The organism is Granulicella sp. dw_53, from assembly GCF_018449545.1.
Lineage (GTDB): Bacteria > Acidobacteriota > Terriglobia > Terriglobales > Acidobacteriaceae > Edaphobacter.
Genome location: NZ_JAAVUR010000015.1, coordinates 1 through 55,859, shown reverse-complemented (window position 1 = coordinate 55,859; position 55,859 = coordinate 1). Strand labels below are relative to the sequence as shown.

Genomic DNA, 55,859 nt, shown 5'->3' with positions numbered 1-55,859 from the left:
CGACCCCGTCTCCTTTGCAGGCTCCGCAGTGGTCGCGGGCATAGAGCAATCTCTCGACACCTTCAGTGGATATGGCCAGGGCGCGCAAGGCTACGCCAAGCGCTTCGGAGCTTCGTACGCGGACGGCTTTATCAGCACCTTGATTGGCGGCGCGATTCTTCCATCGGTCCTCCATCAGGACCCCCGCTACTTCTACAAAGGCACCGGAAGCATCCGCTCCCGCGCCCTCTACGCCATCTCAACCGTGGTCATCTGCAAAGGCGATAACGGGCGCTGGCAACCGAACTACTCGAACGTCCTCGGCAACCTTGCGGCAGCAGGAATTTCGAACGCCTACTACCCCTCGACCGATCGCAACGGTGCCGGCCTGACCATCCAGAGCGCCTTCCTCGGCACCGTCTCAGGCGCGGTCGGAAACCTCATCCAGGAGTTCTTCATCCGCAGGATGACCCACAACCTGCCGCCTGTCCAACCAGCCAAAACCCAGCCATGAGCAATTCTCCTGTGGGTGGATAGGAGAGGCTTCGAATCGATGGCCGTTTATCAAGGAAACCGGCACCGCTAAACTTCATCCACCCCACAGCTATAGGGGAATTGCTCTAGAAGCTCAATTACGCTGGGGCGACACACCGCACAAACGAAGCCCCATGCTCCGACTCCACGATCACCTCACCAACCCCAAACGGAATCACCACCGCCTGTCCCGGCAGTAGCTCCACCTCATCGCCTGGAGTGATCACGGAGACGACGCCCTCCAATCCCACCAGACATCCCGGCCCTTCCATCCGCACCGTCAACGGCTCCAGCTCTTCGACCTCGAAGCGGTCCACGGTGAAGTACTGCTCCTCGATCAGCCGCGTAAACCCATCCATCTCTCGCGAAGCCACCTTGCCCGCCCGCGTCTTCATCTTCATCACCTTTAGACCCTGCTCCAGATGCAGCTCTCGAGGCCGCCCATAGTCGTACAGCCGAAAGGTCACATCGCAGGTCTGCTGCGTCTCCAGCAGCACAACCCCGGGCCCGATCGCATGGACCGTCCCCGCATCCACGAAGATCATCTCTCCGGGAGAGACCGGCACCCACTCCAAAAGCGACTCCATGGTCCCATCGGCGACTCCCGCCACCATCTGCTCCGCCGTAACCCCAGGCTTCAACCCCAACGCAACCGTCGCTCCCGGCAGCGCCTCCAGCACATACCAGCACTCCGTCTTGCCTCTCGCCTGTCCCATCGCCTGCGCCTGCGCGTCATCAGGATGCACCTGCACCGAGAGCTTCTCATTCGGAAACAGCAGCTTCACCAACAGTGGAAACTCCCCGCCGCCCAGCCCGTCAGTGAACTCCGCCGCGACCTCCTTGAAGCTTCGCCCTTCAAGCTCCCCGGTCTCCACCAGACACTCCGGCCCCGTCAGCCAGGCCTCACCCACCAGCTCCGTCGTCCCAGTCTCCTCATACCAGGGCCGCAGATCCGGACGCCCCCAGGGCCTCGCGCTAAACCATGGCTTCAATCGAAACGGCGAAACTCCATTCCCGGTACTAACCTCAATCATCGGCATCCTTTACTGTCCTCTCCCTGCGATCGTTTGCGTCCGCGATCCATCGGCCGCCATCGCTCTCTTTCTAGAATAACGTCCCGGAAGATTCTCCCTTCCAGGACCGACGCCAGACCCCAATATCCCATTACAAAAGTCTTACACCCGCTCTCTTTCAACCCTGTTAGCGTCTTCTTAGCGACAAAGCACAAACGGTTCTGAAACAACCCGAAGGAAAAATCGAATCCATGACGCCGATCACGCTCACACCCCAGGAAGAAGTAACCTCCAAGCCGAAGCCTGTCCTCGCAGCCGTAGTCGAGGTCAAGCAGAAGATCAAGCAGGATCTGCGCATGGGCCGTGCTCATCAGCAGGGCCGCATCAACTGGATCACCAGCATCGCCATGGGCCTCTTCCACGTCGGCGCTGTCGCCTCTCTATTCTTCTTCTCCTGGACGAACCTGGCCACCTTCTTCATCATGTACTTCCTCGCCATCAACGTGGGTATCGGAGTCGCCTATCACCGCCTCCTCACCCATCGCGGCTTCAAGACTCCCAAGTGGGTCGAGTACTTCGTCAGCATCTGCGGCTGCCTCGCCCTTGAGGGCGGTCCGATCTTCTGGGTAGCCACCCATCGCGTCCATCATCAGTTCTCCGACCAGGAAGGCGATCCCCACACCCCCCACGACGGTACCTGGTGGTCTCACGCCGGCTGGATCCTCTCCGGCCGCGCCCTGCACTCTGAGACCGCGCTCCTCGGCCGCTACGCTCCTGACCTCACCCGCGACTCCTTCCACGTCTGGCTCAGCAAGTATCACTACGTTCCTCTCGTCGTCACCGGCCTGCTCCAGCTCGCCCTCGGCGGCCTCCTCGCTGGCCCCGGACACCATCTCATCGGTGCGATCGGCATGCTCCTCTGGGGAACCTTCCTTCGCGTCACCATCGGCCTCCACGCCACCTGGCTCGTCAACTCCGCCACCCACCTCTGGGGCAAGCGCCGCTTCGAGACCAAAGACGACTCCCGCAACTCCTGGTGGGTCGCCGTTCTTACCGGCGGCGAGGGTTGGCACAACAACCACCACGCCCACCCCGTCAGCGCGCGCCACGGCCTGACTTGGTACGAGTTCGACATCAACTACTACTGCATCTGGCTCCTCAGCAAGATGGGCCTCGCAGAACGGGTTCAAGTCGCACAGTTCGACAAGGACAACCCAAAACCAGCCGGCGCATAACACTCCATTAGCCGCAATCCAAAGGCCGTCCCCGCAAGGGAGACGGCCTTTCTCATGCCACCCTCTATACTTTCATCAACGATGAACATCACCCGACGACGCGGAGCCATCGCCTTCTTCATCACCCTCGGCGCGCTGCTCGTCGGCGTCGCCATCACCCTCAACATCGGCTGGATCATCCTCAACGAGCGCACCGTCGCCCTGGCCGTCCTCGGCGTCATTCTCTTCGCTCTGCTCATCGCCGGCCTCGTCCTCAACACCATCTTTCTGGTCCGCGAAGTCCGCCGCAACGAGCGTCAGAACTCCTTCCTCAACGCCGTCACCCACGAGCTCAAAACCCCCATCGCCAGCATCCGTCTCTACCTCGAGACCCTCCAGCGCCGCCAGGTCGATGAAGCCCAGCGCCAGCAGTTCTACTCCATCATGCTCTCCGACTCCGACCGCCTCCTCGCCACCGTCGAGCAGGTCCTCAAAGCCGGAGAGCTCGGCCAGCGCACCCGCCAGCTCAACCGCGTGCTCATCGACATGGAGTCGCTCGTCACCGAGTGCATCGCCATCGCCCTCCAGCGCCACAATCTTCCTCCCGAAGCCATCGTCCTCGCCCCCATCCCCGGCGCCGTTCGCCTCCACACCACCGGCATCCCCGAAGACCTCCGCACCGCCGTCCTCAACCTCCTCGACAACGCCGTCAAATACTCTCCCAGCGGCGTCCACGTTCGCTGCTCTCTCGCCATCACCCGCTACACCCGCGTCACCCTCCGCATCACCGACACCGGCATCGGCCTTCCCCCCAACCAGCTCAAACAGATCTTCAACCGCTTCTACCGCGTCCCCGGACGCGACATGACCAAGATCAAAGGCACCGGCCTCGGTCTCTTCCTGGTCCGCAATATCGCCCGTCAGCACGGAGGCGACGCCACCGCCGCCAGTCCCGGACCCGGCCTCGGCGCCACCCTCACGCTCACCTTGCCCCTCACCAATCCAACCGCCCCCGCGACGCCGATTGGTACACTATGAACATCCTCCTCCTCTGGAAATACTTCGCCCTCGCCTTCTCTGCCCTCCTGCCGCTCGTCAATCCACTCGGATCGGCATTGCTCTTCGTAGGCTTGGTCGGCTCTGCTCCAATCAGCGTCTATCGCTCGCTCGCTCGCCGAATCGCCGTCAACACCATCATCTTCTTCGCCGTCATCGATCTCATCGGTTCGACCATCCTCAACTTCTTCGGCATCTCCTTGCCCATCGTGCAGGTCTCCGGAGGCCTGGTCATCGCCGCCATGGGCTGGTCTCTCCTGAATCAACAAGAAAGCCGCGCCAACTCCGAAAAGATGCAGGCAGAGGTAGACTCCGAAGCCCAGGACGTCCCCGGAACCCTCGCCCAGAAGGCCTTCTACCCCTTCACCTTTCCCCTCACCGCCGGCCCCGGCTGTATCGTCGTTATGCTCACCCTCAGCGCCCACGCGACCCAGGTCACCGTGACCCACACCCTCCTCGCTCACGCTGGCCTGCTCCTCGCCGTCATTCTCATGAGTGGCCTCATCTACCTCTGCTACGCCAACGCCCCCCGAATCACCCAGGCGATCGCCCCATCCACCGCCCACGGCATCCTCCGCGTCATTGCATTTATCCTTCTTTGTATCGGAGTCCAAATCGCCTGGAACGGCCTGGAAGCCCTCATCTCACCCCTCCTTCAACATCACTGATGCTTTCCTGATAGCTCAATCAAGCAATAGTCCACGTATCACCGGTCTTGCCCAATACAGGTAAATACGCCACTCCTCACCATCGACTCTGAAGCGTTCATCAACTAAGATCACCACATGGAAAGACAGATCGCGATCCTGAGCCAAACCGGAGACCTGCCACTCCCGGCCGAGGCCCAGACCACATTAGGTCTGCATCCCGGATCCCGCCTCGCCGTCAGCGTGGAGGACGGTCGCATCGTGCTGCAGCCTGTATCGATGGATGATCTCGACGAGCTCTGCGGCATCTTCTCCACCAATCCCGGATCATCCGAAGAACTACAGCAGGAACGCCGCAAAGACCGATGGTGACCTTCGTACTGGATGCCAGCGCCGTACTGCGTTTCCTCGATGGCGAAGCAGGCGCTCAAAGAGTCAAGCAAATCTTTAAATCGGCGCAGGATGGCTCATGTCGAGTCGTCATCTCCGCCGTCAACTGGGGAGAGGTAATAGGCGTCGTCGCGAAGCGACACGGCAGGCAGGCAACCCATGACCTCCTCACCAGGTTCACCCAGCATAGCCTCGAAGTGATCCCGGTCACCGCAGAACGCGCCTCCAGGGCCGCACTCATTAAGGTAAGCAGAAACATCCCCTACGCGGACGCATTCGGCGTAGAGCTGGGCGGAGAATCTCCTGAACACCGGTTGGTCACCGCAGACTTTGACGCGAAGCCTGCAGACCAGGACATCGTCATCGAATTCCTGCCAGCAAAGCCCTAACTAGGAATCCAGCCTAATGACCTCCACCGCCCCCCTCATCGCCGTAGTAGAAGATGAAGACCACCTCGCCCAGGGCCTGCTCTTCAACCTCCAGGCCGAAGGCTACCGCACTCACCACGAAGCCGACGGCGACGCCGCCCTCGCCTGGCTCCTCAACCCCTCAGAAAAACCCGCCGCCGTCCTGCTCGACTGCATGCTCCCCGGAACCGACGGCTTCACCATCGTCCAGACCCTGCGCGAAGCAAGCATCTACACACCTGTCCTCCTGCTCACCGCCCGCTCCCGCCCCGAAGACATCCTCCAAGGCATCGAAGCCGGAGCCGACGACTACCTCCCCAAGCCCTTCGACCTCAACATTCTCCTCGTCCGCCTCAAATCCCTCCTGCGCCGTACCTCCTGGCAGCAGCAGCCCCCCGCCTCCAACGAACCCCCACCCATCCCCGACGCATACTCCTTCAACCATCGCACCATCCGCTTCGACACCCTCGAGCTCATCGCCCCCGATCGCACCACCCACCTCACCCTCATGGAAGCCGACCTCCTCCGCTTCCTCACCGACCGTGAGGGTCAGATCGTCTCCCGCAAAGACATCCTCGAACAGGTCTGGCGCGTCCACGAGGACACCGACACCCGCGCCATCGACAACTTCATCGTCCGCCTCCGCCGCTACATCGAAGACGACCCAGCCAGCCCCCACCATCTCCTCACCGTCCGCGGCATCGGCTACCGCTTCCTCGCCCACCCCTGACCTGCCACAAATCCGGGTGCCCCACCCTTTTTGCAGTCTCATCGCAAATAGGGTGGGGTATCGTGCAAAGCACGACCGCCTTCCCTCCCTAGCCTCCAACCGCCCGGGAGGGGACCTCAGACAAAACCAACCTGTTTTTTCTTCATCCAACCCCAACCGCCCGGGTGCCCCATCCTTCGCGCCTTTGCCTCTAGCGAAGGGTGGGAACACGAAAACCCGAACCTACAATCACCAATACCTAGCCCAAAACACCATCGCAGGAGTATATTGACCGCAATTCGGCCCAGGCACTAAACAGTCTTTCTTCTTCCAGAAGGAGGCACGTCATGTCGAAATGCACCCTCCGATACATCTTCACCATCCTCATGTACGCGGGAATCTTCGTCTTCCTCATCCCCTACATCTCAGGCAAAACCTCCGCCGCGATGATCTTCCTCATCGCCGGCGTCGGCATAGCCGTAGGCTGCGGCCTGATGCGTTGTTACTTCTCAGAGAGCGACCCCACCGAGCAGCACCTCTCCTCCAAGCCTCTACCCTAGCCTCAGTGCTGAACCGTCCCCACCAACAACAGGTCGATCTGCACCTCTTTGTTCACGCGCAGCATCAACGTGCTCGGGTCCTTCAACCCCCACTTCACATACGGCACAGAAAAAGCTCCCGTCGCGTGAAGTTGATTGCCACTCACCTGCACCTCGATCGGCACATCGATCTCATGCGGCGTCCCCAGCAGCGTGAACACGCCATGCACCTGGAGCGTTGAGTCTCCCATCTCACGGAACTTCCCCGTAAACTTCGTCGGCGCAAAGCTCACCGTCGCAAAGCTCTGCGCCTTCAAGACGTCCTTCTTCATGCGATTGTCCCGCGATGAGCTGCCGCTCTCCCCGCTCAAAGCATCCACCACGATACTTCCCCCAGCCTCCCCAGTAGCCGAATTGAAAGTCACCTCACCCTGCCGCACATGAAACGTCCCATGAACTATATGCAGCACATCCTGCAGCGTGAAGTGAACCTCGCTCTTCACGGGATCCACCACCAGCTTCTCCTGCGCATGTAGACCCAATGGCCCCAGCAGCACTCCCCCAACCAGTAGCACAGCACGAAATAATTTGAATCGCAATTCCATAGGCAATGGGACGCACCTCAACCCAATAGAGTTACCAGCATCCTCTCACGCTGTGAACCTCGGCTGCTCCATCCCATCAAAACCCTCCCGGCACGATACACTTAACCCCAGTCCAAGCATCTCCACCATGCGCATCATCACCAGGTACATCCTTCGCGAAGTCACCTCCCACGCCTTCCTCGGCGGGGCTCTCTTCACCTTCGTGCTCTTCATGAAGGACCTCGGCCGCATCCTCGAGTTCGTCGTTCGCGACTCCGCCTCGCTCGGGGACGTCGCCCGCATCTTCCTCTTCACCCTCCCCAACGCTCTCGTCCTGACGATCCCAATGGCCGTGCTCGTCGGCATCCTGCTCGGCCTCTCCCGCCTCGCCGCCGACTCCGAGATCACCGCCATGCGCGCCTCCGGCATGGGAGCCCTCGACTTCGTCCGCATCGTCTCCCTCGTCTCCGCCGCTGCCCTCGGCCTCGGCCTTCTGAACTCCCTCTTTCTGGCCCCCTACGCCGCCGCCTCTCTCCTCACCTTGGAAGACTCCCTCAAGTCCTCACAAGCCTCCTTCGAGATCCAGCCTCGCGTCTTCTACGAAGACTTCAAGAACTACGTCCTCTACATCCAGGACGTCCGCCCCGCAGCCGGAGCCGCGCTCTGGCACCACGTCTTCCTCGCCGACATCTCCGACCGCGGCAATCCCAACATCACCACCGCCGACCAGGCCGTCGTCGTCAACGGAACCCAGCTTACTGACGCCTCCGTGGCCAACCCCCAATCCCCCCAACAGACCGTCCCCACCATCCGCCTCCACCTCCTCAACGGCGGCCAGCACACCACCTCCACCACCGACCCCAACCAATACAACATCTCCACCTTCACCACCAACGACCTCCCCATTCAGACCGGAGCTCAGGAGGACGCCCACCTCGGCCGCGTCGACACCCCCATCCTCGCTATGCCGCTCGCCGAGCTCATCCGTAATGGCCGTCTCCCCGACACCAGCTCCGATCCCAACGCCCGCAACTCCCGCGTCTATCGCATCGAGTTCAACAAGCGCTTCTCCTATCCCTTCGCCTGCCTCGTTCTAATGCTCGTTGGCGTCCCTCTCGGGCTCTCCTCCAAACGCGGCGGCAAATCCACCGGCTTCGTCCTCACCATCCTGCTCGTCTTCGTCTACTACTTCCTCTCCTCCGTCGGAGTCGCCTTCGCCAAGACCGGCAAACTCAGTCCCTTCCTGGGGGTCTGGGGCGCGAACCTCATCTTCACCGCCGCCGGAGCCCTCCTCCTCTACCAGATGTCCCGTGGAGGAATTGCCCTCGGCCTCTTCGCCGTCATCGGCCAGTGGATCAGCAAACAGATCGCCAGCCTCACCGCCCGCAACAAAGACACCGAGACCGCACTTCCCTCCACCAACATCGCAACCATCCTCCGCCGCCTGCGCGGAGTCCTCGGCACCCGCTTCCCCCTCATCCTCGACGACTACGTCATGCGCGAGTACATGACCAGCTTCGCCCTCATCCTCGCCTCCTTCTCCACCCTCTTCATCATCTTCACCTTCTTCGAGCTCATCGGCGACATCATCCGCAACCGCACCCCGCTCGTCACAGTCGGCGACTACCTCATCAACCTCATCCCCTACATCCTCTACAACGTCACCCCGCTCTGCTCTCTGGTAGCCGTCCTCGTCACCTTCGGCGCGCTTAACCGCTCCTCCGAGCTCACCGCTATGAAGGCCACTGGCATCAGCCTCTACCGCGTCGTCGCGCCTGTCCTGGTCATGGCGCTGCTCATCTCCGCCGCCCTCTTCGCCTTCGACGACTTCTACCTCCCCGCCGCCAACCGCCGCCAGGAAGCCCTCCGCTCCATCATCAAGGGCAAGCCCGCCCAGACCTTCCTTCGCCCCGACCGCAAGTGGATCTCCGGCCAATCCTTCCCCACCGAAACCGCCTCCGCCTTCCCCGGCACGCCGCCCAGCTCCTCATCCGCCTCCAACCCCACCCGCATCTTCTACTACCAGTTCTTCGATCCCGATAAAAACGTCTTCGCCAACCTCACCGTCTTCGAGTTCGACCCCGCCTCCTTTGTCCTCACCCGCCGCATCTTCGCCACCTCCGCCCACTGGGACGAGCACGTCTCCCGCTGGGTCTTCGAAAACGGATGGCAGCGCACCTTCAGCGGCGAGTCCATCTCCTCCTACCAGCCCTTCAGCATCTCCACCTTCCCCGAGATCCACGAACAACCCACCTACTTCAAAAAAGAGGACCTCCAGTCCCAGCAGATGTCCTACGGCGAGCTCTCTCGGTACATCTCCGACCTCAAGCAATCCGGCTTCGACACCAAACGCCTCGCCGTCCAGCTCAACCGCAAAATCGCCTACCCCCTCATCACCTTGGTCATGGCGATGCTCGCCGTCCCCTTCGCCCTCTCCATGGGCAAACGCGGCGGCCTCGCCGGCATCGCCACCGCCATCGGCCTCGCCATCGCCTACTGGGTAGTCGACGGACTCTTCGGAGCCATGGGCAACGTCAACACCCTCCCCGCCTTCCTAGCCGCCTGGTCCCCCGACCTCCTCTTCGGCTTCACCGGAGCCTACCTCCTCCTCCGCACCCCAACCTAAACCCCAGCACAATCCGGGTGCCCCACCCTTTTTGCAGTCTCATCGCAAATAGGGTGGGGTATCGTGCGAAGCGCGACCGCACTCCTCTCCCGGGAACCATAGCCCGGGTGCCCCATCCTTCGCGCCTCTGTCTCTCGCGAAGGGTGGGATCGAACAAAAGCCCGACTGACTCCCAGCCACACCACTCACGAAGTCCGAAGGGAGACCCATTCAAAGGTCCCGGAAAAAACCACACAGGTAATCCAATAAAAATCCAACACAAACACCCACACCCCACCCTCCCTACCCAAATCCGTCCTAAACTAATCTCACAATGACCTCGAACCGCTCTGCGCTCGTCCTCCTCGCCGCCCTTACCGCTGCGGCCTCCGCTCAAACCACTCCCGTCACCCCCAAAAAGCCCGCCACAACCACCACCACGACCCACCACACCACGGCCACCGCCACCAAGAAGCCCGCAACCACCGCCACCCCCGTGGCCGACCCCAAAGACGCGCCCCCCAACGTCCCCAAGATCACCGGCACCCCCAAGCCCCTCTACACCCTTCGCTACGTCGACACCGTCATCGGCACCGGCCCCCTCGCCGAACCCCGCAAGTTCTACACAGTCCACTACACCGGCTGGACCACCGACGGCACCAAATTCGACTCCTCCGTAGACCGCGGCACCCCCATCACCTTCCCCTACGGAGCCCATCAGGTCATCCCCGGCTGGGACACCGGCTTCCAGGACATGCACGTCGGAGGCAAGCGCCGCCTCTTCATCCCCTACCAGCTAGCCTACGGAGAGGCCGGCCGGCCGCCCGTCATCCCCGCCAAGGCCGACCTCATCTTCGACATCGAACTCATCAGCATGTCCGACACCCCACCCGCACCCCCAACCAAGCCGGCAGAGCCCACCAAACCAGCCGACTCCACGAAGCCGCCAACCGACCCGGCCAAGCCCGCCTCGGAGACAGCCAAGCCCCCCACCGATCCCACCAAGCCAACGGTAGACCCCGCCAAACCCGCCGACTCCACCGCCCCAGCAAAACCCCAGGGCCTCTAACCTCCAGAAACCGCAAGCCCCGGGTGCCCCATCCTTTTGCAGTCTCATCGCAAATAGGGTGGGGTATCGTGCGTAAGCACGACCGCCTTCCTTCCCCATCCCCAACCGCCAAGTGCCCATCCTGAATGGGCCCCACCCACCACCCCGCTATACTGAATTCGCACCCAAACCACCCCCGCGCGACTCTAATCTCCAAGGCCAATCTCTATCAAAATGCTAGATCGACTCCGACCCTTAAAACCCTATCTCAAGCGATATAGAAAGAACCTCGCTTGGGGCGGCGTCTCCGTCATCTTCTACAACGTCATCGCCGTCCTACTTCCCCAGGTGGTCGGCCACGCCATCGACGACATGCGCCACGGAGTCACCGAGCAGAAGATCGTCTTCCACTCCCTCCGCATCCTCCTCATCGCGACCCTCTCGGCGATCTTCCTCTACATCACTCGTCAGGTCATCATCGGCGCCTCCCGCGAGATCGAGTTCGACCTCCGCAACGACCTCTTCGCCAACCTCGAGCGCCAGCCCCCCGCCTTCTACCACACCCACCGCACCGGCGACATCATGGCCCGCACCACCAACGACCTCGCCGCCGTCCGCCAGCTCCTCGGCCCCGCCATCATGTACAGCGCCAACACCATCGTCTTCACCCTCTCCGCGCTGCCCTTCATGATCCGCATCAGCCCCTGGCTCACCCTTTGCGCCTTCGGCCCGCTCCCCATCGCCTCGGTCCTCGTCCAGTACTTCGGAGCCCGCATCCACAACCGCTTCGAGCGCATCCAGGCCATGTTCTCCGACATCTCCGCCAAAGCACAGGAGAACTTCTCCGGAGCCCGCCTCATCCGCGCCTTCGCCCAGGAGGACGCCGAGATCGCCTTCTTCGAGACCGCCAACCTCGAATACATCCGCCGCTCCCTCCACCTCGTCCGCCTCATGGCCATGCTCTGGCCCACCCTCGAGTTCGTCCTCGGCCTCTCCCTCATGATCACCCTCCTCGTCGGCGGCCACGAGGTCATCCACCACCACATCTCCGTCGGCGACTTCACCGCCTTCAGCATCTACATGGTCCGCCTCACCTGGCCCATGATCGCCATCGGCTGGGTCGTCAACCTCTTCCAGCGCGGCACCGCCTCCGTAGTCCGCATCGACGAGCTACTCAAACAAGAGCCCGCCATAGCCGACACCCCAGAAGCTCTAAGCCGTCATCCTGAACGCAGTGAAGGACCTCTGTATTCCGGCAATGGCCCCACAAAACCCTCCCCAAAGCCACAGCCCGCTAACCCCTACCCCCTAATCTCTAACCCCTCCTTCTCCGGCGAGATCACCTTCAAAGACCTCACCTTCGCCTACGCCGACGCCCCACCCGTCCTGCACGACATCAATCTCCACATCCCCGCCGGCTCCTCGCTCGCCATCGTCGGGCCAACCGGCTCCGGCAAGTCGACCCTCGTCAACCTCATTCCGCGCATGCTCGACGCCGCCCCCGGAACCGTCCTCATCGACGGCCAACCCATCCGCAGCCTCTCCCTCAACACCCTCCGCAGTAACATCGGCTTCGTCCCCCAGGAGACCTTCCTCTTCTCCGAGACCATCCGCCAAAACATCGCCTTCGGCACCCCCCAAGCCACCGACGCCGAGGTCGAAGACGCCGCCACCATCGCCCACATCGCCACCGAGATCCTCGAGTTCCCCCTCGGCTTCAAGACCATGGTCGGCGAGCGCGGCATCACCCTCTCCGGCGGCCAGAAACAGCGCACCGCCATCGCCCGCGCCGTCATCCGCAACCCCCGCATCCTCATCCTCGACGACGCGCTCGCCAGTGTAGACACCTACACCGAAGAACAGATCCTCAACGGCCTACGCCGCGTCATGCAGGACCGCACCACCATCTTTATCTCCCACCGCATCTCCACCGCCCGCAACGCCGACCAGATCGCCGTCCTCGTGGCCGGACGCATCGTAGAACGAGGCACCCACGACGAGCTCCTCCTCCTCAACGGCTACTACACCAGCCTCTACGAGAAGCAGCGCCTCGAAGAAGAGATAGCCGTAGCCACCTAGCAATTCTTCAAATCCACTTACAACGACTTACAACAGAAGACTTACAACCACCCACCCAAATTTGTCATCCTGAGCGAAGTAACTCGCAGCTTCATCGCGAGTTACGCAGTCGAAGGACCCGCGGTTGCACTTGCTGTTGCCTGTTTTACGCATTGTCCGCTCAACCCAAACAGCCCGGGTGCCCCATCCTTCGCGCCTTTGTCTCTCGCGAAGGGTGGGAACCAAAACCCTCCCCCACCCCGAAGCCTCTGCCAACCTCCAACCAGCCTCAAAAAATCAAGCCAACCACCGCGAACCAACCGCCTCACAATCATTCAAAGACACCGCACCCCCAGGCACAAACCTCTCCTCCCGCGTCCGCAACTCTCGCGGCAGAATCTTACCCACCTCCGGGTCCCGCGCCGCCACCACCCACGCATCCCGAACATTCAGGACATTGGCAATCACCTCCTGAAACTGCTCAGCAGACCCAGAGTGCGAAGCCTCCAGCGTCAACGTAAACATCGCCGCATAAAAATCCGACAACGCCGACGCCGGAGCCCCACCCACATCCGGTCGCAGCCTTGCCTGCAGATACATCAGGATGTCCACCACCTTCTTCACCGCGACGCGCCGTCCACGAACGTCGCCCTCCGCCGCGCACGCCATCGCACGGTACAGAAACCGAATCGCCGCATCGTAGAGCGCCACCACCAACTCCACCCCCGTCGCGCCCGCTAAAGCCTGCTCCTGGTATCCGCCGTTCATCATGCCTCCCCTACTTTTGCTGGTTGAAGCCCGTAACAGCGCTATAAATTTGGTTGATCTCGTTCAACTGCTGCGGAATCGACTGCAGAATCTGATTCGCTTCATTCAGCTCCGTCGTTAGAGTCACCTTCTGGGCAGCGATACGGTCCTCCTGATCGCTGATGCTCTGATTCAACGCCGCCTCTTGTGCACTGTTCTGCTGTTGCGCGAGAGCCACCGCGCCTTGCGTCGAAGACGAGCCCAGCGAGTTTAGCGTCGTAGCAAAATTCTGCCCGAAGCTGCCGGCATTCTGCAGGAATCCCGTGACGTCTGCGAAGTGACTGTTCAACGCGGTGCTGAGAGCATTCGCATCCAACGTCAGCGTCCCATCCTTGTTCACGCTGATCCCCAACTGCGTCACGCTGCTAATCGCTCCGCTCGCTCCTCCACCGAGCAAGGCGCTCGCCATCTGGTTTTGGATCAGCGCCAGCGTCGAACTTCCGGAGAGCGGTTCAGCCGCGCCCGAGGCATCCTTGCCCTCCTGGCCATTCAAGTCGGCCACCACCGCGTTATACGCATTCACAAAGTTGCTGAAGGCCGTCGCAATCGCACCGGTGTCGTTCGCGATCACCACCTGGACCGGCTCATCTTTATTAGCCGAGAGAATTTGAAACGTGACCCCCGGAATCGCCGTGGTGATCGTATTGCTCGCGCTGGTCATATCGATGCCATCGACGTTCAACTTCGCATCCGCGCCCACCTGGCCGACATTAAACCCGAGCGACGCACCCGTCTTCGTATCCGACAGCGTGCTATCAATCGTAAACGTGCCAGCACTTCCGCCAGTATTGCTGGTCAACGAAAGCCGCGACCCGGACGTATCGCTGATAATCCGTGCGGTCACACCCAGATCCTTGGAATTAATCGCCGCCGCAAAGCTCGCCAGCGTATTGCTCGAGTCGTCTGTTGTAATCTCCTGGCTCGTTCCGTCTGCCAGAGTAATCGTTATACCTCCGGAGATCGTATCGGTCGCATCTTTCACCGCATCCGAGACCTCCGACGCCGTCGACGCAAGAGAGGACACCACCACCGTGTGACTGCCCGCCACCGCCGTCGCGTCCGCCGAACTCAGTCCCAGGATGTTGGTGTCCGAGCTTGAGCCCTGCATCTGCGACAACGCACCCGAAAAGTCCGTCAGGGCCTGCAGGTTCGTGGTGAGCGTCGCCAGATCTTTACCCAGCGCCGACAACACCGTGTCCTGCGACTGCAAGGCAGACAACTGATTCTTCCATGGCGTCTCGATCCCCTGCTGAATCGACAGGATTGCAGACACCGTCGAGGCAACGTCGAAGCCGTTCCCGCTGGTAGCCGAACCAAAGTTAATTCCAACTGTCCCCATTGACGCCTCTCCTCCCCTTCATCGGCAGCGAAACGGCTGCCCATGAGACCTACTGCAAGTTACGATCCAGAACGAACCCGGATGGATTAGCAAACTCTAAGCTAAGGAGAAGTCGGCTGCGAGCGGCAGATTCTCCGCTCGCAGCCCTTCTCTTCCGACTATTGCAGCAGCTTGAGGATCTCCTGCTGCACGCTGTTCGCCTGCGACAGCGCGGCAATACCGGTCTGGCTTAGCACCTGGAACTTCGCCATGTCGCTGGTCGCCTGACCGTAGTTGGTCGAACGAATGCTGCTCTCCGCCGAGGTGAGGTTGGTGGACTCAGACGAAGCAACGTTGGAAGCTGCCTGCAACTGGTTGATGTCAGCGCCGATGACGCCACGTTGATACGCTACATCCGCGATCGCTTGGGTGACACTCGTCAAGATACCCGTAGCTGTATTCGCATTCAGCGTTGCGTTGGTCGAAGTAGCAGAGAAGTCGACTCCAGCGCCGTTGGCGTTCGGGTCAGTCGTTTGAGACAACGTCGTGCCAGTGAAGCTCAGAGTGTTGGCGGTGCCCGTAGGACCAGTGATAATCAGCTTGCCAGCGTCGGCGCCTGTACCAACGCTCGCTACCAGGCCTGAAGTACCAGCCGCGTACTGTGTGTTCAACTGCGTCACGGCGTCTGCCAACGTCGTCCCGGCAGCGATCGTCGAAGTAACCGCTGCTCCACCCCCTACGGTGACGCTTAAGGTACCGGAGATCGTGTTCCCAGCGCCCAACGCATCAAATGTCCCTGTACCGTTCGCTGTAGCCGTCGGAGCAACCACAGTAGGAGCCGCCAGGGCAGTAGTCGTAGATGTCCCTGTCGGCGACGACACACCTACGCTGTTCAAGGTAAGAGCTCCGATCACCTCGTTGTAAGTTGTCGCACCCGAGGCGGTTCCGTCGCTGACAAAGACTGTCTTCGCGGTATTTGAAAATACTTGGTTTCCGTTGAAGTTCGTGGTCGATCCGATGTTAGCGATCTCGGTCAGGATGTTCTGATACTCCTGGTTGGCAGAGCTGACCTGGCTGCTGTTCAAGGTCTGGTTGGAAGCCTCGGTTGCCAGCGTTACAGCGCGATCCAGCAGGTTCGTCACCTGCGCGAGCGCACCGTCCGCCGTCTGCAACAGCCCCACACCGTCGTCGGCATTCTGGGTCGACTGTGTCAACGCAGCAACGTTGGCATGAAGACCGTCTGCTACTGCCAGGCCGGACGCGTCGTCTGCGCCGCTGTTGATACGAGAGCCGGACGAGAGCTGCTCAAGAACATTCTGAAGGCTGTTCTGGGATTGGTTGAGATTGTTCTGCGCGTAAATCGCCGCGATATTATTCAATACACTCAGGGACATGGTGGAACGCTCCTCTGTTGCTAGATTTGTGGCCAACCGCGTCGCCTGTTCCCGGGTGCTTTGCCGAATCCTGTAAAAGCTACCATCGCTGTCACAAAAACCGGATTACACTGCGAAAGGCTCTGCGTTCTCCCCCCTCATCGGCGCACCCTACCCTCCCATTAGCTCCGTCGCCATCCTTCGATCCAAAGGTACTGTTACCTCTCAGAAGCTATTGGCGCCTGCTTTTCAGCCGATACAGCCCACAGAAGGGATCTTCCTTATGATTCAACTCACACGGCTCAACGGCAGCCGCCTCGACGTCAACTGCGACCTCATCAAATACGCCGAAGCCTCTCCCGACACCGTCCTCACCCTCGTCACCGGCGAGAAGCTCGTCGTCCTCGAATCCTGCGACGAGGTCTCGCGTCAGGCACTGATCTATCGCGCCGCCATCCTGCGTGAAGCATGGCCCGAAGCCTCTCCCGCTCTCACCGCCAAAGCCTCCTTCGACGCCCACAGAGACGCGCTCGACCAGGCCACCGAACACTCACGCTAACCAACAACTATCTAAGGAACCTTCATGGACTTCGCCAGCATCGGTGGAATTCTGCTCGCCGCCTTCGGCATCCTCTTCGGCATGACCATCGAAGGCGGCAGCATCGCCCAGATTGCCCAGCCTACCGCCGCCATGATCGTCTGCGGAGGAACCTTCGGTGCCGTCCTGCTCCAATTCCCTCTCTCCACCTGCCTCGCCGCAATCAAGCAGGCCGCCAAGATCTTCCTCCACAAGAACGAGGACGGCGAGGCCGTTCTAGCCCAGATCGTCGCCTTCGCCTACAAGGCCCGCAAGAGCGGCATTGTCTCTCTCGACTCCGATCTCCCATCCGTACAGGATCCGTTCCTCAAACAAGCCCTCATGCTGGCCATCGATGGAACCGAACCCAGCGAGGTCCGAAAGATCATGCAACTGGAGCTCGACAACAAATCCGAGCTCGAAGAGAGCATCCCCGCTGTCTTCGAGGCCGCCGGAGGCTACGCCCCCACCGTCGGAATCATCGGTGCCGTCATTGGCCTCATCCAGGTCATGAAGAACCTCGACAACATCGACGAGGTCGGCCGGGGAATCGCGACCGCATTCGTCGCCACTATCTACGGAGTCGCCGCCGCCAACCTGCTCTGCCTTCCCGCAGCCGGCAAACTCAAGTTCCGCCACCGCGAGGAGCAACGGATCAAAGAGATGATGCTCGAAGGAGTGATCTCCATCCTCGAAGGCATGAATCCCCGCATGGTCGAGACCAAGCTCCGCACCTTCCTCTTCCACGCAAAACCCGCCAGCGCTCCGAAGCGACAAGAGGCCACCGCATGAGCAGGAAAAAGCATAAGCCCCACGTCAACCACGAACGCTGGCTCGTCTCCTACGCCGACTTCATCACCTTGCTCTTCGCCTTCTTCGTGGTCCTCTTCGCCTCCAGCCAGTCCGACCGCAAGAAGCAGTCCCAACTCGCCGCCGCCATGCAAGCCGCCTTCATCACAAAGAATATCTTCGAGCCCCACTCCAAGACCCCATCACTCACCCCAAGCTCTGGCTCCTCCATCAACTCGCGGCCAGTTCCCATTCAGCCGCCCTTGCCCACCGCCGAAGATCCCATCGTCCAGCCCGCCCAGGAGACCGCCAGACAGATCGAAGCCCAAATCTCCAAGCTGCTCCAGGACAAAACCATCGGAGCCCACATCCCTCGTGGCAGCGTCAACGTTAGCCTCACCGATCAGGGAATCGTCATCTCCCTCCACGAAGCCGGCTTCTTCTCCTCCGCCTCCGCCGAGGTCAACCCGTCCTCAGTCCCCTTCCTGGAGAGACTCGCAACCACCCTCCACCCCGGCCCTCTACGCGTAGAAGGCCACACCGACAACGTCCCCATCCACACCACCCAGTTCCCCACCAACTGGGAGCTCTCCACCGCCCGCTCCACCACCATTGCGCGCCTGCTCCTGGAGCACAGCACCATCCACCCCGCCAACCTCTCCGCCTCCGGCTACGCCGAGTTCCACCCCATCGCGTCCAACGCCACCGAAGCCGGCCGCGCCCGCAACCGACGCGTCGACATCATCCTTTTGCGATCCCCAACACCTTCACGATAATCTTCTTCGCCCGCTGTCCATCGAACTCCGCGTAGAAGATCCTCTGCCACCGGCCCAGATCAAGCCGCCCCCTCGTCACCGGCAGCGTGGTCTCATGGTGCAGCAGCAGCGACTTCAGATGCGCATCCCCATTATCCTCGCCCGTCTGATGATGCTTGTACCCCGGCCAACGCGGAGCCAGCTTCTCCAGCCACACCCCGATGTCCTCGATCAAGCCCTCCTCGTTGTCATTCACATAGATCGCCGCCGTAATATGCATCGGTGAGACAAAGCACAACCCATCGTCCACCTCGCTTCGCCGGACGATCTCTTCCAGCTGCGGCGTCAGGTGCACCATCTCATACCGGTCATCCGTCGTAACCGTCAAATACTCCGTATGCGCCTTCATCTCTGCCATATGTGTCCTCTATCTTGTTCCGTCAATTGAAACCATCCTAATGCCGCAAACAAAAAACTCCATTCCAGTAATGGCATGTCTGAGCCAAGCAACGATCCTGAGTCTTACATCGATTTGGTCTGGGAGCAGATCGACATCTATAACGGAGCAGAAGCATTCCTAAACAGCTACGCCGGGGCTGCACAGCCCGCCGGACTTCTATATGCAGCTCATTTTGCGCAATCTGAAATATGTAATGGTGGATTCATGCAGTTGTTTTTGAACAGCACCGGTGTTCTCTCTCTAGAGGCCGCAGAAGGATTTCGTTTGATCGGTATGCAGCACACGGCTGATCTACTGGTCTCTGCCATGCAGACACTTGGAGACCCGTTTCCTCGCGACCGAAAAGAACGTCAGAGCCGCCTTGAAGCTGTCTCAGAAGCTGCTCTGAATGAACTTGCCAAGCGTTTTTATGTCGAATTAGAGACCGAGAATGCTGGGTTTGATTCTGCCATCAGTATTTTTTGCCAAAAGCAGAACGCCTAAGTGACTTTCAACCTATCTGACCGAACCACTAAGTGATGATCCTCTACGTAGCCACCACCAATCCAGGCAAGCTCCGCGACTTCGCCACCGCCACCGCCGACACCACCCTCGCTGATCACATCACCATCCTTCCCTTACCCGGCCTTCAGAGCATCCCAGCCCCCATCGAAGACGAGCCCACCTTCGAAGGCAACGCCATCCTTAAAGCCTGCTTCTACTCCCTCCACGCCCCCGGCCACATCGTTCTCGCCGACGACTCCGGCCTCGAAGTCGACGCACTCGACGGCGCACCCGGAGTCCGCTCCGCCCGCTACGCCGAAGATGTGGCCTATCCCACCATCGACTCCACCCTCCCTCTCGACACCCGCAACAACCTAACCCTCCTCCAAGCCCTCTCCTCCACGTCTGCCCCCCACACCGCCCGCTACAGATGCGTCCTGGCCGCAGCACGCGACGGCGAAACCCTCCACACCGCCTCGGGCACGATCGAAGGCGAAATCCTATCCACCCCGCAAGGCGCCGGAGGCTTCGGCTACGATCCCCTCTTCTATTTGCCCGAGCATCACCTCACCATGGCCCAGCTCGATCCGATCACCCGGCTCACCCTCAGCCATCGCGGACGCGCTCTCACCGCCCTCCTTCGCATGCTCCATATCTAATGCCAGATCTCCCAAATCGATTGCACGGATTTCAACGAAACCACAATTTCGCACAAACGTAACGATAACCGCACAAAGCCCCTCAGTTTCCTTGACGCTGGTTCGGCCACAGCGGAATAATCAGCCTGCTGCTCCATTCCTGCAGTAGCTTTGTAGTACCGTCACTTCAGTTCAAAGATCAGGACTTTCCCGGCCACATCCCCGGACTTTCCGGTCCAGATTCAAGGAGCCCTTTATGGCCACCACCGCACCGCCTGCCCCCTCCTCCGCGCCGCCACTCCGTGGTGTGCAGCCGCTACGCGCAGGACAGGGCAACTCCTTCCTCTGGCGCAAGCTCCACTCCCTCTCCGGAATCGTCCCCATCGGTGCCTTCCTCATCGAGCACATCGTCTCCAACTTCGAGACCATCAACGGCCCCCTCGCCTACGCCCAGCAGGTCAAGTTCCTCAACTCCCTCCCCCTCGTCCGCGTTCTGGAATGGGCCTTCATCTTCATCCCGCTGGGCTTCCACGCCCTCTACGGCGTCTTCATCGCCTTCCGCGGCCGCGCCAACGTCAACGTCTACCCCTGGGCCGGAAACTGGATGTATATCTCCCAGCGCATCACCGGCCTAATCGCCTTCGCCTACATCATCCAGCACGTCTGGCGTCAGCGCTTCTCCGGAGTCAGCCTCCCCGAGCACCCCGGCGCAGCCTTCCACAAGGTGCAGGTCGAGCTCTCCAACCCCTGGATGCTCGCCATCTACGTCATCGCCATGGTCGCCACCACCTGGCACTTCGCCTACGGCATCTGGCTCTTCGCCGCCAAGTGGGGCATCACCCCTGGCGATAAAGCCCGCAAGCGCTTCGGATACGTCTGCGCAGCCTTCGGCACCGCCCTCTGCATCATGGGCCTGGTCAGCATCTACGGCATCGTCGGCCCCAAGTACCAGAACGCCCCGGAAGACGTCATGCCCGAGCAGCCCGCTGGCATCGTCCTCCCCGCACCCAATACGCCGCCGCCAAACTCCACCAACCCCGATCCGTCCGTCCTTCAGAAATAAGGTCCTCGGAGTTTGCCACCCCACTTTAGTAGCAGTCATTCAGGATTAGCAGCCCTTGCACAATAAGCAGTCTTTCAGGGATTAGCAGTGGGCTTTAGCCCACTGAAATAAGCACCGCAAGAAAAGGGCTTTAGCCCCGGGCCTTCTTTCGCACAAGGCGAAAAGCCGAGAGGAAACAGCATGGCAGCATCACCCCGCATCATCGTAGTAGGCGGAGGACTCGCCGGACTCGCCGCCGTCATCAAGATCGCCGAAGCCGGCGGCACCGTCGACCTCTTCTCCATCGTCCCGGTCAAGCGCTCGCACTCCGTCTGCGCTCAGGGCGGCATCAACGCCGCCAAAGACCTCAAGGGCGAAGGCGACTCCGTCCTCAAGCACTTCGACGACACCGTCTACGGCGGCGACTTCCTCGCCAACCAGACCCCCGTCAAGAACATGACCGCGCAGGGCCCCGCCATCATCGACCTCCTCGACCGCATGGGCGTCCCCTTCAACCGCACCCCCGAAGGTCTCCTCGACTTCCGCCGCTTCGGTGGAACCCTCTACCAGCGCACCGCCTTCGCCGGAGCCACCACCGGCCAGCAGCTTCTCTACGCCCTCGACGAGCAGGTCCGCCGCCACGAGTCCGAAGGCAAGGTCACCAAATACGAGGGCTGGGAGTTCCTCTCCGCCATCCTCGACTCCAAAGGAGCCTGCCGCGGCATCGTCGCCCTCGACCTCCGCACCATGGAGACCCGCACCTTCCCCGCCGACGCCATCATCGTCTGCACCGGCGGCAACGGAGCCATCTTCGGCAAATCCACCAACTCCGTCGTCTGCACCGGCTCCGCCCAGTCCGCCCTCTACCAGCAGGGAGCCTTCTACGCCAACGGCGAGTTCATTCAGGTCCATCCCACCGCCATCCCCGGCGAAGACAAGCTCCGCCTCATGTCCGAGTCCGCCCGCGGCGAAGGTGGCCGCGTCTGGGTGCCTCGCGACCGCAACGACAAACGCGTCGCCCGTTCTATCCCCGAGGCCGACCGCTACTACTTCCTCGAAGAGCGCTACCCCAAGTACGGCAACCTCGTCCCCCGCGACATCGCCACCCGCGAGATCTTCAAGATCGTCTATGAGGACAACATGGGCATCGACGGCCAGCCCATGGTCTACCTCGACCTCACTCATCTACCCAAAGAGCGTCTGCACAAGCTCGAAGGCATCCTCGAGATCTACGAGAAGTTCGTCGGCGATGATCCCCGCGAAGTCCCCATGAAGATCTTCCCCGGCATGCACTACACCATGGGCGGACTCTGGGTCGACTTCAACCAGCAGACCAACATCCCGGGCGTCTTCGCCGCGGGCGAGGCCGACTACTCCATCCACGGAGCCAACCGCCTCGGAGCCAACTCCCTCCTCTCCTGCATCTACGGAGGCTTCGTCGCCGGTCCCCAGGCCATCGCCTACGCCAAGGCCCTGCCCAAACAGGAGGGCGACGGCGGCCACGCTGCGGAGCTACAACGCCAGAAAGAAAAGAACCAGGCCCTGCTCTCCTCCACCGGCACCGAGAACCCCTTCAAGATCTGGCGCGAGCTCGGCGAGACCATGACCAAGCACGCTACCATCGTCCGCTACAACGCCGGTCTGGACGAAGCCGACGCCAAGCTCGTCGAGCTCCTCGACCGCTACAAGAACATCAACCTCTCCGACAAGAGCCAGTGGGCTAACACCAGCTTCGCCTTCACCCGCAACCTCTACAACATGCTCGAACTCGGCCGCGTCATCGTCCAGGGCGCACGCCTCCGCGACGAGTCCCGCGGAGCCCACTACAAGCCCGACTTCCCAGACCGTAACGACGAGAAGTTCCTCAAAACCACCAAGGCCGCGTTCGTCGGCGGTGCACCTGAGATCACTTACGAGGACGTAGATATCAGCCATATCAAGCCGCGTCCGCGCGTCTATACGTCTACCTAGCATCCAATGCCATACATTCGCCACAAATCCGCTGATGAAAGGACATCCAGTGCGCGTGCGCTAGTGAAAGCGTTGCTGCGAGAGATGCCTGGCGTAAGCAGTGTTCATCAAAACGAATGTATACATCGTGTGGCTTTGTACAAAATTACGGAAGCCGACTGCAAGTACAAGTTTCGGACCAGGTACATGTCTAATGCTGCACTAGAATTTGCTAAGACCCAGACGAAAATTGGCAGTGGCGGGGTCTTAGTCCATGAGCATGTAACGGAGAGAAGCAAGATCATCAGCAGCCTTCTTAAGGCTTCTCCTGAAGAAGTCGACGCGATACTCGACAGCGTTGTCGCATGCGTCGTGACGAAAGAAGAACACAAAAAATTGAACAACTCGAAGAAGGCGCACGGTTGGGAGCGATACCGAGCGGCAGAAATTCGAGTGCGCGATACGCTCACGGATTCTCAACATATTTAGCTTTAGTTTCAAAACAGGTGAAACCATGCCAAGCACCATCAAAGTCGAAATCAAGCGCCAGGCCACCCCGGACGCCGCCTCCACCACCGAGAAGTTCGAGGTCCCCTATCGGCCGAACATGAACATCACCTCACTCCTCGGCGAGATCGCGCTCAACCCCACCACCATCTCCGGTCAGGCCACCACGCCCATCTCCTACGACTCCAACTGCCTCGAAGAGATCTGCGGCTCCTGCGCGATGCTGATCAACGGCAAGGCCCGCATGGCCTGCTCCGCTCTGGTAGACAAGCTCCGCACCGGCGACGAGCCCATCACCCTTGCGCCCCTCTCCAAGTTCCCCGTCGTCCGCGACCTCGCCGTAGACCGCTCCGTCCTCTTCCAGAACCTCAAGGCCGTCAAAGCCTGGGTCCCCATCGACGGCACCTACGACCTCGGCGCTGGCCCCCGCCAGATCCCCCAGATTCAGGAGCAGCGCTACCCCCTCTCCAACTGCATCTCCTGCACCATCTGCATGGAGGTCTGCCCCCAGTTCAACGACTCCACCAACTTCGTCGGAGCCGCCACCATCGCCCAGGTCAAGCTCTTCAACATGGACCCAGCCGGCTCCGTCCTCAAGGAAGAGCGTCTCCGCGCCCTCGCCGGCGACGGCGGCATCCAGGAGTGCGGCTTCGCCCAGAACTGCGTCGAGGCCTGCCCCAAACAGCTCCCCCTCACCGAAGCCATCTCCGACATGAGCCGCGACGTCATCGTCCAGGGAGTCAAGGACCTCTTCACCAGATAACCCCAAATCCTTGTCAAGCCCCCGAAAGCCGTTCTATCCATTCAAACCATTGAAAAGAATGGCGATAATAAAATCAGCAAAGTGGCACGTTAGTTTTGGGCCGCTTGATAAAATAGAACCAGCATCGAAAAAGAAGACCCCAGCCAGTCTGGGGTCTTGCTCTTTAACAATCGAAAGTCCGGTAACCCTATGTGAGTCCGGTAACCCTATGTGCTGCACGTATTTGGACGTAAGCCCTTTCCTTAGACCTACTTGGCGGCAGAGCTTCCCCATATCTCACTGAAACGAAGCCGTTTATCCGCGGGCAAGGGGGGTGGGGGTCAGGCGGAAAGACATGCGGTAGCATGGCTGCATGACGGATCTCACCCGCCGCCACTTCCTCACCCTCTCCGCGGCGGCAGCAGCCTACTCCTCGTTGCCCCTGCAAGCCCAGCTGCCAACGCCCGGCAACCTCCGTCTGGTCTTCTTCACCGACACCCACAACCAGCCCGAGCTCTCCGCCAACGAAGGCACCGCCAAAGCCCTCACCAAAATCAAGTCCCTAAAACCGGACCTCTGTATCCAGGGCGGCGATCACGTCATGGACATCACCGAAGTCCCCCGCGAGCGCTCCCTCCTCCTCCTCGACCAGTACCAGAAGACCGAGCACATCCTCGACGGCATCCCCATCCATCACGTCCTCGGCAACCACGACGTCTTCGGACGCGATCCAAAATCGGGAATCTCACCCTCCGATCCCCTCTACGGCAAACAAGCCTTCGAGCAGCGCTTCCACTCCAAAACCTACCGCTCCTTCGACCATCAGGGCTATCACTTCATCCTCCTCGACGCCATCGGCATAACTCCAAACCGCGAGTTCGACGCCATCCTCGACTCCACCCAACTCGCATGGTTAGCCGCGGATCTGGCCGCAACGCCCGCAACCATGCCCATCATCGTCGTCAGCCACGTCCCTCTCGTCAGCGCAGCGCCTCAGTACGCTCCTCCGTACAAAGGCAACACCAACCCAGCGCTCCACAGCTACCTTCTTGGCAATGCCTTCCAGGTGCTACCGTTGTTCGAGGGGAAAAACGTCATCGCTGTCCTGCAAGGTCACACGCATCTCAACGAAGTCGTCTACTGGCGTAACATTCCCTTCATCACCAGCGGAGCCATCTGCGGCAACTGGTGGAAAGGCTCCATCCTCGGAACTCCCGAGGGCTTCACCGTAATCGAACTCTATCGTGGCACCGCCCATTGGCACTACGAAACCTACGGCTGGCAGACCGTGGCTCCACAGCCCGATTCGCTCCGCCCCATCGCCAACCCGCGCATAGCGCCGCAGCCTAGCCACACCTGAGCGCATCCAAACATTCCGTAGCTAGCACCCAAACAGGAGAGATCATGATTCAACTCGCAGACGCCCGCCGCATCATCGCCGCAGCAGAGAAGAAAGCCGAAGAGCTCGGCCAGCCCATGAACGTCGCTGTCGTCGACGAAGGAGGCAATCTCATCGCCTTCGAGCGTATGGCCAACGCCTGGCTCGGCTCCATCGACATCTCCCAGAAGAAGGCATGGACCTCCCGCGCCTTCGACATCACCACCAAAGACCTCGGCGACAACTCCCAGCCCAACCAACAGTTCTTCGGCATCAACGCCTCCAACGATGGCAAGGTCATGATCTTCGCCGGCGGTATTCCCATCAAGAAAGACGGCAAGGTAGTAGGCGCGATCGGCGTCAGCGGCGGCTCCGGAGTTCAGGATCACGCTGTAGCGGAAGCCGGCGCGGCAGCCTTCTCCAAATAAGCTAAAAATCAGTTACAGGATATTCACCAGGGAGCGCACATGCGCTCCCTTTCTATTGCAACGATCCTCCCGCGGTTGGAGTCCAATGCGCAGAGGTAAAAATAAAATGGCAGAAAACACCGGAGTCGTCTTCCTGGGACAAAACAAAGTCGAAGTTCAGTCGATCGACTTCCCCAAGATGCAGAATCCCGCAGGGAAAAAGATCAACCACGGCGTCATCTTGAAGGTGGTCTCAACAAACATCTGCGGATCCGACCAGCACATGGTCCGCGGCCGCACCACCGCTCCCACCGGAATGGTCCTCGGCCACGAGATCACAGGCGAGATCATCGAGAAAGGTTCAGACGTCGAATACCTCGACGTCGGCGATCTCGTTACGGTTCCCTTCAACGTCGCCTGTGGACGTTGTCGCGCCTGCAGAGAGCAGAACACCGACGTCTGCCTGAACGTCAACTCCACCCGCGCAGGCGGTGCCTACGGCTATGTGGACATGGGCGGATGGGTCGGAGGTCAGGCCGAATATGTCATGGTTCCCTACGCAGACTTCAACCTCATCAAGTTCCCCAACAAAGACCAGGCCATGGCGAAGATCAAAGATCTCACCATGCTCACCGACATCCTCCCCACAGGCTTCCATGGAGCCATCACTGCAGGCGTACAAGTCGGCTCCATCGTCTACATCGCAGGAGCAGGTCCTGTAGGGCTCGCTGCAGCCGCATCGGCGCACATCCTTGGCGCTGCCCTCGTCATGATCGGAGACATGAACCCCGAGCGCCTCAAGCACGCCAAGAGCGTCGGCTTCATCCCCATCGACCTCACCCAAAGCGATAACCTCGGCGATCTCATCGCCGCCGTCGTAGGCAAGCCAGAGGTAGACGCCGCAGTCGACGCGGTAGGCTTCGAGGCCAAGGCGCAAGGCAAGGACGGTGAGGAGGCTCCAGCAACTGTACTGAACAGCCTGATGACCGTGGTTCGTCCTGCAGGCGGCATCGGCATTCCCGGCCTCTACGTGACGGAAGATCCGGGCGCCAAAGAAGAAGCCTCCAAGACCGGCAACCTCAAGTTACGCTTCGGTCTGGGTTGGGCGAAATCACATCGCTTCTCTACAGGTCAGACCCCCACGCTTAAGTACAATCGACAACTGATGCAGGCGATTCTGCATGATCGTCTTCCGATAGCAAAGATCGTCAACGCCACTGTCATTCCGCTCAGCCAAGCCGCCGAAGGTTACAAGGCCTTCGACTCCGGCGTAGCTAAGAAGTTCGTGCTCGATCCTCACGGTCTCCTCGGCAAAGCCTCATAAATAAATCCAACAAGAAAGCCCGCCGGAATCCGGCGGGCTTTCTTGTTGATAGAAACAAAAATAAACTTTGTTGAAACTTACTTCGTAAACATCGAATTTCCAGGAGTAGTCTCCTCGTTCGAATGAATGCGATTGGTGGCCCGTTTTGCACCCTCCATCGCAACTTTATCCATCTTCTGCTCTTCGGTTTTGCCGGCATTGGTTAGGCTTCCGGGCTTGTTCTCAATCGCTTCATGAGAAGGACGTGCCCCGGTCTTCGTTGCGTTAATTCCTTGTGCCATACATCACCTCTGCATAGACGGATGGCATCTCCTCCACCCAAGGTTGCCCGCCGCCCACAGAGAACGCAGCCTCACCCAGCTCCACTTAGTAGAATGAAAGAGATGATCGTCTCCCCCGAATCTCTCGCCATCCACAACTCCGCGCTCGTCCTCGACACCCACGTCGACACCCCGCAACGCTTCGTCGACGATCACTGGGACTTCACCGGCCCACTCGACGGCGGTCACCTCTCTCTCGACACCGCTCGCCAAGGCAACCTCGCCGGAACCTTCTTTGCCCTCTGGCCCGAACCCACCCAATGGCGTGGCCGCTACGCCCACCGCACCTTCGCTCTCCTCGACGGCGTCCTCGAACAGATCGAACGCCATCCCGAAGCTCTCGCCCTCTGCACCACTCCAGCCGAAATCCTGGCCGCCCGCGCCGAAAAGAAGTTCGCAGTCCTCCTCGGCATAGAAGGCGGCCACGCCATCGAGAACAACCTCGGACTCCTTCGCATCTTCTATCGCCTTGGCGTCCGTTACATGACCCTCACCTGGGCCAACTCCAACGAGTGGGCAGACTCCTCAGGCGACATCAACGATCCCGCCATTCCCCACCACAACGGACTCACCGCCTTTGGCCGCGAAGTGCTGCGCGAGATGAATCGCCTCGGCATGATGATCGACGTCTCCCACGTCTCCGATAAGACCTTCGCCGACGTCCTCGAAGTAACCCGCGCTCCCATCCTCGCCTCGCACTCCTCCGCACGGGCTCTCACTGCTGCTCCCCGCAATCTAACCGACGATCAGCTTCGCGCCATAGCAGCAACCAACAGCGTGGCCATGGCCAACTTCTACCCCGCATTCATCGACGAGACCTGGCGCACCACCTGGAACGCCCAGCGTTCCGAACGCATGCTCGCCCACAAGGCGCTGCAAGCTGAATACACCGCGAAGAACCAACCCATGCCCCACAGCGCCTCAGATCGCCTCGACCGCTCCTTCGCTGCCCGCCTGCGCCGCGCGCCCTTCGTCTCGCTCATCGATCACATCGACCACATGGTGCGCATCGCTGGAATCGACCACGTAGGCATCGGCACCGACTTCGACGGCATCCCCTCTACCCCTGAAGGCATCGACTCCGCGGCGGACCTCCCCAAGGTCACTGCAGCCCTCCATGCCCGCGGATACAACTCTGAAGATCTCCACAAACTACTCGGCGGCAACCTGCTCCGCGTCTTCTCCGCAGTGCAAGCCGCCGCCGGTTCTAAGTCGTAAAATTATTTCTCCGCAATCAAAGTGATCTTGTGGATCTGCGGAGGCTCCGAAAAATACTCATCCGCCTTCGCCATGAGAGCCTTTGCAATCTCACCATTCAGGTGAGCATCCCGTCCTGCCTCGTCGTCAAAGGTGTCGAAGACTCCAAACACGCCAACCTTGTCCTCTTTGAAGCCAAACCAGCGAATCGTGCCGGTCTCCGCCAGCGCCATCTCGCCGCCCTTCTTGAGGAAAGCCTCAACCTCGGCTTCTTTACCCGGCTTCGCCTTCAACTCCGCATACAACGCTAACTTCGCCATGAAATTTCTCCTTGCTCATCAGATGCGCTGCCGCCTTCAAAAAAATTATGAAATCTCGTCTCCAATAAGACATAAGAAGAAGCAATGACCCAAATCTCCTTTAAGAATCCATGAAATCCGCGGTCGCGCCTTATCTAGGCGGCGAACTTCTCATACCTCTCCTCCCATCCGCCTTGCATCCAACGCGGAGAGGTGAACATGAAAACCCATAAACCATCTGTCCTTCGCGGCATCGCCACCGGAGTCGTAGCCGGAGTAGCGGCCACCATCATGATGGATCAGTTCCTCAAACTCTCCTCCCTCAGCCAGAAGGCCCTGGAAAAGCGCCACAAGCTCGCAGAAGGCGAATCCCCCTGGGAGATCGCCCACGAACAGGCCCTGCAGGAGGCCCAGGCAGCCCAGCAGGAGGACTCCACTGAGATCGTCGCCCGCAAGCTCTCCGAGGCCGTCGGCAAGCCCCTTCCCGGCCACGACAAGAAGGCCGCAGGCCAGGCCGTACACTTCACCTTCGGAACTCTGATGGGCATCGTCTACGGCGTCACCTCCGAGATCCTTCCCGAAGCAACCGCCGGCGGCGGCACCGCCTTCGGCACCCTGCTCTTCCTCGGAGCCGATGAGGTCGCCGTCCCCGCCCTTCGCCTCGCTCCTCCACCTACCGAGACCGCTCCCTTCGACCACCTCCAGCACTGGGCCGCCCACGTCGTCTACGGAGGAACCCTCGAGCTCGTCCGAAGCCTCGTCAGCCGTCTTCTTCGGCCACGCCGCTTTGCGCGACTCCCCTGGGTGCGGTAGCCTGTCTCTTGGAGCTTCGCACCGCATGATTCTTCGTTCGCTCGCTTTTGTGCTCGCGCTTACCGCCTCCTCCATCGCGCAGACACCCCAAACTATTCCTCCTGCAACCCCCGCCGCTGCGGCAGACCAGTTGCCGGACGCTCCCAGCACCACCAGCCAGGCCAAACCACCCGTTGTTCCCACCGGCCCCACCGCTGTCATCGACACCACCATGGGACGGCTCACCTGCAAGTTCTACGACGCACAGGCTCCCATCACCGTCGCAAACTTCATCGGTCTCGCGAACGGCACCAAAGACTGGACCGACCCTACCAGCCTCAAGAAGATGCATGCGAAGCCTCTCTACGACGGCACCACCTTCCACCGCGTCATCCCCGGCTTCATGATCCAGGGCGGAGACCCAGCCGGCAACGGCACCGGAGACCCAGGCTACTTCTTCCAGGATGAGTTCGATCCCAACCTCACCTTCGACGAGCCAGGCCGCCTCGCCATGGCCAACTCCGGCCCCAGCACCAATGGCAGCCAGTTCTTCATCACCGAAGACGCCGTTCCCCAGCTCAACGGCAAGCACACCATCTTCGGCCAATGCGACGCTCATTCGGTCCTCCTGGTCGCCTCCATCGCCCGCGTCGCGCGCAACGAAAGCGATAAACCCGTCACCCCGGTTGTCATCCAACACATCACCATCGTCCGCGAAGGACAACCCATGCCGCCCCTTCCCGCTACGCCAGCGACGCCCGTAGCCGAGAAGCCCGAGGCCTCCAGATAGTTTTCAACTAAAATTCTCTCTTCATTCGAGCAGGGCCGGCCTTCACCGCATCACTGATTCGAAGCCGCCCGATACCAACGCAACACGCTCACAATCAACCCGAACATCAACCGCAAGGAGCACACCTACATGCCAACCAAGCCCGGCACCTACGCCACATTCAAGACCACCGAAGGCACCGTCGTCTGCGAGCTCTTCGAGACCGACGCCCCCGAGACCGTAGCCAACTTCATCGGCCTCGCCGAAGGCACCAAGGAGTGGAACAGCCGCAGCAAGAAAGGCCCCAAGCTCTACGACGGCTCCGTCTTCCACCGCGTCATCCCCAACTTCATGATCCAGGGCGGAGACCCCGAAGGCACCGGCATGGGCGGTCCCGGCTACAAGTTCGCCGACGAGACCAAGGGCTCCAAGCACGGCTTCCAGCAGCCCGGCAAGCTCGCCATGGCCAACGCCGGTCCCAACACCAACGGCAGCCAGTTCTTCATCACCACCGCCGACACAAGCTGGCTCACCGGCAAGCACACCATCTTCGGTGAGGTCGTCGAAGGCTACGACGTCGTAGAGAAGATCAGCAAGGTCTCCCGCGACGGCATGGACCGCCCCAAGACACCAGTAGTCCTAGAGTCCGTAACCATCGAACGCGTAGCCTAGTCACATCGCAGCAAAAAAATAAGGCCCGCTCACCAGAGCGGGCCTTATCCGTTTTAATCCTTTAATCCGTCAAAATCGGTGCTATCGGTGTCGATCGGTGTTAAGTTTTTGCCTTAAGCCACACCAATCACAGTGCAAAGCTCCTTAACCGAATCCGCACTCTTCTGCAGCGCGACCTGCTCCTCAGGCGTCAGCTTGATCTCGATGATCTGCTCCAGCCCCTTCGCGCCCAGCTTGCAAGGCACCCCGACATACAGCCCCGAGATTCCATACTCTCCCTGCAGATAAGCAGCGCAAGGCAGAATCTTCTTCTTATCCTTCAGAATCGCCTCGACCATCTCTACGGCAGCCGCGCTCGGAGCATAGTAAGCCGAACCTGTCTTCAGGTGCTTCACGATCTCCGCGCCACCATTGGCTGTACGCGTCTCCAGCTCCTTCAGACGATCGGGAGCGATCAGCTCCGTAATCGGAATTCCCGCCATCGTCGAGTAGCGCGACAGCGGAACCATCGTGTCTCCATGGCCGCCCAGAACAAAAGCAGTTACATTCTCGACCGACACCTTCAGCTCCTCCGCGATGAACGTCCGGAACCGCGCCGAATCCAGCACGCCCGCCATTCCGATCACCCGTTCGCGCGGCAGACCTGCCTGCTTGAACGCCGTCTGCGCCATCGCATCCAGCGGATTCGAGACCACGATGATGATCGTATTCGGCGACGCGGCAACTACCTTCGTCACAACATCGCTCATGATCTTATAGTTCGTATTCAACAAGTCATCGCGGCTCATCCCCGGCTTGCGAGCAATACCGGCGGTGATCACAACAATGTCGGAGTTCGCCGTATCCGCATAATCATTGGTCCCGATGATGCTGACGTCCCGCTTCTCGATCGGCATCGCCTGCAACAGATCCAGCGCCTTGCCCTGCGGCACGCCCTCCATCACATCCAACAGCACGACATCCGCGAGCTCCTTGGCTGCAATCCAATGAGCCGCCGTCGCCCCCACATTCCCCGCCCCCACAATCGTTACCTTCTTACGCATTCTGCTATCTCCCAAAGAACTTCAATTAGTTTCCAATCACAATTCTATGGCCACAGACCCAAAACTCCGAGCCCACACCCAGTTCCGCTTTTATCGCCTTTAAAATCCCTCTCATCACCGTTACGCCTTATTCAGTCCGCGGCGACCCCTTACCCCATATTCTCAATCATCCGCGTCGCAAACTCACTCGTCTTGGCCTTGGTAGCGCCCTGCATGCCGCGCTCGAAGTCATACGTCACGAACTTCTGCCCAATCGTCTTCTCCATGGAAGACTCAATAAGCCGCGCCGCCTCCGTCCACCCTAAAAAGTCGAACAGCATCACACCCGACAAAATCACCGAACCCGGATTGATGACGTCCTTATCCGCATACTTCGGAGCCGTGCCATGCGTCGCCTCGAAGACGGCATAGCCATCGCCAATGTTTCCGCCCGGAGCGATCCCCAACCCGCCAACCTGCGCCGCAGCCGCGTCGGAGATGTAGTCGCCATTCAGATTCGTCGTAGCCAACACGCTATAGTCCTCTGGCCGCAAGATGATCTGCTGGAAGATCGAATCGGCGATACGGTCGTTCACCAGGATCTTCTTCTTCCACTTCCCATCGCCATGCGAAGCGCCGATCGAAGCGATCACCTGCTTCACCTCCGCCACAACGCCCTCGCCAAACTCCTTCGCGGCAAACTCAATGCCCGGCTCGATCAGCGCGGCATTCTCCTCCGCCGTGAGCTTCGGGTTCGCCTCAAGATTCCCTAGAATCCAGCTCTCCCGCTCCGTCACCGTCTGCTCGCGGAACTCCTGCGACGCAACCTCATATCCCCACTCGCGGAAAGCGCCTTCGGTGAACTTCTGAATATTGCCCTTGTGCACCAGCGTCACCGTCTTGCGCCCATTATCCAGCGCATATTGAATCGCCGCCCGCACCAACCGCTTCGACCCCGTAATGGAGATCGGCTTCACACCTACACCAGAGTCCAGACGAACCTTCTTCTTCGTCCCCTTCAGCATCTCATCGTTCACAAATGCGATGAACTTCGCCGCCTCTGGAGTCCCTTCGCGGAACTCGATGCCCGCATAGATATCCTCTGTATTCTCCCGGAAGATCACCACATCCAGCTTCTCCGGATGCTTCACCGGACTCGGCACACCCGCGTAGTACTTCACCGGACGCACGCACTGATACAGATCCATCAACTGCCGCAGCGCAACATTCAGCGACCGAATCCCACCACCCACCGGCGTCGTCAGCGGCCCCTTGATCGACACCCGAAAGTCCACCGTAGCCTTTACCGTATCGTCCGGCAGCCAGTTCTGCGTCTGGCGATATGCCTTCTCCCCGGCCAGCACCTCGTACCACTTCACCGAGCGCTTACCCTCGTAAGCCTTCTCCACCGCCGCATCGAACACCCGTTGCGACGCGCGCCAGATATCCCGCCCCGTGCCATCGCCTTCGATAAAAGGAATGATCGGATGGTTGGGAACCGTGTAGCTTCCGTTGACATACTCGATGGCTTGTCCGTCAGTGGGGACAGGGATTCCGTTGTAGCTGGATTGCATAAATGACGCCTCCAAGGCATATTTCAGAATCCGAAACTAACATCCGCGGAAGAGACATGGCAACGCCATTGATCGTTTTACGCCGAATATCGATCAACCAGGACTGAATATCGCACATCTCCGAGAAGCACCACTCATGCCCCATGAGCGGAATTTACCTACCTCGAAAGATAGTAGTCGACCGTCGCCACCACCCGTACCTTCTTCATGATGCTTGCATCGGCGTTGCCACCGCCTCCGCCTCCCGGTCCATCCTCACCACCCGCTGCACCCGCGCTGCCGTCTGCGGCTGAGATCGAAAAGAAGCCTTGGTTCGCAGATCGAATCGACCCCACCTGGCTGCCTGAATCCGCTGCGAACCGGTCCGCCGAAGCCCTCGCATTCCTCGTAGCCTCGGTGATCATGTCCGGCTTCAAAGCATTCAGCCCGTTGAACACATATTTGATTCCCTGCCCGAACCCGCCTCCAACCACGATTCCCGCCTGCACCAGCTCCGCCGTCTTCTGTCCCGCCTTCGCAATCTTGTCGACATCCGTCGAAGCGACGGTCACTGTCTGCTGCACGATGTACCGTGGGCCATTGTTGTTGTTGCCGCCATACTCGTTGGCGAGCTTATCTGTCACCTGGATCTGCCCTACCGTGATCTCCTGCTGCGTCACCCCCTGGTCGCTGAAGAACTTCAGAACCGCCTGCTTATCCGCCTCACTCTTGGCGAACACTTGTGGCAAGTCACTCCCAGCCTCCTTGAAGCTCACCGGCCAGATCGCCGTATCGGACTTGACCGTCCTCTCCACCAGCCCCTTTACGGTCACATAGCGGTCCCCCAGCTTCATCTCCTTCACCTGAGCCCCTAGCAGCCACCCACCCGCAATCAAGCCCACCATCAGACATACACCCAACACCGCCGCAGGTCGAAGATCCCCATCCCGTCCATCCATATTCATCACCTCAGACGCGACCAGAGTGCAGCATTGCCACGACAACGTCAACTCAAAAAGAAAAGGGCCAACCTGTACAGGCTGGCCCTTCGCTCTTTTAGAACAGGTCGTCTTAGAAGATATTCCAAAGCAACTGGTTGTAAACGTCGTGGTGGAACTGAACCTCCGACGGCTTCACAATCGTACCCAGCAGCCGTGCGCAACGATCCGCCGAAGCCTGCTTCAGATCGGCGTAGCGCGCCTTCACATCCTCGCCCAGAATCTCCGTCGTCCAGTCAGCGCCACGGAAGTCCTCGATCGCGGTGTAGACGTTGTCCGGTAGATACCGGTCCGCCTGGCGCAGGTTCTTGATCTTCGAGATGTTGCCGTCCAGACCCGTCTTGAAGATCGAGTACAGCACCATGTAAGGGTTCGCATCCGGTCCAACCGAACGAACCTCGACGCGCGAGCTCTTCTCGTTGCCGATGGGAATACGAACCATCGAGCCACGATCCGTCGCCGAAGCCTTGATCTGGTTCGGAGCCTCAAAGTGCGGATCCAGCCGGCGATATGCATTCACGCTGGCATTCAGCAACAGGCAAAGATCGTTGCCATGCGTCAGGATCCGATCCGTAAACTGCCACGCCATCCGCGAGATCTTCTCCTCGCCCTTCGGATCCCAGAACAGGTTCTTGCCGCCCTTGGTGATCGACACGTTCGTGTGCATTCCGCTGCCGTTCACGCCCGTCACAGGCTTCGGCAGGAAGCTCGCCGTCATGCCCATCTGCGTCGCGACCTGGCGGCAGATCAGCTTGTAAAGCTGAATCTGGTCAGCCGCGGCAACCACTTCGCCGTAGGTGTAGTTGATCTCGAACTGCGAAGGCGCCACCTCAGGATGGTCCTTCTCGTTCTCGAAGCCCATCGCCCGCTGCACTTCCGCGGTCGTATCGATGAACTCGCGCAGCGGGTCGCCCGGCAGCGAGTGGTAATAGCCGCCCTTGTTCACATACTCGAACGAACCCGTCTCATGGAAGGTCCGCTCCGCGTCGATACCCTCGAACAGGAAGCCTTCAATCTCGTTCGCCGCATTCAGCGTGTAGCCGTTCTTCGCGAACTGCTGGTCCGAATACTGCTTCAGCACGCCCCGGATATCGCCCGTGTACGTACCGCCGTTCTTGTCGATCACCTCGCCGAACACCAGCACCTTGCCCGCGCCGAACACATCCGCCGGCAGCCAGTAGAACGCGCTCCAGTCGATCCCCAACCGCAGATCGCTCTCCCGCTGCGCCGTAAACCCGCGAATCGACGAGCCGTCGAACGTCAGGTTGTCATAGCTCTTTACCAGGAACTTCTTGTCGTAGTCCAGCATGTGCAGCCGGCCTTCGAGGTCGCTGAAAACCACCGTCACAGCCTTGATCCGGCGCTCGTCCGTCAGGTACTTGATCCGTTCCTCCTGGATCACGTCGGCCGCCACGCGCTTCTTGCGCTGCTCCTTGGCTTGGAGGTTCAAATCCTCGAGTTCAGCGTACGGAAGCTCCAAAAAATCACGAAATTCGCTCAAAATACCACTCCTTCTGCTATGAAATACACTTCGGCCGCACACCGGCGGGATAAAGGTTCAGTTGTGCCTCAGGGAGCGCCTATTCGACGTGGAATGGCATTCCGACTAGTCAAAACTAACAGAAAAATCCACAGCAAAAAAGACGCACCGCCCGAAAGACCCGCTTTCCAGCTGAATTACACGCCTCTTCAAGAGCCTGTGATAGCGTTTCGCTGTTGACGCTTATCGGGGACAGGAGAGTGTTTTATGACGACCTTTGGCAAGCTCGAATCGGTATCCATCCGCGATGGGTGGCCCCGTGAAGATACTGGATTCACCAGATGGCTTGCCGAGGAAGAAAACCTTTCTGCCTTGGGCGATGAGCTCTGCATTCCGCTTGAACTTGTCGAAACCGAATCGGGAGTCGGTTCATATCGTCTCGATATACTAGCTAGACGGGTCGATTCTGACGAAAGTGTAGTAATTGAAAACCAATTCGGGTCGACTGATCACGGCCATTTAGGACAATTGCTAACTTATGCCTCCGGTGTGGGTGCCGACGGGACTGGTGCCAGGACAATCGTTTGGATAGCCGAACGATTTACCGAACCCCACCGCGCAGCGTTGGATTGGCTCAATAAATCGACTGAACCCGGCATTCGATTCTTTGGAGTGGAAATTCAACTCTGGCGGATAGGAGATTCTCCCTACGCGCCGAAATTTAATATCGTCAGCAGACCAAATGACTGGCAGAAGCAACTCACTCAAGAAACTGCTGTACTTACAGAGACATCTCAACTTTATCAAGAGTTTTGGAAAGAATTCATTACGTTCTGCGAACGAGAGCATACCTCACTCAAACTGCCATCTTCACCACCAAGCAGATGGTGGTTATTTGTTCCGATTGGTAGAGTTGGTTTTCATGTCAGCCTCAATGCAGTTAAGAAATTCAAGAGGCTCGAGTGCCAACTATGGGTCGCCGGACCTCAAGCTAAGACTGAATTCAGAGAACTGCTCTTGTCGCGAGAAAAAATAGTTGCTGAATTGGGCGACCAAGTCGGCTTTGATGAAAATGCTCCGAATAGATGCAAGATCTATGAAACCTCGGTCGGAGATATTACTAATCGTGAAGAGTGGCCCCAAATTCACAGCTGGTTAAAAGAGCGAGGAGAACGGTATGTTTCTGTTCTGACTCCACTCGTGCAACAGCTAAAGCTACACTAAAAGGATGCGAGCCCGCAGCAAATTTCGCTTCGATCACCTGATCTGTCGAAACGGGCTAACGTCAAGGATATTCGGCTCAATGCGCGGCACCGGCAAAATAATAGGCGACGTCATAAGCCCAGAATGGGATGAGCCGTGTGACGCCGAATTAGGCATTGCATACCACGGCGAAAATGGCCCAGTTTATTGGATTGACAACGAGCTAAAGGAAACAGACGAGCAATGAAGCAGACCAACAAAAAGATCGCCCTTATCCAGATGTCCTGCGCTCCGGACACCGCCGCCAACCTCGACAAGGCCGCCGACCGCGTCCTCGAGGCCGCTCGCCTCGGAGCCAACATCGTCTGCCTCCCCGAGCTCTTCCGCGCCCAGTACTTCTGCCAGCGCGAAGAGCACGCCCTCTTCGACACCGCCGAGTCCATCCCCGGCCCCTCCACCGCCCGCCTCAGCGCCATCGCCCGCGAGCAGAACATCGTCATCATCGCGAGCCTCTTCGAGCGCCGCGCCCCCGGCCTCTACCACAACACCGCCGCCGTCCTCGACCCCGCCGCCACCGCACAGGACAACATCGCCGGCATCTACCGCAAGATGCACATCCCCGACGACCCTCTCTACTACGAGAAGTTCTACTTCACCCCCGGCGACCTCGGCTTCAAAGCCTGGACCACCACCCACGGCAAGATCGGAACCCTCGTCTGCTGGGACCAGTGGTACCCGGAGGCCGCCCGCGTCACCTCCCTTATGGGCGCGAACACCCTCTTCTACCCCACCGCCATCGGCTGGCACCCCTCCGAGAAGGCTGAGTTCGGCGAAGCCCAGTACTCCGCCTGGCAGACCATGCAGCGCGCCCACGCCATCTCCAACGGAGTCTTCGTGGGAGCCGTCAATCGCGTCGGCTTCGAGCACGGCGACGTCGTCCACAACGGCATCTCCAGCCCCGGCCCCGAAGGCGCAGGCCTGGAGTTCTGGGGCGGCAGCTTCATCGCCGATCCCTTCGGCCGCGTCATCGCTCAGGCCAGCCACGACAAGGAAGAGATCTTAATCGCAGAGATCGACCTCAAGCTCCTCGAAGACACCCGCCGCAACTGGCCCTTCCTGCGCGACCGCCGCATCGACGCCTACCAGGGCATCACCAGCCGCTTCCTCGACTAGCCGAGGAAGCGGACACTGCAAAACGAAAGTACGTTGCTCCACTCAAAACTCTGACCATAAGCCACGAAGTCAGACAGATGCATGCCCAACCATCATCGTGATGCACTGTCTTCGATAAACCGACAGGGCGGTGAAGGAGTAAGAATCATTATTAAATAATGCGTTATTTGCTGTGAGATTTTGGTAAGCCGGATTATTACGGTAGGCAAGATCCTCCATACCGCAGAACTTGTGACCAGCCTCGTGAATGATGATGTTAGCCATCGACCATTTGTCAAACTTCGGAGGTTTCAGAAGATCGAAGTCCACATGAATACTGTCAAATAAGTGAGGGGCTGGAACAAACCGGTTGTTAATATGATCTGGCTTCGCAATCGTAAAACCGCGTGGTAGAAGTCTCCGGCCGTTGGCGTCTACCGGTAGCCTGCTCTCGTGTTCCTCTGAGAGGAACATCTTATACGCATCGGAAATGGTGATGGGCCCATTTAATCCCGTCGATATCAGGCCAAAGTTCCAAAGAATGACGTCTAAAGCATGCTTCCAAGTCTCGGTGGAACCACGAGTGATTGGAGGGAAATGAAAGTGGCTTTCCAGGATGCGGCGGAAAATTGGCTGCAGATCGAAGGGCGGTCGATTTCCATGTTGCAGTTCGTTCACTGTCCGTAGCACCATCATTCGGGCTAGTTCTAATGTTTCTGCAAGATGTCGGCGTTGGATATCGTTCGGAGGATGAATTGAGTGATAGTTCACCTTCAGGCGTGGATTAATAACGACTCCGCGGACGTTGAGCGTAGGCATACGGCGCCCTCCCTCTTCTTTCTAGGGACGAATCGTCAATCCTGAAATCACTCTTGAAAGATTGAGTTCTTCTACGAGAGATTGTGTTCGGAAGCGATCATCTTTTATGGGTTCTTCTGCGAACAAAAACACAAACCCATTCGCCTTATTCCATCCACAAAACAAACCCACTCGCCCACGGGTAGCCACAACATCTGTCCAAGGAATAGAAACAAGACACTCTATGTGTTCATCCCCAGAGCACCATCATTTCGTGCGTTCTCATTCGGTTTCTGAACTTGACTCTCCCCGAAGCGCTTCTGGCGCAAAGTGGGCATCTGCACACGCCCCTAAAGGGCCAATCGGCAGTCTCAACGTCTGAGCTTTTTCAATTTCGGCCTGTTTTTCCTTGTCAAGCCCTAAAATCGACTAACTACAGCCCCTTCAACACTTACGAGTGGCACTTTAGTTATGGTCAAAAAGTTATACTTAACAAGAGTGAGAAAGTTGGTTAGCCGTCCGGCTTTCTCTTTAGAATGAATGGTTTACTGTCGAAGTTTTTCGTTGAAACGTGGCACTCAAAGTACCAGGCTAAGCTGTCTCCTTTGAGGACTTTACTCACTTTTCCCGGGGGGAGGGGTGGGCTACCAAAACAGCACCAAGCGAACAGGCGAGGCGCAAACCGGAGAAGAGACAGGAAAGCAATGACCAGCGCCGCCAACTACCGTATGCCCGCCGAGTGGGCTCCGCACGCCGCCACCTGGATCGCCTGGCCACACAACTCCGACGACTGGCCCGGAAAGTTCCAGCCCATCCCCTGGGTCTACGCCGAGATCGTCCGCCACCTCTCCCGCGTCGAAGACGTCCATATCCTCGTCAACAACGAGGCCGCCGAGCACCGCGCCACCACCATGCTCAGGCGCGGCGGAGCCAACCTCGCCCGCCTCCACTTCCACCAGTGGCCCACCGACCGCGTCTGGCTCCGCGACTCCGGCCCTATCTTCGTCAAGAACCCCCAGGGCGAGCTCGCCCTCACCAACTGGAAGTTCAACGCCTGGGCCAAGTACGACAACTGGCGCCGCGACAACACCATCCCCCATCAGGTCGCCCAGCACTACGACATGCCCGAGCTCTGCGCCCAGCTCGACCTCGGCAACGGTCAGCCGCCCCACCGCCTCGTCCTCGAAGGCGGCAGCATCGACACCAACGGCTCCGGCATCCTCCTCACCACCGAGGAGTGCCTCCTCTCTGAGGTCCAGCAGCGCAACCCCGGCCTCGGCGACCAGGAACAGACCCGCCAGCGCCTGGAACAGGCCTTCCAGCAGTTCCTCGGCATCGAGCAGACCCTTTGGCTCCACCGTGGCTGCGCCGGCGACGATACCCACGGCCACGTCGACGACATCACCCGCTTCGTCGCCGAGAACACCATTCTCACCGCCGTCGAGCCCAACATCCACGACGAGAACCACCTTCCCCTCGCCGAAAACCTCGACCGCCTTCGCACCGCCCGCAACCTCGAAGGCAAGCCCTTCGAGATCGTCCCTCTCCCTATGCCCAACCCTGTCACCTTCGAGGGCCAGCGTCTGCCCGCCAGCTACGCCAACTTCTACATCGCCAACGACCTCGTCCTCGTCCCCACCTTCAACGACCCCCACGACCGCCACGCCCTCAACATCATCGCCAACTGCTTCCCCACCCGCGAAGTCATCGGCATCCACGCCGTCGACCTCGTCTGGGGCCTCGGCACCCTCCACTGCATGACACAACAGGAGCCCGCCTGATGGCGCAGCAATCGCATCTCATCCTCGACTCTAAGAAGAGGAGCCTCGCCATGCCACTACGCCGCCTCGCCACTTTGCTTCTCGCAACCATCCTCGTACCAGCGGCTCTGGCACAGCAGCCAGCCGTCGCCCTGCACAACGCGACCCTTATCGACGGCACCGGCGCCGAGCCTCGCCCACACACCACCATCCTCATGGGCTCCGGCCTCATCCTCTCCGTCCAGCCGGACGGGATGCCGCTCAAAGGCTTTATCAACGTGGATCTCCACGGTGCAACCGTCATTCCGGGCCTCATCAGTGCCCACTCGCACCTCGGCCTGCTAAGTCATAACGCGTCCAACTCAGCTACGGCTTACACCCCGGAGAACGTCCACGCCGCGCTCGACCAGTACGAGCACTACGGCGTCACTACCATCATCTCCCTCGGCCTCAACCGCGATCTCGTCTACGACATCCGCTCCCAGCAGCGCACCGCCTTCCGCAACGGCACAGCCACAGGAGCTCTGCTCCTCACCGCAGGCCGCGGCATCGGAGCCCCCAACGGAGCACCGCCCATCGCCGCGGCCCCGGATCAGGTCTACCGTCCCACCACCCCCGCCCAGGCTCGCCAACAGGTCGACGAGCTCGCCATCCACCACGCAGACATCGTCAAAATCTGGGTCGACCCGCTCCACGGCAAAGCTCCCGCCATGGATCCGGCCATCTACACCGCCATCATCGAAGAGGCCCACAGAAACCATCTCCGCGTCGCGGCCCACGAGTACGCCCTCCAGGACGCCCAGCAGCTCGTCACAGACGGCATCGACGTCCTCGCCCACTCCGTCCGCGACAAACCCGTCGACGAGCCCTTCATACAGTCCGTCCTCCGGCATCACACCTGGTACATCCCCACCTTCACCGTCGATGAGAGCTTCTACATCTACGCCGACCATCCCGACTTCATGAAGAGCCAGTTCTTCCGTAAGGCTGCAGGCTCGCGACTCCTCGGAAAGATCGAAGACCCAAGCTACGCCACCTCGATCGCAGCCGATCCGTCCACCGCCGTTCATCGCCAGGACTTCGCGATCGCCCAACGCAACCTCAAGACCCTCTACGACGCCGGAGCCCTCATCGCCTTCGGCACTGACTCCGGAGCCATGCCCGGACGCATCCCCGGCTTCTCCGAGCACCGCGAGCTCGAAGACCTCGTCGCCGCTGGCCTCACCCCGCTCCAGGCCATTACCCTCGCGACCGGCCGCACCGGCCAACTCCTCCATACTCTGGATCCCACCGTCAACCTCGGCCTCATCGCCCCCGGCTACTCCGCCGATCTGGTCGTCCTCTCCGCCGACCCTCTCGCCGACATCCGCAACACACGGCACATCCAGTCCATCTACCACGCAGGCCGCGGCATCCCTAACCCAGCCCCCACCGACTAAAAATGAAACCCGACGCGATGCTCGATATCGACTACCTCCGCGTTGCCATCGCCGAAGCCCAGGCAGCCGAAGCCGCAGGCGAAGTCCCGGTAGGTGCAATCGTCGTCTCCCCCACCGGAGAGATCCTGGCCCACGGAAACAACCGCGTCCTGCGCGACAGCGACCCCACCGCCCACGCCGAGATAGTAGCCCTCCGCCAGGCCGGCCTGATCCTTCAAAATTACCGGCTAACAGGCTGCACCCTCTACGCCACCCTCGAACCCTGCGCCATGTGCGCCGGAGCCATCCTCCACGCCCGCATCGCCCGCCTGGTCTACGCAGCCCCCGATCCCAAAGCCGGAGCCTGCGGCTCAGTCCTCAGCGTCATGAACCACCCTCAGCTCAACCACAAGGTCGAAGTCACCTCCGGTCTCCTGGCAGAAGAGTGCGGAGCGCTCCTTAGCAATTTTTTCATACAGCGACGCAAGCGCCCGCTGCATCCTACGCCAGAAGGAGACCTCACCGATGGCGACGAAGAAGTGGTCAGCAAAGGTTGATACCGAGTCCACCGATCCTCAGGAAGGTCTCTTCAAGAAAGGCGCTTCGACGATCGCCAAGTCGCTGGCCTCGCACAAAGTCTCCCCTAAAGGCCCCGCCTCTGGCATGCGCATGTTGAACTTCTACATCAACCGCGCCGGCAAGAATCTTCCCGCCTCTCGCATCAAGGTCCTCGAACATGCGAAAGAGATCCTCTCCGGGATCATCGCCTCTCAAAGAGAAGAAAAGCTCGCCGCGAAGAAGGCCAGTAAGAAAGCCGTAAAGAAGACCGCGAAAAAAGCAGCAAAGAAAACCAAATAGCGTTCGCTTCAGAAAGGCCACACCAGATGTCCTCTCGCCTCGCAGGCAAAGTTGCGATCGTTACTGGCTCTTCGTCCGGCATCGGTCAGGCTATCGCTATCCGACTCGCCTCGGAAGGCGCAAACATCGTCGTCGACTACCGCAGCCATCCCGAAGGCGCAGACGAAACCAAAATCCAGATAGAAGCCGCGGGCTCCAAAGCCATCGTCGTCCAGGCCGACGTATCGAAGATCGCCGATACCCAGAACCTCATCGATCAGGCCTACTCCCAACTAGGCCGCTGCGACATCCTCGTCAACAACGCCGGAGTCGAGAAGAGCGCTCCTTTCTGGGAGGTCACCGAAGCCGACTACGACACCGTCCTCGACGTCAACCTTAAGGGAGCCTTCTTCCTCACCCAGGCCTTCGTCCGCCGCCTCCGCGACTCCAAACAGCCTGGCCGCATCATCAACATCTCCTCCGTCCACGAGGACATGGCCTTTCCTAATTTTTCCTCGTACTGCGCCTCCAAGGGCGGTATCCGGATGCTGATGCGCAACCTCTCCGTCGAGCTCGGTCCTCTCGGCATTACCGTCAACAACATCGCACCAGGAGCGATCGCCACACCCATCAACAAGTCTCTGCTGAACGACAAACCCAAGCTCGACGCACTGCTCAGAAACGTCCCATTGGGCCGCATGGGAACTCCGGAAGACGTCGCCTCCCTCACCGTCTTCCTAGCCTCCGACGAAGCCTCTTACATCACTGGTTCCACCTATGTTATCGACGGCGGCCTCATGCGCAACTACCATGAACAGTGACCACCTCATAGAACGGACAACCCCAACCATGGACATCACCGTCTACTCCGCCTCCTGGTGTCGCGACTGCCGCGAAGCCAAGAAGTTCCTCGACAAACACAACCTGCCCTACACCGAGATCGACATCGAAACCACCCCCGGCGCCGCCTACGCCGTAGAGTCCAACGTCGGCAAACGAGCCATCCCCCAGTTCGTCATCGACGGCAAATGGGTCCAACCCTATAAGCCCGGCAGGGGCTTCCTCTACGCCGAGATGTCCAAGCTCTTCGGAGTAACCCACCCTTAGGGCAACTTTTCGTCTCTCTGCTCGCCCCAGATCTCTCCGTCCAAAACTGCAACCGCCTCCGTGGCGGTCTCCTTTTCAAGCGTCACCTCTGCATTGCTGAAAGGCCAGCGCAGGCGGAGCACTCGTGTGCGATCGCTCTCTCGCAGCGTCTCCTTGCTTCTTGCCGATAACAGATCGTCGATCGTAATAATCCCCACGAACTTGCCTTTAGCATCGATCACTGGATAGCGTGTCAGCTTGGAATCAGCCATCGCCGTCGCCACCTTTCGCAACGTATCTGTGGGAGCCATCGTCGCCGGCGAGACATTTCCATCCTCCACCAGCGGTCTGCTCAGGTCCGTCTGCTTCGCGGAGATCATCATCTGCGACCGCGTCAGCAGCGCGACCATTCGCCCTTCGGTATTCAGCAGCGGAAACAGTCTTTGCCAGTGAGACCAGGCGTCCGCGCCTCTCGCCTCCATCGTCCGCAACCAACTCGCAGCGTCCCGCCTGGTCGCATTCGCCGGCAAGGCGAAGACACTCGTGTGCATCGCCTGCGACACCAATACCATCTCCAGTGGATCGACTCCATACTCCCGGCTCAGATGGTATCCACGCCGCGCCAGCCGCTCCGTCAGAATAGAACGCTTCTGCGACAGCACGGTCAGCCCATAGGCCGTCACACACGCCAGCAGCAGCGGCAGCATCAACCCGCTGTTATGTGTCAATTCAATCGCCAGCACCACGGCCGTCAATGGCGCGCCGATCGAGCCCGCCAGCACCGCCGCCATGCACACCAGCGGCCACGCCCCCGGAGCGATTCCCGGCAACACATGCGCCAGCGCCACTCCCAGTCCCCCGCCGATCATCAACTGCGGCGCTAGAATACCTCCCGACGTTCCCGAGCCTAGCGAGGCCGTCCAGATCACGCTCTTCACCACCAGCACACCCAGCACCAGCGACCACTCCATATTGCCGCTCAGCATCTGTTGAATCGTGGCGTATCCCACACCCAGCGCCGGAGGAAACAGCCATCCCCCCAGACCGATCACCAGTCCACCCACCGCCGGCCACCACATCCAATGGATAGGCAGCTTTTCAAACGCCTCCTCGAAGAAATGAACTCCCTTCGTCAAGAGCAGCGCCAGCACTCCCGCCACCAGCCCTGCTAACACCGCGCAGGGCATCACCCAGTGGCTGATCGCATCCGGCGACGTCGCCACCATCGGAAACACCGGCAAAGACCCCAGCAGCAGACGCCGCAACGCTGCCGCCGTCACACTCGCAACCGCAACCGGCACCAGGCTCCGCGGTCTCCACTCGAACAGTAAGAGCTCAACAGCCAGCAGAATCGCGGCCAGCGGAGCCAGAAAGGTCGCCGACATTCCCGCCGCGGCGCCCGCCACCAGCAACGTAGAACGCTCCGCATCACTCACCTTCATCAACTGGGCCAGGAGCGATCCAGCCGCCCCGCCCGTCATAATAATCGGTCCTTCCGCGCCGAATGGCCCACCCGACCCAATCGCAATCGCGGTCGCCACCGGCTTGAGCACCGTAATCTTCGGCGAGATCCTCGCCCCCCGCATCAACACCGCCTCGATGGCCTCCGGCATCCCATGCCCTCGTATACGGTCCGATCCGAAGCGCGCGATTAAGCCCACCAGCAACCCACCAATCACCGGCAGAAAGATCGCCTTCCACCCCAGCTTGTTGAATGCAGGATCTGCAAACGCCACGCTCAACCGGTGGTAATAAAACACATTGGTCGCCAGAAAGATCAGCCGCAGCAACAACCAGCTCAAGACCGCGCCAGCCCCACCGATGATCACGGCGATACCGCTCATCATCACCATGCGGCCGTCTGCCGTATAGTCGCGCAACTCGCTCTTTGCTATATCACTCACTGCGATCTCTTCCTCCCACCGCGACGTCAGCGGTCAACAAATTCCCCAACGCCTCGAGCAGACCGGGTCCTTGCCGCTCCAACTCAGCCCAGTGACTCCCCACAAGTCTCTCCAGCAGCGTCTGCCCATCCGCCGTCAATGTAATAAGCGCTCGCCGATGATCTGCCGCATCCTCCGTCCGGGAGACCAGCCCGCTACGCTCCGCACGTCCCACCAGCTCAACCGCGCTGTTGTGCCGCAGCACCATGCGCTCCGCGATATACGAGATAGAAGCCTGCTCCCCATCCGGCGCCGCGGCCACCACTTGCAGCAACTGGTACTGCTGAGCAGACGTCCCCGCGGCCTCCGCAGCCTCTTCGCTGAAGCTCAAAAACCGCCGCAGAAGATACCGAAACTCCGCCAGCACCTTCACTCTCTCGTCCAACTTGCTCTTAGCCGTATTCCGTCGCGTCGCCATAGGTCGTAATACGATTATATCGCTTGACGACATAAATAGACACGCGCCTACAATCCAGACGGTAAAATGGATCTGTCCTATCAAATACAAGTACAAGGCAGGCACACCACTTGATCGTCCGCTACACACGCCCGGCAATGGGAAAAATCTGGTCCGATGAAAACAAGTACCGCTCCTGGCTCACCGTAGAGGTCGCCGCCTCGCAAGCCCTCGCCGCCGCGGGCATGGTTCCGCAAAAAGCCGCTGACATCATCCGCGACAAGGGCAACTTCACCGTAGACCGCATCAACGAGATCGAGGCCGAAGTCCGTCACGACGTCATCGCCTTTACCACCACCGTCGCGGAGCATATTGCCGACCCCGAATCCTCCCGCTGGCTCCACTACGGCCTCACCTCCACCGACGTCGTCGACACCGCGCAATCCCTCCAGCTCAAGGAAGCCTCTGCGATCATTCGCGCCGGTATCGTTGCCCTCTCCGAGACCCTCAAAAAGCGCGCCCTCGAGTTCAAGCACACCCCTATCATCGGCCGCACGCACGGCGTCCACGCCGAACCCACCACCTTCGGCCTCAAGCTGCTGCTCTGGTACTCCGAGATGCAGCGCAATCTCACCCGCTTCGACGCCGCCGCCGAAGACCTCCGCGTAGGCAAGCTCTCCGGAGCCGTAGGCACCTTCGGCCACCTCAAGCCCGAGCACGAAGAGGCCATTTGTAACGCACTGGGGCTCAAACCCGTAGCCGTCGCCACCCAGGTCGTCCAGCGCGACCGCCACGCCGCCTATGTCGCCGCCCTTGCCATTCTCTGCTCCACCCTGGACAAGATCGCCACCGAGGTCCGCCACCTCCAGCGCACCGAGGTCCGCGAGGCCGAAGAGTTCTTCTCCGAGAAGCAGAAGGGCTCCAGCGCCATGCCCCACAAGCGCAATCCCATCACCTCCGAACAGATCTCCGGCCTAGCCCGTGTCGTCCGCGCCAACGCCCAGACCGCCTTCGAGAACATCGCTCTCTGGCACGAGCGCGACATCTCCCACTCCGCCGCTGAGCGTGTCATCCTCCCCGACTCCACCATCCTCGCCGACTATCTTCTCGCCAAGACTGAGAACCTCATCACCAAGCTCCTCGTCTACCCTGCACGCATGTTGAAGAACCTGGAGTCCACTGGCGGACTCATCTTCTCCGGCCAACTCCTCCTCTACCTCGCCGAGTCCGGCATGTCCCGCGAGGACGCCTACCGCCTCGTCCAATCCCACGCCATGAACGCCTGGAAGAACGAGCTCATCTTCCGCGACGAGGTAGCCAAGGTCCCCGAGATCACCGCCCGCCTCTCCCCCGAAAAACTGGCCCACGCCTTCGACTACACCCGCCAGCTAGCCAACGTAGACGCCATCTTCAACCGCGTCCTCAACGCCTGACCATGTCTATAGCCCGGTGCCCCACCTTCGCGACAGCATCCTCTTCGCAAAGGTGGGCATCGCTCGTCAGCGCGACCTCTGTGAAGCTACGATGCCCCAAACCCTCATCCAAATCGTAGACGCCGCCCTGGCCTCAGCCGCCGCCCGCTCCGGACCCCACCTCGTCTGCAAACCCGGCTGTTACCAATGCTGCGTAGGCGTCTTCCCCATCGCGCTCGAAGACGCAGCCCGCCTCCGCGAAGGCCTCGAAGCCCTCCAACAAACCGACCTGGAACGATCCCAACGCATCCAGACCCGCGTCCAGGAATCCCTGACCCGCCTCGACCCCTGGTTCCCCGGCGACCTCGCCACAGGCATCCTCCACGAAGACTACGAAGCCGCCATCCTCTTCGAAGAGTTCGCCAACGACGAACCCTGCCCCGTCCTCGATCCCGCCACCGGCACCTGCGACCTCTACAGCACCCGCCCCATCCTCTGCCGCACCTTCGGCCCACCCATGCGCACAGAAGAGGACAACCTCGCCACCTGCGAGCTCTGCTACATCCACGCCACCACCGAAGAGATCGCTGCCTGCGAGTTGGACCCCACCATCCCCGCACAAGAGACCGCCAGCAACGAAGCCTTCAACGCCACCCACAACCTCCACGGCGAAACCCTGATCGCCTACGCCCTACGCCCAAAACAAAAATAAACAATCAGCCCAAAGAAACCACCCCCAAAACATCCGCTCTTATCAGCCTTTAATCCCTTCCATCACCGTTACGCCTTAAGGCCGCGGAACCACCTCACCCGGCTTAGCAACAAGAGGACTCTCCCCCGGCAGCACCACCGGAACCTTCGGCCCACCCGTCATCTCGGCGTCGTCTATCTCGAACATCGCCGCATTCTTCGGCAGCCTCATCCGTCCCTCAGCCAGGTACGCCACCACCACCCCGCCCGTAAACTCCGGACTCAACACCGCCAGCGGCAGCAGATACCTCTTGCTCTTCACCAGCGACTCCGCCACCCCATCCACACCATGGCTCCGCGCCACCGTCCCCGGCACCTGCGGAATGACGAACGCGTTCATCTCCAGCTCCGGATGCGCCTTGCCGTACTTCACCAGCGACCGGGCTACCTGCTTCGGAGTCATCAGCCCCACATCAGCGATGAAGTTCCGATGGATCGCATGCGGCAGATACGTATCCAGCACCACCCGCGAAAAGTCCGCGCAGTTATGGAAGAGCAGGTTGAAGTGCCCCACATTGCGCTTATCGTTGAAGAGCGCGATAAACCGCTCATCCTGTTCCGCTGTGCTCTTCACCTGAAACCCATGGATCGTCCGGTCATACGAAGACCCCACCAGTTGGACCCACTCACCCTTTGGCGTCTGCCCCTTCTTGTCATCCGGAGCCAAAGCCAACATATGCTCCCTTCGGTACGTGTCCCGCAACGCCGCTACCTGGGCCTTATCGACCGTCTTGGGAACGTAGTTCACATCCTGCACCGCGTACAGGTACGGAATCAGCGGAATTGCGATCCAATCCAAGCCATCGATCTTGTGATATCGGCTTATGACGACACCATATTCGCCACTGCGGCAAGGCCGAAGCTCCGTAGGCGAATTCGCGCAAATATGGTTCAGATAGACGGCGGCATGACCCGTAGGATTGAACGCGCCGAACTCCCCATACGGCTCCTCCATCAGCAACGCAACCGACCCATACGCACGCGCCCCAGCCAACATCGAAAAAAACGCGCAGATCCACACGAAAATACTGCGCCTTGCGCTCCCGGCATGCCGATCGCTCACTTACGTCGCCTCCATAAACTCATAATGCTGTGGTAGCCCTCCATCTGAACATTAAACCTCCTCCGCTGCAAAAAGTCGCAGCATCGGCCGCTCTCTATCGACGATAATCAATCTGTGACCGCCCCCCCAACCCTATCTTCCTCGTTCAACATCACCTTCGCTGTGACCGGCGCCAGCGGCTCCATCTACGCCGCCGAGATGCTTCGCGCCCTCGACGCCGACCCCCGCGTCTCCCGCGTCAACTTCATCGCCTCCGAGAGCGCTCTCCGCGTCTTCGCCGAAGAGCTCCAGATTAGCGGTCGCAACGGCCTCCCGGAAAAGCTCCTCGGCGCATCCTCCTCCAAGGTCCACCAGCACTCCGACACCGATATCGGCGCCGGAATCGCCAGCGGCAGCTACCCCTCCTCTGGGATGATGATCCTCCCCTGCTCCATGGGCACCTTGGCCGCCATCGCGAACGGCCTGGCCTCCAACCTCATCCAGCGCGCCGCCGACGTCTGCCTTAAGGAGCGCCGCCCCCTCCTCCTCTGCGTCCGCGAGACCCCCCTCAACCGCATCCATCTCCGCAATATGCAGCTCGCCGACGACGCCGGAGCAACGATCTTCCCCGTCATTCCCACGCTCTACGACCTCCCGCAATCCACCACCGAGATGGCCCGCCAATACGTCAACCGCGTCCTGGCCCACCTGGGTCTTCCCCAGCCCGGCGCCTACCAATGGCAAGTCGACTAACCCACCCCACTACAACCTCTCCCCTAGCGGGCACCCATCCACCACCTACTTCATCTGCCTGCCATACTCCTCCCAAAACACCGTATGGCCCATATCGAAACGTCCGCCGTCATACTTATCGCTTCCTCGCACATGTCCGATACCCAGCAACGCCACCACCCAGTAGCTTAGGGGCAACTTCAACACCTCATGCACCTTATCCTGCTCAAAGCCTTCCATCGGAGCCGTATCGTAGCCCATCACCTCGGCCATCAACAACATGTGAGTAAACGCCACCATCACATGCTTGTTCAGCCAACCCTTCATCTGTTCACTATTGAAGCTGGAGAAGAAATTAGGAACGCTGCTTCGCGCCTGGTCTGCATAGCTCTCCGGCATCCCGCCTGAACGTCCCCGCTGCAGCATCAGATCGAGATCCTTGCGCCAGCCGTCCGTATCGCCGCAAGCCACGATTACAGCCGACGCCTCTTCGACCTTGGCTTGGTTGTAACTCGCTCCTCGCAGCCTTCTCTTCTGCTCCGGCGACTGCACCACAACAAACCGCCACGGCTGCATGTTGTATCCACTCGGAGCGCGGAGTCCCGCATCGAGAATCCGCAGCAGATCCGCCGCCGGAATTGGGGTTCCGTCAAAGCTGGGAGTAGCCCGGCGCCCCATGATCGCCTGGCTCAAAGTCTTTTCGGCGTTTGCCATCGTGCCTCATCTCGTCCCGTTGGGGGATCTCTCTGATTCGTGACCTAAGAGGCTTTCATCCTCTTCCTAAGATGCCATCCGGCGAACGGCGAGTCTGGGAGCGACATCGCCATCCATTCAGTTCAAATAAACTACTGGATCTTACTTCTCCATCAACATATCTTCCATCTCGCTTTTAGGCGATGGCCTAATCGTTCTATCGAACCTCGTTCATCGCCTGCTCCGTCACGAAGGGGTTTTGACCCGCCGTCTCGGCAAAGAGCCAGACGCCGGCGAACGCCTTCCTCAGCTCCGGATACGCGCCTACCAGGGCGTTCATCGCATCCGCATTGCGCTTTCGTGCCACCGCCGTATCTAGCGTCGCTTCGACCTTCAGATGAGCCACAAGGAAGACCTTCTCCTTCCCCAGCGAGTCATCCACCCCCAAACCGGTAAAGTGATACTCCACCCCATCCGCCCCCTTCACCACTAAAGGAGCCTCGGCACTCACCCCCTCCGACAGAGCGGGAGGAGCCCCGGCGCTCTGCTCATTCTTCAACTTCTCCAGGTGGCTGCTCTGCACGAAGTTCGCCGGACGCAACAACGACTCCGCTTGCTGGTAGTAGAGCCACGCACTCCACTGCTCCTTGCGCTTCACCATCTGCCGCGCCTCGGTCCAGTACCAAAGCCCATCATGTCCGGCAGCCAGGCTCGCTCGGGGATAAAACCCCGCCATGGCCCACCTCCCCTGATCCTCTCGTAGTAAAAAGGAGAGTCTCCACGGAGTGGCGCTCTTGGTCTCGACGATCGCAAACCCATACCGTCCCGGAGGCAGTTGAGGGATCAAAAAATCCACCTCCGCAACCGACTTGTTCAGATTGCAGAAGAACTGCGCGTCCGGAGCACTTCCATCCGCTCCACGCTTCAGTTCCGAGCCATCCAGCAGATACACCTGATCGACGGTCAAAACAGCACCCTTCAGCTTGGGAGCGGTGCTTCCGACCACACCCTCAATCCCGCTGAAGTCCTTTCCCAACTCGGCTACCGTCGCGCCCCGCAGTCCGGCTACATCCGCCGCCTGTACCTTGGTCGCCAGCCCCATCGCCGCAGCGGCCAACCCGTCGCGGTCCGCCGGCTTCATCTGCGACTGCGTCGTGCAGACCTCTGCCTCCACCAACCTCGGCATCAGCAGTCCGGCTGCCAGCAATAGCACCGTCACTTTACTCATAGAAAACACACTCGCATCGGATCAGTCTAGTACAACTCGATACTTCTCCAGCGCAACCGACAAATTCAGATAAACTCCAACCAGTGGAACGACAGTTGACCTACCGAATCTCTGTGCGTCCTACCTTCACCGATGCAACGTCCAGTTCCAATCCGCGCGCTTACGCGCATCACCCTCGGCACAGTCCTCTGCGCTCTCCTGTCATCGCATCTTCTGGCCCAGCAGACGCCGCCTCGCCAACCAGCCTCAGCGCTTCCAGTAACCGCTCCCACTACGCCCATCGTGGCAGCGCCACCAGCAGCCGCAATGGCCTCTCCAGCAGCTCCGGCCCATCGCGCCGACGTCGCCTACCTCTCTGGCCAGCTCTCCGTTATCGCCAATAACTCCAGCCTCAACCAGATCCTCCGCGAGATCTCCCGCCAGACCGGGATGAAGATCACTGGAGGAGTCGCCGATGAGCGCGTCTACGGTACTTACGGACCCGCCGCTCCCGCCCAGGTCCTTGCCATCCTGCTGGAAGGCACCTCCAGCAACATACTCCTAGTCCAAGGCACCAATCCAAACCCTCTCCAACCCACCAAGGTTCCGGTGGAGCTGGTTCTCACGCCTCGTCACGGCGGTCCCACGCCTCCCAATCCCAGCGCATCGGGCTCCAACGACACCGCTGAATCAAGCGACCCTGCAGCCGGCGAGAGCTCCAACTCTTCCCGTAATCCACCTCCGCTGCCAGCCAGCAACATCCCCGATCCTAACGGCGCAGCGGGAGCTCCGCCTGCGTCTGGCGACGCACCTGCGACAGACGATAAGTCATCTACGGGAGCCAGAACTCCGCAACAGATCTATGAACAGCTCCTTCGCATGCGGCAGCAATCGACGACTCCTGCTGCAGCGCCGCAGCAATAGGACCATTCGAGAGTTGGTCAAACGAAGAATTTAGTCGTTTAAATGAAGACACCTGAAGTCCGACTGCAATGTCGGGACTTCAGGTGTCTTTGTACTTTGTTACAGGAATTTGACTTAGGCTACGACTTCGATGCCCATCGAGCGAGCGGTACCACGGATGCTCTTGGCAGCGGCGTCGACCGACGCGGCGTTCATATCGGGCATCTTCTGCGTGGCGATCTCGCGAATCTGCTTCTCAGTGACCTTGCCAAGCTTCTCCTTGTTCGGAGTGCCTGAACCCTTTGCGATACCAGCAGCCTTGAGCAGAAGCACAGGAGCGGGAGGAGTCTTGGTGATGAAGCTGAAGGTACGATCCGCATAGACCGAGATGACGACCGGGATGGTGAGTCCGGCCATTGCGGGGTCCTTGGTGCGCTCGTTGAACTGCTTGCAGAACTCCATGATGTTAACCTGAGCCTGACCGAGGGCGGGACCGACGGGCGGTGCAGGAGTGGCCTTGCCGGCCATGATTTGAAGCTTTACGTATCCAGTGATCTTCTTCGGTGCCATTGCGGTAAATCCTCTTTATGCTTCCAGCGGCGGGCTGCTTGCCTACTGCTTATGATTTTTGGTGCTGAATCCAGTGCTCGCCGTCAGTGCTGCGCGGCGGGTTGAAACAAAACTTAAACCTCGACCTTGTCGACCTTGGAGAACTCGATCTCCACCGGGGTGGAGCGTCCGAAGATGCTGACCATGACCTTGAGGGTCTGGCGATCTTCGTTGACGTCGTCGACGGTGCCGGTGAAGTTGGCGAAGGGACCTTCGTTGATGCGGACCTGCTCGCCCTTCTCAAACTTGACCTTCATGGAAGGCTTGTTGGAGGTGGACTCGGAGCGGAAGAGGATGGAGCTGACTTCCTGCTCGGAGAGGGCGACCGGATTGTCGCCGGTGCCGAGGAATCCGGTGACGCGAGGGGTGTTCTTGATGACGTGCCAGAGGTCGTTGTCCAGCTCCATCTCGACCAGCACATAGCCGGGCAGGAAGACACGCTCGATGGTGTACTTCTTTCCGTTGCGCAGCTCGGTAACGGGCTCGGTCGGAATCATGATGCGGCCGATACGATTCTGCAGGCCAAAGGCCGTGATGCGGCTCTCAAGCGACTCACGCACCTTCCGCTCGAAGCCGGAGTAGGCGTGAATGATATACCACTTGAAGTTCTCGTTAACCGGCGGGGCAAGATGCTCCGTGGGCTGTTCGCCCTCGGGGTTCAATGCTTCCGGATTCTGCTCTTCTACCGCCATCGTTATGCCTTCTTCGCGCATCTGCTGAACGTTACTGGTGCTGAATGTTACAACTCTATTTTAGTGCTGCGTCGCCTTGTGCAGGAGAGCTTCGATGCCGCGACCGATGATGTTGTCGACCAGCCAGAAGTAAGCGGCGAAGACGAACACGGTGATGATCACGGTAAGGGTCGTCGCCTGAACTTCCTCGCGAGAGGGGCTGATGACCTTGCGCATCTCGCTGCGGACGTCCTTGAGGAAGGAGTTGAGGCGCGCCGGAGTGGCCTTCAGGTTCTCGATCCCGGTGTTCGGGGTTTGTTCAATCGCTACGGTCTTGGCCATATGCTGCCTCTAAAATCGTTCGTTCTGTGATGCTACTAAAACTCTGAGTCGATTATGCCAGTGACTGCGGCCTGGGCGCAGAGCAAACTGGCGGGGGAGCTCGGATTCGAACCGAGAAGTTCGGTTTTGGAGACCGACAGTTTAACCGTTGAGCTTACTCCCCCGAACTGCGGGATGAGGTGACTCGCGCCTCATCCCAAACCGGCGGAGTTACTTCGTTTCTTTGTGGTCCGTGTGCTTACGGCAGGTGTTACAGAACTTGGAGAACTCGAGGCGACCGGTGGTCGTCTTCTTGTTCTTCGTGGTCGAGTAGTTCCTGTTCTTGCACTCGGGGCATTGCAATGTAATGATTTCGCGCATCTCTATATCCTATCCGATTTCGCGAAGATTCATTCTACGCCGCGAAACCGCTCAATTTATGCAGACCGGACAGCGTTTCCACTCTCCGGTCCAGGCATGGGACAGCAAG

Annotated in this window: 61 protein-coding genes and 1 tRNA gene (1 of these 62 running past the window's edge); 39 read left to right on the top strand and 23 right to left on the bottom strand. The window is 59.9% G+C overall.

The window, feature by feature from the left end; genetic code table 11:
• Positions 1-493 carry the final stretch of a carboxypeptidase-like regulatory domain-containing protein gene (locus HB393_RS20085; RefSeq protein WP_213806985.1) on the top strand. It extends 620 nt beyond the left edge of the window, so the window shows 493 of its 1,113 coding nt (coding positions 621-1,113); the start codon falls outside the window, past its left edge; it ends in the stop codon at positions 491-493.
• 118 nt (positions 494-611) lie between these two features.
• Here the strand turns inward: HB393_RS20085 and HB393_RS20080 are convergent, their stop codons facing one another.
• Positions 612-1,547: a type I phosphomannose isomerase catalytic subunit gene (locus HB393_RS20080; RefSeq protein ID WP_213806984.1), complete on the bottom strand. Its 936-nt coding sequence runs from the start codon at positions 1,545-1,547 to the stop codon at positions 612-614.
• Positions 1,548-1,777: 230 nt separating this feature from the next.
• On the opposite strand from HB393_RS20080, the gene HB393_RS20075 reads away from it, so the two are divergent.
• The 7 genes from HB393_RS20075 to HB393_RS20045 all read left to right on the top strand — a co-directional run bounded on the left by HB393_RS20075 (position 1,778) and on the right by HB393_RS20045 (position 6,509).
• A complete protein-coding gene (locus HB393_RS20075) occupies positions 1,778-2,761 on the top strand; it encodes a fatty acid desaturase (RefSeq protein ID WP_213806983.1) in 984 nt (327 codons plus the stop codon).
• Between the two features lie 54 nt (positions 2,762-2,815).
• Positions 2,816-3,778 (top strand): ATP-binding protein, encoded by a 963-nt coding sequence (locus tag HB393_RS20070; RefSeq protein WP_345945335.1) that lies wholly within the window; start codon positions 2,816-2,818, stop codon positions 3,776-3,778.
• Positions 3,775-4,464 carry a MarC family protein gene (locus HB393_RS20065; protein WP_213806982.1) on the top strand — a complete coding sequence of 230 codons (690 nt, stop codon included), beginning with the start codon at positions 3,775-3,777 and terminating at the stop codon, positions 4,462-4,464. Before HB393_RS20070 ends, HB393_RS20065 begins: the two co-directional genes overlap by 4 nt.
• 117 nt (positions 4,465-4,581) lie before the next feature.
• The gene (locus HB393_RS20060) at positions 4,582-4,815 is read left to right on the top strand and encodes an AbrB/MazE/SpoVT family DNA-binding domain-containing protein (RefSeq protein WP_213806981.1); all 234 of its coding nucleotides are present in this window, start codon (positions 4,582-4,584) and stop codon (positions 4,813-4,815) included.
• Positions 4,809-5,222, top strand: a complete 414-nt coding sequence (locus HB393_RS20055; protein ID WP_213806980.1) for a PIN domain-containing protein — start codon at positions 4,809-4,811, stop codon at positions 5,220-5,222. Before HB393_RS20060 ends, HB393_RS20055 begins: the two co-directional genes overlap by 7 nt.
• Before the next feature lie 16 nt (positions 5,223-5,238).
• A complete protein-coding gene (locus HB393_RS20050) occupies positions 5,239-5,970 on the top strand; it encodes a response regulator transcription factor (protein ID WP_213806979.1) in 732 nt (243 codons plus the stop codon).
• A gap of 326 nt (positions 5,971-6,296) precedes the next feature.
• Complete coding sequence (locus HB393_RS20045; protein WP_213806978.1) at positions 6,297-6,509, top strand: hypothetical protein; 213 nt, start codon at positions 6,297-6,299, stop codon at positions 6,507-6,509.
• A gap of 2 nt (positions 6,510-6,511) precedes the next feature.
• Here HB393_RS20045 and HB393_RS20040 read toward each other — a convergent pair whose 3' ends face one another.
• On the bottom strand, positions 6,512-7,093 hold the full coding sequence (locus tag HB393_RS20040; protein WP_213806977.1) for a YceI family protein: 582 nt from the start codon (positions 7,091-7,093) through the stop codon (positions 6,512-6,514).
• A 127-nt stretch (positions 7,094-7,220) separates the two neighbouring features.
• Here HB393_RS20040 and HB393_RS20035 point away from each other — a divergent pair, with 127 nt between their 5' ends.
• The 3 genes from HB393_RS20035 (at position 7,221) to HB393_RS20025 (ending at position 12,804) form a co-directional block, all read left to right on the top strand.
• Complete coding sequence (locus tag HB393_RS20035; protein WP_213806976.1) at positions 7,221-9,698, top strand: LptF/LptG family permease; 2,478 nt, start codon at positions 7,221-7,223, stop codon at positions 9,696-9,698.
• Between the two features lie 313 nt (positions 9,699-10,011).
• A complete protein-coding gene (locus tag HB393_RS20030; protein ID WP_213806975.1) occupies positions 10,012-10,746 on the top strand; it encodes an FKBP-type peptidyl-prolyl cis-trans isomerase in 735 nt (244 codons plus the stop codon).
• Positions 10,747-10,959: 213 nt separating this feature from the next.
• Complete coding sequence (locus HB393_RS20025; RefSeq protein WP_213806974.1) at positions 10,960-12,804, top strand: ABC transporter ATP-binding protein; 1,845 nt, start codon at positions 10,960-10,962, stop codon at positions 12,802-12,804.
• Between the two features lie 276 nt (positions 12,805-13,080).
• Here the strand turns inward: HB393_RS20025 and HB393_RS20020 are convergent, their stop codons facing one another.
• The 3 genes from HB393_RS20020 to HB393_RS20010 all read right to left on the bottom strand — a co-directional run bounded on the left by HB393_RS20020 (position 13,081) and on the right by HB393_RS20010 (position 16,302).
• Entirely contained in the window at positions 13,081-13,554 is a 474-nt protein-coding gene (locus HB393_RS20020; protein WP_255551399.1) for a flagellar export chaperone FliS, read from the bottom strand.
• A gap of 7 nt (positions 13,555-13,561) precedes the next feature.
• Entirely contained in the window at positions 13,562-14,929 is a 1,368-nt protein-coding gene (fliD, locus tag HB393_RS20015) for a flagellar filament capping protein FliD (protein WP_213806973.1), read from the bottom strand.
• 158 nt (positions 14,930-15,087) lie between these two features.
• Entirely contained in the window at positions 15,088-16,302 is a 1,215-nt protein-coding gene (locus tag HB393_RS20010; protein WP_213806972.1) for a flagellin, read from the bottom strand.
• 262 nt (positions 16,303-16,564) lie between these two features.
• Between HB393_RS20010 and HB393_RS20005 the strand changes: the two genes are divergently transcribed.
• The 3 genes from HB393_RS20005 to HB393_RS19995 are packed head-to-tail and all read left to right on the top strand — an operon-like array spanning position 16,565 to position 18,423.
• On the top strand, positions 16,565-16,840 hold the full coding sequence (locus tag HB393_RS20005) for a flagellar FlbD family protein (protein ID WP_213806971.1): 276 nt from the start codon (positions 16,565-16,567) through the stop codon (positions 16,838-16,840).
• A 24-nt stretch (positions 16,841-16,864) separates the two neighbouring features.
• Entirely contained in the window at positions 16,865-17,650 is a 786-nt protein-coding gene (locus HB393_RS20000; RefSeq protein ID WP_213806970.1) for a flagellar motor protein, read from the top strand.
• Positions 17,647-18,423 (top strand): flagellar motor protein MotB, encoded by a 777-nt coding sequence (locus HB393_RS19995; RefSeq protein ID WP_213806969.1) that lies wholly within the window; start codon positions 17,647-17,649, stop codon positions 18,421-18,423. The genes HB393_RS20000 and HB393_RS19995 overlap by 4 nt, the downstream gene beginning before the upstream one ends.
• Here the strand turns inward: HB393_RS19995 and HB393_RS19990 are convergent.
• On the bottom strand, positions 18,389-18,820 hold the full coding sequence (locus HB393_RS19990; RefSeq protein WP_213806968.1) for a secondary thiamine-phosphate synthase enzyme YjbQ: 432 nt from the start codon (positions 18,818-18,820) through the stop codon (positions 18,389-18,391). The two genes, HB393_RS19995 and HB393_RS19990, sit on opposite strands and share 35 nt — an antisense overlap.
• A 75-nt stretch (positions 18,821-18,895) precedes the next feature.
• On the opposite strand from HB393_RS19990, the gene HB393_RS19985 reads away from it, so the two are divergent.
• The 9 genes from HB393_RS19985 to fdhA all read left to right on the top strand — a co-directional run bounded on the left by HB393_RS19985 (position 18,896) and on the right by fdhA (position 27,333).
• Positions 18,896-19,345: a DUF4375 domain-containing protein gene (locus tag HB393_RS19985; RefSeq protein ID WP_213806967.1), complete on the top strand. Its 450-nt coding sequence runs from the start codon at positions 18,896-18,898 to the stop codon at positions 19,343-19,345.
• Between the two features lie 35 nt (positions 19,346-19,380).
• A complete protein-coding gene (locus HB393_RS19980) occupies positions 19,381-20,004 on the top strand; it encodes a non-canonical purine NTP pyrophosphatase (RefSeq protein WP_213807056.1) in 624 nt (207 codons plus the stop codon).
• A gap of 235 nt (positions 20,005-20,239) precedes the next feature.
• A complete protein-coding gene (locus tag HB393_RS19975; RefSeq protein ID WP_213806966.1) occupies positions 20,240-21,046 on the top strand; it encodes a succinate dehydrogenase in 807 nt (268 codons plus the stop codon).
• A 180-nt stretch (positions 21,047-21,226) separates the two neighbouring features.
• On the top strand, positions 21,227-22,996 hold the full coding sequence (gene sdhA / locus HB393_RS19970) for a succinate dehydrogenase flavoprotein subunit (protein ID WP_213806965.1): 1,770 nt from the start codon (positions 21,227-21,229) through the stop codon (positions 22,994-22,996).
• Between the two features lie 186 nt (positions 22,997-23,182).
• Positions 23,183-23,464, top strand: coding sequence for a hypothetical protein (locus tag HB393_RS19965; RefSeq protein ID WP_213806964.1), 282 nt, complete (start codon positions 23,183-23,185; stop codon positions 23,462-23,464).
• A gap of 25 nt (positions 23,465-23,489) precedes the next feature.
• Complete coding sequence (gene sdhB, locus HB393_RS19960) at positions 23,490-24,245, top strand: succinate dehydrogenase iron-sulfur subunit (protein WP_213806963.1); 756 nt, start codon at positions 23,490-23,492, stop codon at positions 24,243-24,245.
• A 352-nt stretch (positions 24,246-24,597) separates the two neighbouring features.
• Positions 24,598-25,584 carry a metallophosphoesterase gene (locus HB393_RS19955; RefSeq protein WP_213806962.1) on the top strand — a complete coding sequence of 329 codons (987 nt, stop codon included), beginning with the start codon at positions 24,598-24,600 and terminating at the stop codon, positions 25,582-25,584.
• Positions 25,585-25,628: 44 nt separating this feature from the next.
• Positions 25,629-26,030 carry a heme-binding protein gene (locus tag HB393_RS19950; protein ID WP_213806961.1) on the top strand — a complete coding sequence of 134 codons (402 nt, stop codon included), beginning with the start codon at positions 25,629-25,631 and terminating at the stop codon, positions 26,028-26,030.
• 106 nt (positions 26,031-26,136) lie between these two features.
• Positions 26,137-27,333, top strand: a complete 1,197-nt coding sequence (gene fdhA, locus HB393_RS19945; protein WP_213806960.1) for a formaldehyde dehydrogenase, glutathione-independent — start codon at positions 26,137-26,139, stop codon at positions 27,331-27,333.
• Between the two features lie 77 nt (positions 27,334-27,410).
• On the opposite strand, the gene HB393_RS19940 is transcribed toward fdhA, so the two are convergent.
• Positions 27,411-27,614, bottom strand: a complete 204-nt coding sequence (locus HB393_RS19940; RefSeq protein ID WP_213806959.1) for a hypothetical protein — start codon at positions 27,612-27,614, stop codon at positions 27,411-27,413.
• A gap of 93 nt (positions 27,615-27,707) precedes the next feature.
• On the opposite strand from HB393_RS19940, the gene HB393_RS19935 reads away from it, so the two are divergent.
• On the top strand, positions 27,708-28,871 hold the full coding sequence (locus tag HB393_RS19935; RefSeq protein ID WP_213806958.1) for a dipeptidase: 1,164 nt from the start codon (positions 27,708-27,710) through the stop codon (positions 28,869-28,871).
• A 2-nt stretch (positions 28,872-28,873) separates the two neighbouring features.
• Here the strand turns inward: HB393_RS19935 and HB393_RS19930 are convergent, their stop codons facing one another.
• Entirely contained in the window at positions 28,874-29,170 is a 297-nt protein-coding gene (locus HB393_RS19930) for an antibiotic biosynthesis monooxygenase (RefSeq protein WP_213806957.1), read from the bottom strand.
• A 198-nt stretch (positions 29,171-29,368) separates the two neighbouring features.
• Here HB393_RS19930 and HB393_RS19925 point away from each other — a divergent pair, with 198 nt between their 5' ends.
• The 3 genes from HB393_RS19925 (at position 29,369) to HB393_RS19915 (ending at position 31,382) form a co-directional block, all read left to right on the top strand.
• Positions 29,369-29,962, top strand: a complete 594-nt coding sequence (locus tag HB393_RS19925) for a DUF1440 domain-containing protein (protein ID WP_213806956.1) — start codon at positions 29,369-29,371, stop codon at positions 29,960-29,962.
• Between the two features lie 25 nt (positions 29,963-29,987).
• Entirely contained in the window at positions 29,988-30,731 is a 744-nt protein-coding gene (locus HB393_RS19920; protein ID WP_213806955.1) for a peptidylprolyl isomerase, read from the top strand.
• Positions 30,732-30,860: 129 nt separating this feature from the next.
• Positions 30,861-31,382 (top strand): peptidylprolyl isomerase, encoded by a 522-nt coding sequence (locus HB393_RS19915; RefSeq protein WP_213806954.1) that lies wholly within the window; start codon positions 30,861-30,863, stop codon positions 31,380-31,382.
• 113 nt (positions 31,383-31,495) lie between these two features.
• Here HB393_RS19915 and mdh read toward each other — a convergent pair whose 3' ends face one another.
• From mdh to HB393_RS19895, 4 genes are all read right to left on the bottom strand, one after another.
• The gene (mdh, locus tag HB393_RS19910; RefSeq protein WP_213806953.1) at positions 31,496-32,425 is read right to left on the bottom strand and encodes a malate dehydrogenase; all 930 of its coding nucleotides are present in this window, start codon (positions 32,423-32,425) and stop codon (positions 31,496-31,498) included.
• A 149-nt stretch (positions 32,426-32,574) separates the two neighbouring features.
• Positions 32,575-33,978 carry an NADP-dependent isocitrate dehydrogenase gene (locus HB393_RS19905; RefSeq protein ID WP_213806952.1) on the bottom strand — a complete coding sequence of 468 codons (1,404 nt, stop codon included), beginning with the start codon at positions 33,976-33,978 and terminating at the stop codon, positions 32,575-32,577.
• 158 nt (positions 33,979-34,136) lie between these two features.
• On the bottom strand, positions 34,137-34,916 hold the full coding sequence (locus tag HB393_RS19900) for an SIMPL domain-containing protein (protein WP_255551396.1): 780 nt from the start codon (positions 34,914-34,916) through the stop codon (positions 34,137-34,139).
• Positions 34,917-35,028: 112 nt separating this feature from the next.
• Positions 35,029-36,459 (bottom strand): glutamine synthetase beta-grasp domain-containing protein, encoded by a 1,431-nt coding sequence (locus tag HB393_RS19895; protein ID WP_213807054.1) that lies wholly within the window; start codon positions 36,457-36,459, stop codon positions 35,029-35,031.
• Between the two features lie 243 nt (positions 36,460-36,702).
• Here HB393_RS19895 and HB393_RS19890 point away from each other — a divergent pair, with 243 nt between their 5' ends.
• Both HB393_RS19890 and HB393_RS19885 read left to right on the top strand, forming a co-directional pair.
• Positions 36,703-37,659, top strand: coding sequence for a DUF4268 domain-containing protein (locus tag HB393_RS19890; RefSeq protein WP_213806951.1), 957 nt, complete (start codon positions 36,703-36,705; stop codon positions 37,657-37,659).
• Between the two features lie 222 nt (positions 37,660-37,881).
• A complete protein-coding gene (locus tag HB393_RS19885; RefSeq protein ID WP_213806950.1) occupies positions 37,882-38,811 on the top strand; it encodes a carbon-nitrogen hydrolase in 930 nt (309 codons plus the stop codon).
• A 69-nt stretch (positions 38,812-38,880) separates the two neighbouring features.
• On the opposite strand, the gene HB393_RS19880 is transcribed toward HB393_RS19885, so the two are convergent.
• The gene (locus HB393_RS19880; protein ID WP_213806949.1) at positions 38,881-39,609 is read right to left on the bottom strand and encodes a hypothetical protein; all 729 of its coding nucleotides are present in this window, start codon (positions 39,607-39,609) and stop codon (positions 38,881-38,883) included.
• Positions 39,610-40,292: 683 nt separating this feature from the next.
• Here HB393_RS19880 and HB393_RS19875 point away from each other — a divergent pair.
• The 6 genes from HB393_RS19875 to HB393_RS19850 are packed head-to-tail and all read left to right on the top strand — an operon-like array spanning position 40,293 to position 44,710.
• Positions 40,293-41,369, top strand: coding sequence for an agmatine deiminase family protein (locus HB393_RS19875; protein ID WP_213806948.1), 1,077 nt, complete (start codon positions 40,293-40,295; stop codon positions 41,367-41,369).
• Positions 41,369-42,787, top strand: a complete 1,419-nt coding sequence (locus tag HB393_RS19870) for an amidohydrolase family protein (RefSeq protein WP_255551395.1) — start codon at positions 41,369-41,371, stop codon at positions 42,785-42,787. The genes HB393_RS19875 and HB393_RS19870 overlap by 1 nt, the downstream gene beginning before the upstream one ends.
• Positions 42,788-42,789: 2 nt before the next feature.
• On the top strand, positions 42,790-43,323 hold the full coding sequence (gene tadA, locus HB393_RS19865) for a tRNA adenosine(34) deaminase TadA (protein WP_213806947.1): 534 nt from the start codon (positions 42,790-42,792) through the stop codon (positions 43,321-43,323).
• Complete coding sequence (locus HB393_RS19860; RefSeq protein ID WP_213806946.1) at positions 43,292-43,624, top strand: DUF3175 domain-containing protein; 333 nt, start codon at positions 43,292-43,294, stop codon at positions 43,622-43,624. The genes tadA and HB393_RS19860 overlap by 32 nt, the downstream gene beginning before the upstream one ends.
• Before the next feature lie 26 nt (positions 43,625-43,650).
• Positions 43,651-44,424: a glucose 1-dehydrogenase gene (locus tag HB393_RS19855; RefSeq protein WP_213806945.1), complete on the top strand. Its 774-nt coding sequence runs from the start codon at positions 43,651-43,653 to the stop codon at positions 44,422-44,424.
• A gap of 28 nt (positions 44,425-44,452) precedes the next feature.
• Positions 44,453-44,710: a glutaredoxin family protein gene (locus HB393_RS19850; protein ID WP_213806944.1), complete on the top strand. Its 258-nt coding sequence runs from the start codon at positions 44,453-44,455 to the stop codon at positions 44,708-44,710.
• Here HB393_RS19850 and HB393_RS19845 read toward each other — a convergent pair.
• Positions 44,707-46,593, bottom strand: a complete 1,887-nt coding sequence (locus HB393_RS19845; RefSeq protein WP_345945330.1) for a chloride channel protein — start codon at positions 46,591-46,593, stop codon at positions 44,707-44,709. The genes HB393_RS19850 and HB393_RS19845 overlap by 4 nt on opposite strands.
• Positions 46,586-47,050 (bottom strand): helix-turn-helix domain-containing protein, encoded by a 465-nt coding sequence (locus tag HB393_RS19840; RefSeq protein ID WP_213806943.1) that lies wholly within the window; start codon positions 47,048-47,050, stop codon positions 46,586-46,588. Before HB393_RS19840 ends, HB393_RS19845 begins: the two co-directional genes overlap by 8 nt.
• A gap of 110 nt (positions 47,051-47,160) precedes the next feature.
• Here HB393_RS19840 and purB point away from each other — a divergent pair, with 110 nt between their 5' ends.
• Positions 47,161-48,462, top strand: a complete 1,302-nt coding sequence (gene purB / locus HB393_RS19835) for an adenylosuccinate lyase (protein WP_213806942.1) — start codon at positions 47,161-47,163, stop codon at positions 48,460-48,462.
• A 16-nt stretch (positions 48,463-48,478) separates the two neighbouring features.
• The gene (locus tag HB393_RS19830; protein WP_345945329.1) at positions 48,479-49,153 is read left to right on the top strand and encodes a YkgJ family cysteine cluster protein; all 675 of its coding nucleotides are present in this window, start codon (positions 48,479-48,481) and stop codon (positions 49,151-49,153) included.
• Positions 49,154-49,228: 75 nt separating this feature from the next.
• Here the strand turns inward: HB393_RS19830 and HB393_RS19825 are convergent, their stop codons facing one another.
• Positions 49,229-50,254, bottom strand: a complete 1,026-nt coding sequence (locus tag HB393_RS19825; RefSeq protein WP_213806941.1) for a hypothetical protein — start codon at positions 50,252-50,254, stop codon at positions 49,229-49,231.
• Positions 50,255-50,368: 114 nt separating this feature from the next.
• On the opposite strand from HB393_RS19825, the gene HB393_RS19820 reads away from it, so the two are divergent.
• Positions 50,369-50,986, top strand: coding sequence for a UbiX family flavin prenyltransferase (locus HB393_RS19820; RefSeq protein WP_213806940.1), 618 nt, complete (start codon positions 50,369-50,371; stop codon positions 50,984-50,986).
• 45 nt (positions 50,987-51,031) lie between these two features.
• On the opposite strand, the gene HB393_RS19815 is transcribed toward HB393_RS19820, so the two are convergent.
• Positions 51,032-51,679, bottom strand: coding sequence for a nitroreductase family protein (locus HB393_RS19815; RefSeq protein ID WP_213806939.1), 648 nt, complete (start codon positions 51,677-51,679; stop codon positions 51,032-51,034).
• Positions 51,680-51,875: 196 nt separating this feature from the next.
• Positions 51,876-52,886 (bottom strand): hypothetical protein, encoded by a 1,011-nt coding sequence (locus HB393_RS19810; RefSeq protein WP_213806938.1) that lies wholly within the window; start codon positions 52,884-52,886, stop codon positions 51,876-51,878.
• Between the two features lie 132 nt (positions 52,887-53,018).
• Between HB393_RS19810 and HB393_RS19805 the strand changes: the two genes are divergently transcribed.
• Positions 53,019-53,789, top strand: a complete 771-nt coding sequence (locus HB393_RS19805; RefSeq protein WP_213806937.1) for a hypothetical protein — start codon at positions 53,019-53,021, stop codon at positions 53,787-53,789.
• A gap of 114 nt (positions 53,790-53,903) precedes the next feature.
• Here HB393_RS19805 and rplK read toward each other — a convergent pair whose 3' ends face one another.
• The 5 genes from rplK to rpmG form a co-directional block, all read right to left on the bottom strand.
• Positions 53,904-54,338, bottom strand: a complete 435-nt coding sequence (gene rplK / locus HB393_RS19800) for a 50S ribosomal protein L11 (RefSeq protein WP_213806936.1) — start codon at positions 54,336-54,338, stop codon at positions 53,904-53,906.
• A gap of 113 nt (positions 54,339-54,451) precedes the next feature.
• A complete protein-coding gene (gene nusG / locus HB393_RS19795; protein ID WP_255551394.1) occupies positions 54,452-55,069 on the bottom strand; it encodes a transcription termination/antitermination protein NusG in 618 nt (205 codons plus the stop codon).
• Between the two features lie 60 nt (positions 55,070-55,129).
• A complete protein-coding gene (gene secE, locus HB393_RS19790; protein WP_213806934.1) occupies positions 55,130-55,390 on the bottom strand; it encodes a preprotein translocase subunit SecE in 261 nt (86 codons plus the stop codon).
• Between the two features lie 88 nt (positions 55,391-55,478).
• Positions 55,479-55,554, bottom strand: a tRNA-Trp gene (locus tag HB393_RS19785).
• A 46-nt stretch (positions 55,555-55,600) separates the two neighbouring features.
• Complete coding sequence (rpmG, locus tag HB393_RS19780; protein WP_013579310.1) at positions 55,601-55,750, bottom strand: 50S ribosomal protein L33; 150 nt, start codon at positions 55,748-55,750, stop codon at positions 55,601-55,603.
• Between the last annotated feature and the right edge of the window lie 109 nt (positions 55,751-55,859).

Bases quoted from the DNA above. Each gene is read 5' to 3' on its own strand.
- HB393_RS20080 (WP_213806984.1), bottom strand. From the start codon at position 1,547: ATGATTGAGGTTAGTACCGGGAATGGAGTTTCGCCGTTTCGATTGAAG.
- HB393_RS20075 (WP_213806983.1), top strand. From the start codon at position 1,778: ATGACGCCGATCACGCTCACACCCCAGGAAGAAGTAACCTCCAAGCCG.
- HB393_RS20070 (WP_345945335.1), top strand. From the start codon at position 2,816: ATGCCACCCTCTATACTTTCATCAACGATGAACATCACCCGACGACGC.
- HB393_RS20065 (WP_213806982.1), top strand. From the start codon at position 3,775: ATGAACATCCTCCTCCTCTGGAAATACTTCGCCCTCGCCTTCTCTGCC.
- HB393_RS20060 (WP_213806981.1), top strand. From the start codon at position 4,582: ATGGAAAGACAGATCGCGATCCTGAGCCAAACCGGAGACCTGCCACTC.
- HB393_RS20055 (WP_213806980.1), top strand. From the start codon at position 4,809: ATGGTGACCTTCGTACTGGATGCCAGCGCCGTACTGCGTTTCCTCGAT.
- HB393_RS20050 (WP_213806979.1), top strand. From the start codon at position 5,239: ATGACCTCCACCGCCCCCCTCATCGCCGTAGTAGAAGATGAAGACCAC.
- HB393_RS20045 (WP_213806978.1), top strand. From the start codon at position 6,297: ATGTCGAAATGCACCCTCCGATACATCTTCACCATCCTCATGTACGCG.
- HB393_RS20040 (WP_213806977.1), bottom strand. From the start codon at position 7,093: ATGGAATTGCGATTCAAATTATTTCGTGCTGTGCTACTGGTTGGGGGA.
- HB393_RS20035 (WP_213806976.1), top strand. From the start codon at position 7,221: ATGCGCATCATCACCAGGTACATCCTTCGCGAAGTCACCTCCCACGCC.
- HB393_RS20030 (WP_213806975.1), top strand. From the start codon at position 10,012: ATGACCTCGAACCGCTCTGCGCTCGTCCTCCTCGCCGCCCTTACCGCT.
- HB393_RS20025 (WP_213806974.1), top strand. From the start codon at position 10,960: ATGCTAGATCGACTCCGACCCTTAAAACCCTATCTCAAGCGATATAGA.
- HB393_RS20020 (WP_255551399.1), bottom strand. From the start codon at position 13,554: ATGATGAACGGCGGATACCAGGAGCAGGCTTTAGCGGGCGCGACGGGG.
- fliD (WP_213806973.1), bottom strand. From the start codon at position 14,929: ATGGGGACAGTTGGAATTAACTTTGGTTCGGCTACCAGCGGGAACGGC.
- HB393_RS20010 (WP_213806972.1), bottom strand. From the start codon at position 16,302: ATGTCCCTGAGTGTATTGAATAATATCGCGGCGATTTACGCGCAGAAC.
- HB393_RS20005 (WP_213806971.1), top strand. From the start codon at position 16,565: ATGATTCAACTCACACGGCTCAACGGCAGCCGCCTCGACGTCAACTGC.
- HB393_RS20000 (WP_213806970.1), top strand. From the start codon at position 16,865: ATGGACTTCGCCAGCATCGGTGGAATTCTGCTCGCCGCCTTCGGCATC.
- HB393_RS19995 (WP_213806969.1), top strand. From the start codon at position 17,647: ATGAGCAGGAAAAAGCATAAGCCCCACGTCAACCACGAACGCTGGCTC.
- HB393_RS19990 (WP_213806968.1), bottom strand. From the start codon at position 18,820: ATGGCAGAGATGAAGGCGCATACGGAGTATTTGACGGTTACGACGGAT.
- HB393_RS19985 (WP_213806967.1), top strand. From the start codon at position 18,896: ATGTCTGAGCCAAGCAACGATCCTGAGTCTTACATCGATTTGGTCTGG.
- HB393_RS19980 (WP_213807056.1), top strand. From the start codon at position 19,381: ATGATCCTCTACGTAGCCACCACCAATCCAGGCAAGCTCCGCGACTTC.
- HB393_RS19975 (WP_213806966.1), top strand. From the start codon at position 20,240: ATGGCCACCACCGCACCGCCTGCCCCCTCCTCCGCGCCGCCACTCCGT.
- sdhA (WP_213806965.1), top strand. From the start codon at position 21,227: ATGGCAGCATCACCCCGCATCATCGTAGTAGGCGGAGGACTCGCCGGA.
- HB393_RS19965 (WP_213806964.1), top strand. From the start codon at position 23,183: ATGTCTAATGCTGCACTAGAATTTGCTAAGACCCAGACGAAAATTGGC.
- sdhB (WP_213806963.1), top strand. From the start codon at position 23,490: ATGCCAAGCACCATCAAAGTCGAAATCAAGCGCCAGGCCACCCCGGAC.
- HB393_RS19955 (WP_213806962.1), top strand. From the start codon at position 24,598: ATGACGGATCTCACCCGCCGCCACTTCCTCACCCTCTCCGCGGCGGCA.
- HB393_RS19950 (WP_213806961.1), top strand. From the start codon at position 25,629: ATGATTCAACTCGCAGACGCCCGCCGCATCATCGCCGCAGCAGAGAAG.
- fdhA (WP_213806960.1), top strand. From the start codon at position 26,137: ATGGCAGAAAACACCGGAGTCGTCTTCCTGGGACAAAACAAAGTCGAA.
- HB393_RS19940 (WP_213806959.1), bottom strand. From the start codon at position 27,614: ATGGCACAAGGAATTAACGCAACGAAGACCGGGGCACGTCCTTCTCAT.
- HB393_RS19935 (WP_213806958.1), top strand. From the start codon at position 27,708: ATGAAAGAGATGATCGTCTCCCCCGAATCTCTCGCCATCCACAACTCC.
- HB393_RS19930 (WP_213806957.1), bottom strand. From the start codon at position 29,170: ATGGCGAAGTTAGCGTTGTATGCGGAGTTGAAGGCGAAGCCGGGTAAA.
- HB393_RS19925 (WP_213806956.1), top strand. From the start codon at position 29,369: ATGAAAACCCATAAACCATCTGTCCTTCGCGGCATCGCCACCGGAGTC.
- HB393_RS19920 (WP_213806955.1), top strand. From the start codon at position 29,988: ATGATTCTTCGTTCGCTCGCTTTTGTGCTCGCGCTTACCGCCTCCTCC.
- HB393_RS19915 (WP_213806954.1), top strand. From the start codon at position 30,861: ATGCCAACCAAGCCCGGCACCTACGCCACATTCAAGACCACCGAAGGC.
- mdh (WP_213806953.1), bottom strand. From the start codon at position 32,425: ATGCGTAAGAAGGTAACGATTGTGGGGGCGGGGAATGTGGGGGCGACG.
- HB393_RS19905 (WP_213806952.1), bottom strand. From the start codon at position 33,978: ATGCAATCCAGCTACAACGGAATCCCTGTCCCCACTGACGGACAAGCC.
- HB393_RS19900 (WP_255551396.1), bottom strand. From the start codon at position 34,916: ATGGATGGACGGGATGGGGATCTTCGACCTGCGGCGGTGTTGGGTGTA.
- HB393_RS19890 (WP_213806951.1), top strand. From the start codon at position 36,703: ATGACGACCTTTGGCAAGCTCGAATCGGTATCCATCCGCGATGGGTGG.
- HB393_RS19885 (WP_213806950.1), top strand. From the start codon at position 37,882: ATGAAGCAGACCAACAAAAAGATCGCCCTTATCCAGATGTCCTGCGCT.
- HB393_RS19880 (WP_213806949.1), bottom strand. From the start codon at position 39,609: ATGCCTACGCTCAACGTCCGCGGAGTCGTTATTAATCCACGCCTGAAG.
- HB393_RS19875 (WP_213806948.1), top strand. From the start codon at position 40,293: ATGACCAGCGCCGCCAACTACCGTATGCCCGCCGAGTGGGCTCCGCAC.
- HB393_RS19870 (WP_255551395.1), top strand. From the start codon at position 41,369: ATGGCGCAGCAATCGCATCTCATCCTCGACTCTAAGAAGAGGAGCCTC.
- tadA (WP_213806947.1), top strand. From the start codon at position 42,790: ATGAAACCCGACGCGATGCTCGATATCGACTACCTCCGCGTTGCCATC.
- HB393_RS19860 (WP_213806946.1), top strand. From the start codon at position 43,292: ATGGCGACGAAGAAGTGGTCAGCAAAGGTTGATACCGAGTCCACCGAT.
- HB393_RS19855 (WP_213806945.1), top strand. From the start codon at position 43,651: ATGTCCTCTCGCCTCGCAGGCAAAGTTGCGATCGTTACTGGCTCTTCG.
- HB393_RS19850 (WP_213806944.1), top strand. From the start codon at position 44,453: ATGGACATCACCGTCTACTCCGCCTCCTGGTGTCGCGACTGCCGCGAA.
- HB393_RS19840 (WP_213806943.1), bottom strand. From the start codon at position 47,050: ATGGCGACGCGACGGAATACGGCTAAGAGCAAGTTGGACGAGAGAGTG.
- HB393_RS19815 (WP_213806939.1), bottom strand. From the start codon at position 51,679: ATGGCAAACGCCGAAAAGACTTTGAGCCAGGCGATCATGGGGCGCCGG.
- HB393_RS19810 (WP_213806938.1), bottom strand. From the start codon at position 52,886: ATGAGTAAAGTGACGGTGCTATTGCTGGCAGCCGGACTGCTGATGCCG.
- HB393_RS19805 (WP_213806937.1), top strand. From the start codon at position 53,019: ATGCAACGTCCAGTTCCAATCCGCGCGCTTACGCGCATCACCCTCGGC.
- rplK (WP_213806936.1), bottom strand. From the start codon at position 54,338: ATGGCACCGAAGAAGATCACTGGATACGTAAAGCTTCAAATCATGGCC.
- nusG (WP_255551394.1), bottom strand. From the start codon at position 55,069: ATGGCGGTAGAAGAGCAGAATCCGGAAGCATTGAACCCCGAGGGCGAA.
- secE (WP_213806934.1), bottom strand. From the start codon at position 55,390: ATGGCCAAGACCGTAGCGATTGAACAAACCCCGAACACCGGGATCGAG.
- rpmG (WP_013579310.1), bottom strand. From the start codon at position 55,750: ATGCGCGAAATCATTACATTGCAATGCCCCGAGTGCAAGAACAGGAAC.